The organism is Bacillus cereus group sp. BfR-BA-01408, assembly GCF_022663305.1.
Taxonomy (GTDB): Bacteria; Bacillota; Bacilli; order Bacillales; family Bacillaceae_G; genus Bacillus_A; species Bacillus_A pacificus.
Window position 1 is genome coordinate 57,672 of the sequence record NZ_JAKUFF010000002.1, and the last position, 57,671, is coordinate 115,342.

Below are 57,671 nucleotides of genomic sequence, written 5' to 3' on the forward strand. Positions count from 1 at the left end.
GTACTTCTAAACAAGTATGGATTCCAATTGTATTTTGCTTTTTATATGTGAATAAAAGCGGGTTTTCACTATGCATTCTTTCTAATGCTTCTGCTAGTTTTTTAGATCTATTATTATAGGAAGATTTAATTTTATTTTTATGGCGTTCGAACATGCCACTCTTTATATAAATTTCTAAAGCAGCTTGGGATATCATTGGACTATCGATATCTAAAATCTTTTTATATGTATGAAAAGCACTCGAAATAGCCGTTGGAATAACTGCTACACCAACTCGTAAACCTGGAAAAATAATTTTTGAATAACTTTTTAAATATATAACATGATTACTATGATCCAAGCTATATAACGGATCGGCTTTTGAATCTGTTTCTAAATCTGCTAAATAATCATCTTCTACTATAAATACATTATATTTCTTAGCCAATAGTACGATTTTTTCTTTCTCACCTTTAGAATAAGAAGTTCCAAGCGGATGATGATATCTTGGTATTGTATAAAAGAATTTTATTTTACCAGTTCGAAAAATACGCTCCAATTCATTTAAATCAATACCTTCACTCGTACGTTGAATACCGATTACAGGGACTTTATTTATTTTTAGATATTCTATATATAAATGATACGTTGGCTGTTCAACTAATATTGTTTCATTTTCATTTGGAAATGGTATAGAAGTTAATATTGCAAGTGCCTGCTGCACACCTGATGTTATAAAAATATTGTCTTCTTTCGTGAACACTTGATAATTTGCCAACTGTTTTTGAATGACTGGAATTAAAGATGGTAACCCTTTCGGTGTTCCGTATACGAACAAATCATTTTTATAAGTATCAATTGCCTTATTCATACAATGCTGAAAATCTAAATATGGAAAAACATCTGGATCTGGTGCTGAGGAAGCAAAATCAATTATCCCGTCATTTTCTACAAAACTCCCTGACTTTTGAACAACGTAGTATCCACTTTGAGGGATAGAATATATAATGTGACGCTTTTCTAATTCATGAAGTGCACGTATAACTGTCGCCTTATTACATTCATATTGCGTAACAAGCGATCGTATAGACGGTAATTTCTTTCCTTCTTTTATTTCTCCATGTTGAATCATGTTTTCTATATCATTAAAAATACGTAAATACTTATACATTTTACACCTCCTTCAGCAATTTTATATTTAATTACATCGATTTTTCATCCATATAGCATTCATTCCTCAATTAGTTAATTTTTCGATTATCTATATCGTAAATCCCAATAGCATATGAATCATTTTCAATCCATTTCTTTACTGCTTCTGTTTTAAGTACACCTTCAATCTCTTTTTCTATTTTCTGCCCAAGTTCTCTCGTCCTTACTTCATCATTGCTAATCTTAGTTTTTATATCAATAGCAACAGGTTGATTCTTTTTATAATTTATTTGCTGAATCCCAAACCCTTCATATCCATTTTTTCTGAATACGTCATCAAATATCTGTCCAAAAACTAACTCCCATCTATGTTCTGCATTTACAATCTCCTTGTTTCTTTGAGATATATTTACTTTATAAGACATAATGCCTTGAATTTGCAATCTTTTATTAATTTCTTTTTTTATTTCGTTAGCATCTTCGCTATCAGCAATCTCTAAATTTACTATTCTTTCCTTTTCATCCCATATAGCAGCACTAAAAAAAGATTCCTCCTTGACTGTCGCTGTAGCAATATCCATAACTATAGAATCTTCACTTTTGGATTCTTCCATTTCAGACTCACAAGCACACAATAAAGCAATTGAAAATAAAAATACAATCAACTTCTTTCCTCTTTTCATTGCACTTCCCTCCGTAAATTTTCATTTACGATAAACTTTTACTTTCACATATAAATACCTTCTATAATTTCAAATTTTAACATTATTTCACATTTTCTCCTCTTAAAAAGGAAATTACAATTAATAAATAGAATATCTTCATGAATAAATAAGAAGTGAGGGATGTATAATGCAACATGTAAATACAATTGATATTAGTAATGTACTACAATTGGAAAAAACGCTTTCGACTTTATTAAATAAAATGATTTCTTCAAAACTAGACCTTGAAAATTGGTTAAAAGAGCAGTCAAAAGTGATTTGGGAAATCGAAGAACAATTAAAATCACATTATATCGCCTTTCAATGTAATACGGATGATGAAGAAATAAAAGATACTTTTGAACATGATCAACAATTTGTAAAGCCACTTTTAAAGCGGTACCAAAATTTATTGGATAATAAATATTTAGAGTCACCATTTCGAATGGAATTAGATTCTAACGTATATGGTTTATTGAATGCAAAAATAAAAAATGCTCAAAAGTTATTTTGTGAGGAAAATATCAAATTAGAAATACAAGAAGACAAATTAGTCACAGAGTACTTTGAAATTACTGGAGGATTAATTGGAATTTGGGACGGAGAAGAAAAAACGATAACAGAATTACAATCCTATTTACAAGATTCGAATCGTGACACCCGTAAAAAGGCAAAAACCATTATTTCTGAACAATTTTTATCTGTTGAAAAAGAACTTCAAAACATATTAAATCAATTAATTGAAATTCGTCATCAAAAAGCAAAAAATATTCAACTAGAGAATTATCGCGATTATATGTTCAAAAAATACGAGCGTTTTGATTATTCAGCGAAAGATTGCTATGAACTAGCTGAATCCATACGTAAGTATGTTGTGCCTCTTAAAGATAAAATATTACTAGAAAAAAAAGAGAAACTGCAAGTGGATACGCTTCGCCCGTGGGATGTATCAGCTGTAACTCCAGATCAAAAAGTACTTAAACCAATTGCAAATGAAAATGATTTAATGGAAAAGAGCACTCATATCTTTAATAAACTAGATGTTGAATTTTCAGCACTTTTAAACCAAATGTATAAACATAACTGTCTTGATTTAACAAGCCGCAAAGGAAAAGCATCTGGAGGCTTTTGTGAGTACTTACCAGCTTCACAATTATCATTTATTTTTATGAACTTAAATTATACACAAGATGATATTATCACTTTTATACATGAAATGGGTCATAGTATTCATAACGAACTCATAAAACTATTAGAAATACGACAGTATATAGAAATTCCAGCTGAAACAGCTGAACTAGCCAGTATGACAATGGAGTTATTCTCGCTTAATTATTGGGATACCTTCTATACAGACAAAAAAGATTTAAAACAAGCAAAAATTAACTTCTTTAAAGATGTTATTTCATATTTACCTGTTATGCTTATTGTCGATCAATTTCAACACTGGCTGTATGAAAATCCAAGTCATACTTCTGAAGAAAGAAATGAAAAATACTTACAACTTCAAAAACATTATCAGTCTAGCGTCATACATATTGATGGCTACGAAAACTGGATAGCAACGAGTTGGTTACCTGTACTCCATATCTTTGAAGTACCATTTTATTATATTGAATATGCGATCGCCCAACTTGGTGCATTACAAATGTATAAACAATATAAAGAGGATCCAAAGCAAGCACTAGAAAATTATAAAAAGGCATTATCACTAGGAAGCTCGCAATCTATAAAAGGAGTGTATGAAGCAGCTGGAATTCGTTTTGATTTTTCTGGCGAAACAATTAAAGAATTAATGGCATTTGTAGAAAAAGAATTAGAATTACTTGAGCAATTATAAGAAGAAAACTACACCTATATTTTAGGTGTAGTTTTCTTCTTTATTTTATTAATCAGCTCTATGTACTGAGTATCTCCATATCCGATTGTAGGAAAAAGATGAAACAATTTCGTTAATAATTCTTGAGTTGATAAATCTTTATTTTTAGAGATAAATTTCATTACAGCATTATCTTCTTTTAGCATTTCTAAATATAGATCTATAGTCTGATACATTACAGGTGGTACCTTATAGAAAGTCTTTTTATGATTTACTAATACTTCATTGTATACCGAAGAATAATTTCCTAATTCAAGTTCAATTTGATTTACTTTAAATTCATCCTCTCTGAAGCTATTTAAATATACTTTCCCTTCATAATAAGACTGTTCAAGATATGAAAGTATTGTAAGTAGATTCATTTGGCAAAACATATCTTCACCAAACCATAAGACAATACATTTATACTTTTTCGTAAAAAGTTTTTCTAACGGATCTATAACCTTTTTTGTATAACTTTCTACGGAACTGTTGTGTCCTTCCGCTCTTGTTTTAATAAAATCGTCATCAAAAACTTTTGTAGTAGCGGGGTTCACACACATCGCCTCATTAAATGGTGCATAATCAGAATCACCCATTAACTTTTCGTTTTTAAATTCTTCATACATAACTTGACCATTTAATATGTTAAGTACTTCTTTATCAAATAGCTCACTCTTCCTATTTCGTAACTGTTCAACCTCTAATTTTCTAGAAATATTCATATTAAACGCCCCTTCTTTATTTAAATTTAGTTTAACAAATGATTGAATAGGCATTTTGCTAAGTTGGTATTCTCTTGGATTCATTCCAAAAACATTTTTGAAAGCTCTACTATAAGCTTCTTGGGAAGAGTAATCGTAATCCAATGCGATCTCAATTATTTTCCTACCATTCTTTAAATCTTCTGTAGATAAATATAATCTTCTAAGAAGAATATAACGTCTAATACTGAAACCCGTTACTTGATGAAATTTAAAAGAGCAATAATAAGGAGAATACCCCATATAACGAGATAATTCATCTAATGAAAATCCCTTTTTCAAATTGCGCTCAATCCAATCAATCATCGGCTGTATATGTTCATTCATTTCCTTCACTCCTTATAAAAAGTATAAGAGAAGTGCGTTTCATTCTTTTGATATTTCTTGTGTTTTATAACATGAACCATTCTGTAAAATCTATATATGTGTATTAATTTTATATTTTTATCTATCTTATTTTGACATACCTTCTATTCATTTTTCAATTTAGTGTTCATTCGTATGCTGGTAAGACCTAACTAATTATTAAAGGTCGATTTACATCATATTTCATTTTAAAGGATTTCAAAAATAAAAGTTTAGAAAGGACGTTACAATGAACAAACTAGAAAAAGAAATACTTCAATTCATAAATGAACAATATCCGCTGAATTTTATTAACATTAAACCAATAACAAATGAGATGTATGAATGTCTCACAGATCAAAGAATATACTTCATTAGAATTACAAACTACAAAACATATGAAGAACAATTAGAAGAAGTTACATATACGAATTTTTTATACGAAAACGGTTTAGATGTTCCACCAATACTCCCTTCTTTACAAGGGAATCGTGTAGAAAAATTAACATTAGACAAGGAGCTTTTTACAGTATTATATAAAGCTGCTCCTGGTATACATTTACCAAGCTGCGAATGGAATTCTACTATATTTAAAAGACTTGGTCAACAAATCGGAAAATTGCATCGTATATCTAAAATCTTTGAAAAAGCTAAACCGGTTAAATATATTAACGACTGGTATGAGAATGAGGAATATAATTTCGTTAAGTATATTCCTAAAGAAGAAACTACTATTAGGGAAATTGCATCTGAAGTTTTAAATTCTATAAAAGTGCTACAAAAATCCACTTCAAATTACGGCTTAATTCACGGAGATTTATGGTTAGAAAATATTTTAGTTGAAAACAATTCAAACTTAACAATGATTGATTTTCAAGACTGTGAAAAACATTTTTACATATTTGATTTAGCAGTTCCTATTTATAGTGCGATAGAATATTCATTTCCTGGAAATGGGAATATAACAGACTATGAGCGTTCTATTACAAAAGCAATATTTGACGGATATCAAGAGGAAAAGGAACTGCCTAAAAAGATGATAGACCAGTTGCCTATATTTATTAAATTAAAGGAGATTTTTGAATATAGCTTAATGCATATGTATTGGGATAAAGAAGAATTAACTGAGGAACAAGTACGGATAATGAACCTTTATAGGATGAAGATCGAAACTAATCGTTCTCTCATTAATATTTAACAGAAGTGTTGTTCAACTACATGGTAATGATAGTTGAACAACATCCTATAATTACCAAATTATTTTAAATGGTATTCTACATTTCGTCTTTTATAAATCGATGTTCCTTTCCATGTTTTTTCTTAATTAAAATTGCTTTATACAAAGATGCTATACCTAATATAGCAAATAGGATGATTATAGGAATACGAACAATATGTGGAACATAGCGCGGTAGAAAGAAAAGACGAACTTTATCATCTATACTAAATATCTCAAAAATTAACGGGACTACACTTTGATGTATCAAAAAAAAGATACCCATAAATACTAAAAGAACAACAATAGCTAGTTTTTTCTTAGGTAATTCAACCGCTTTTCTGTTACCTTTCTTTTTGTTATCATCACGCAATGTTTTCATGCCATTCTTCATTTCAAATAGCAATTCAGATCCACTTTTTTCAATTTTTAAGTAAGCAATTCGCCCAAACCACCAAGTAAAAAACATTCCTGTACAAATGCCAGTCAACACACCTAGCCATTGTAAGAACTGTACATGTAGTAATGTCCCAAGCCATACAACTAACAAAGCGGGTATAGTTGTTGCCATTACCATCACCATCATTAACCACGTTGTTATAAACATTTTACTCGCATTCATATCATCACCTGAGATAACTGATCCTCTCCCGCGGCGATGAGGATCAGTTATCGGTACTACGTTAAATACAGAAAATAACATAATTAGACCTGCTGCTCCACCAAGTAATGCTGGTATTACTGTAAATACCCAAGGATAAATGAAAGTAAGCCCGCTAGAAATTGTGAAAATAATTGTTGCTAAAATTGCAATTGGACCAACTGCTATCAACCATGCAAATTGACGACCACGCACATCAATTCGTTCTGCGTCAGGTGTCGTCAAAGTTAACCATAATGCACTCCCATCAAAACCATATATATTACAGGAAAACATACTTGTGAATACAATCATAATTATCCCTGCCCAAGGCATTAAGTACGATATATTAGCGCTTGTAACTAAAATACCATAAAATACCCCTATCCAAATACCCATTCGGAGGAAACGGCCACGTTGTGGATCTCTTCTCCAACTTTTTAATTCTTTCGTAATTGTTGCTCCAATTTTCGTTTCTGAAAAGAAACGTAAAGCTTTTCTATGTTTATTAGTAGTAATCCTTCCTTCGATTTTCTTAGTTTCTGTACTTTTCATTAATAATGTAGCCCATATAAAAAACAGCAATCCACATAGTATTGTTAGAACAATTAAAAAAACAAGAACTAATAACCAATTGGATTGAATTGCATACTCTACAGCGAGTATCGCCCAACTAGACGGAAACATGTAAAGTAAAGTTGAATCACTAAGTGTCATCTTATTAATAGTAGGAAGTACATACCAGCCCACATTTAGAAACGCTATAATGAAACCAAAGAGCATTGCTCCCACTTCCATTCCAATCCTTGATTTCAACGTCTCACCAATAATACTAACTACTACTTTTGATAACAATACTACAAATATTAACTGTAAAATAATTGCTGGAATTGCAACTATAGTTGCAGATAAGCTAACCCTAGCTGCGTAAATGAATAGTCCTATGAAGGCTATTAAACTAACGATTGGTCCTAATCCTATAAAAGCTACAACAAGTAACGCCCTAGCAAGTTTATAAGAAGTAAATGGAAGCAACACGAAATATTCAGAACGTAATATTCCATCTCCCCCAGCGATAATTGGACCCAAAACCCACCCTACTGTCCACAGAGCAAATGTAATGTATAGAATACTTTGTGAAACGTTCTGTTCCGTAGGATAAAAAGAAAAAAGCAGCATGGTTCCAATTGCAATTAATAAGCCAATTATTCCTGTAACAATGAAAAGAACTGCTTTACCACTATTCATTGAATTTTTAAGGATAGATAACTTCATTCGAATCAAAACACTAACCAAGACAGTTCCTCTCCTTTAACAGCAGGAATCCCTACTAACTGAACGAAAATGTCTTCGAGGGTTTCTTCACCGCAAACCTCTCCCATTGTTCCTGAAGAAACCACTCTACCTTTTGAAATAATTGCAACGTGATCACAAAGTTGTTCAACTAACGCCATGACGTGACTTGAAAATACTACAGAACCACCCGAACTAACAAATTTCTGTAAAATCTTTTTGATAGTAGCTGCAGAAATAGGGTCTACCGCCTCAAACGGTTCGTCGAGAACGAGTAATTTCGGCGCATGAAGAAGTGCAAGTGCAAGGCCAATTTTCTTGCGCATACCAGTAGAATAATTAATAACTAAAGTCCCCTCAGTATTATTTAACTCTAATATTGTAAGTAATTCTTCTGTCCGCTGAGCAACTTCCTTAGCACTCATTCCTCTTAATAATCCCATATATGTTAATAATTCGCGACCAGTAAGTCTTTCCGGTAAAGCTAACCCATCTGGTAATACCCCAATCAATGTTTTAGCTTGTTTTGGATTACCCCAAACATCAATTCCAAAAACTTTTGCGCTCCCACTATCTGGTCGTAACAAACCAACGGCCATCGATAAAGATGTAGTTTTCCCTGCTCCATTAGGCCCAACAACTCCGTAAAAAGATCCTCTTGGCACAACTAAATCAATATGATTAACTGCAATAAATTCTCCGAAACGCTTATATAGTTTCAAAAGCTGTAGTGCTGGAGCAACTTGCTCAAATTCAGTATGCATTGAAATTGGTTCACCAGTTTTCATAAAATGGACTCCTTCTTTACAAATGTAATACCCAATTACAAATCTCAATAACCTTACTCATCCATTTGCATTGTTAGAACGGATATAATAAAAAATGAATTTAGGAAGAGCTTTTCTTTAATTACAATACTGCGCTACCAAATCATTTAAATATTCAATGTTTGTAGCAGTTACATTTTCAGATATTCTAGCCGCAATAATAATAGGTGCCCATTGAAAAATCTCATCTCTCGATAATCCAGTATTTCTGCAATAAATATGCAAATACTTTTCAGCTAATTCTACCGAAGATTGTGAGTACAACAAGTATGTCCGAAACAAATCTGCGCGAATGTCACCTGAACTAGCATCTATCCAGTCTATAATACTTACATTCTTTTCACTTAAAATTAGATTAAATGGATGGAAATCGCCATGGCATAATCTAGGATCAAATTTGATTGAATGTAACTTATTCAATATACTTTCCTTTTGTTTTTCATCCAATTTATGTACAGATTTAATTTGACGCTCTAGCCTTTCCCCCATTGCTTCCATTTCATCTGTATTCACATGTATAGCATGAATCTTTTTTTGTTCATTCACACAAATATTTATATAATACTCTGCCTCATTTAGATTATTAAGTAGGAGATCACCAATACTGTCCCCTTTTACGTATTCCATAATAATTGCCTGTCTATTTTGTATCTTTGTCACTTCAAATACGTTTGGAACTGGCAGCCCGCATGAATAAGCATATTTTTGTTTTTTTGCTTCATTCATAGACTCTGTATTTGGGAGGTAATCTTTAAATAATTTCATAATCTTATTATCATATAGATAAATTTCCGCTGTGTTCCCTTTTGCTATCGGATTTCCTAGATTCAATTCATTTCTCTCCTTACTATAAATTAAGCTAATACATTATACTCCTCTATAAATTCAGTGTAATTATGCTGAAACCCTTCTCCACGAAAATATAAAAAAACTTACCGCTTTCCATCATTAAATAGAAAGCGGTAAGTTTAATTGTTTAGGAATATCAGAATGAAACTCTGATGTATGCACAATTGAAAATGTATATCCTTGCTCAATAAATGATACTTCATTACGTTTACATTCAAATAGTACACTATTTTTCTTAAAGTTATTTTGGATTCGCTGTAAAAATGCGACGTCTGGTGTTCCAAAAGAAACATGTACTTTCGGTGGTAAAGCTTTCATCGCAATTGGGATCCAAGGTCGCTGCCACCAAGTTGCGACGATATATGCAGTGCCGCCAACTACAAAGTTGAAAATATCTCCATCTTCCATCGTTTTCATATCGAGATTTAATTTCAACCATTCCGTAAATACAGGTACACTTTTAACAGGAAGACCAATTTCCCTTACATATAAAATGTTTAAAGGTGACTGCGGTACTAATACATCCTCCTTAACATAACTATGTGCGATAATTTCGAGTAGATTTCCATCTCCGTCTTTAAAGTATAAATTGAATAGCTCGTTCTCCTCACCAATTGTATTTCCATCTTTCCATTTCACAATAAGTAACCCAGACTTTTCAAGCCATTTTGCTGTTTCATGAAATTTTGAATATGAAATTTCAAAGGCGAAATGTGCTGGAGCGATTGGCTCATACACTTCTTGAAAACTAATTGTTGTGTAAGGTGTTACTTTAAATTGAATAAATGATGCCGTTTCTTTTTTTATTGGAAAAGATAATATGTCCTTATAAACTTGTTTTACCCCTTCTATAGAAACCGTTTGTAGTTTTATATCTGATATATGTGTAATCACATTGCATACCCCCTTGCTTCTTATTATCTATTTGTATTGTATTACACTTATAAATAGATAAAATCAAACAGAAGGATGGATTTTTCAAATGAAAACTACAACTTTAGTATGAATATTTAAGTTTATCCTGCATTGTTTCCATACAAAAAAGCTGCCTTTTCTTAAACAAAGAGCAGCTTTTACAACAAAACATATTATGATTTTACAGCAATAATCATAAATCTTTTTGAATTCGTACGAATACCTTTTTCAGAACTATTAGCTTTAATGAACTTTTGCAAAATATTAAAATCCTCTTCCTCTTCTCCAAAATTAGGAATAATAGGCGTATGTTTTAATAAGAAAATAAGATCTTCAGGCGTTCTGTAATAATCAGTCACATCATATTCACGTACTTGCACGAGTTCAAATCCTGCACTAATAAGTTCACTCATATACTTTTCTTTTAATGTGCCATCTCTTTCACCTAAGCATTGTCCTCGCCCAAATGCTTCCTTAAGATTTAATTTATCATGTTTGCTTACTTGTTGTGTTAAGAAAAAAGCACCTTGTTTCATTACTTTTGCTAATTCAGATGCTATAAATGGTGCGTGACAACTAGAAGCGATATCAAAATGGGCAAGCGGAAACGTTAACGCTTCAGAATTCATTTAAAAAAACTCAACATTTTGTACACCTGATTTTTTTAAATTGGAATGTGCCGTTTCAATCATGCCATTAGAATTATCAATTCCAATTAGCAATTTAGCTGAAGATGCTATGTTAAGTACATTTTCCCCTCCACCTGTACCAACATCAAGTAAAGTGTCTGATAGTTTACATCTTTCTTTCACTTCTCCATAAAAATCCCATGTATCTCCTACAGTTTCACATTTTATTTTACTAAAATCCCATCCATTTACTCTTCCTACTTTATCATAAAAGCTTTTGTACTCTAATTCATTCACCTTATACCCCCCTTTGTAAAAACGAATTAAATATGTATAATAACCTGTAACACTATTTAATTATATATTATAAAATAAAAATTATTAAAACAATATTTCACTTCACACTACATTAAGTTTACATAATAATTTTATAGTTTATCTTTATCGATATATTCTAAATGCGCTCTTCCCCAACTGCACATACTATCCAAAACTGTACTAACTGTTTTTCCATGTTCAGTTAAGCTATATTCTACTTTAGGTGGTATTTCTTGATAAATTTCACGTTTTATTAGTTGATCTTGCTCTAATTCACGTAATTGCTTCGCTAATGTCCCCTGAGATATATCGGGTATTAATCGCTTTAATTCACCAAATCGTTTCGTTCCATCTGTTAGCAAAATAAATAAAATAGGTGGCTTCCATTTTCCACCGATTATTTGTAATGTTGCTATTACTCCTTTTAACTTCGGTTCTTGTAAATCCATTTTCTCACCTCTCCTCAGATATCATAAAACATATTTAGCAATTTTTCATATTACTGATCCACACGAATAGCGATTAGTACGAAATTTGTGACTATGTACATATAAAGTGCGTACTTTTTCATTTGCTATCTTTTAGCGAATAATAAAAGGCATAATAATTTTATTTTAAAGTTTTTATTAAGGGAGTGGCTTAAATATGTCTATAACTACATTAAAAGGTAGCCGTATCGTTATCATTGGTGGGAGTTCTGGTATTGGATTTGCAACAGCAGAACAAGCAATTGAACAAGGAGCACATGTTATTATTGCAGGGCGTTCGAAAGAAAAATTAATGGTTGCTCAAGAAGTAATAAATAACAAGCATCTTCAAACTTTTGTACTCGATAATCAGGATACAAACCAATTACAAGATTTTTTCAAAAAGGTTGGGAATTTTGATCATTTGTTCACACCAGGAGCTTCTTACACACTTGGACCAATAACCGCTACAAATGATATTGCTGAAAGCAGCTTCATTGGAAAGTTTTGGCCACAATATTATGCCGTAAAATATGCAATTCCTTTTCTTTCAAACTCTGGATCGATCGTGTTAATGTCCGGTGCATTTAGTCAACGGCCACTTAAAGGGGCACCTGCATATGGAGCTTGTAATGGTGCTATTGAAAGTTTAGGGAAAGCTTTAGCTGTTGAATTAGCTCCAATTCGAGTTAATGTTGTTTCTCCTGGAACGATACGGAGGGAACACGAACAAAACGAAAATAGACTAACTGCTTATGAAGCTTATAAATCTCTTTCTCTTGTAAAAAGGCCTGGGCATAATAATGAAATTGCACATACTGTTCTATATTTAATGCAAAATAGTTTTACTACAGGCAATGTATTGTTTCCTGATGGAGGGTACACCTATCATTAATTATTAAAAATTGAATGCCTCCTTGTATTAACTAGTATAAAGGAGGCTATTATTAATTTAGAAAGTGATATAGTAATATAGGATCTTCTTTTAAAAGTTCTGCTAAAAATAATAGTTGTGGAAAAGGTTGTAAGACTAAATTTTTATTCATTTTTTCTTTTAAAATAGCATTCCCGCCTTGATTGATATAATCATTTAATGTTATTTTCCCCGTGCAAATTAATTCAATATCATTTAATGAAAGTAACAGTAGTCCATTTGTTTCAGAAGATGGTTTAGGTAGCATCTTTGAATAGGCAACATACTTGATCGGTAAACTTTCATCTGGGCTATCAATAATTAATATTGGATTGACTTCATTTTCTACTTTTATTTTCTTTGATTGTGCATTCCAATACTCTTTATAATATGTAGTTGGTGAATTCAATATAGTAATATCAATAGAAGCTTCTTCTTTCACTTCTCTTTTAGCAGTTTCTACTGCTGTTTCATCCGCTTCTTTATGTCCTCCAAGTCTTACTACACCTAATGTATCCCCTTTACTCGTTGGTCCAACTTGAAAAACTAATAAATTCTTATACATTACATATGCACCAGATGTTCGTACATTCTTATCTATATGTATCAATATGTTCCCTCCTAAATTAACTATCCCACAAAACAGTTTACTATAATTTTATTATGTCTTTAAATTATCTTCAATCCAACATACAGCATCAAGTATATTTTCTGCTATATAATTAGGCGCCGTTTCTATCCACGAATTTCTATACTTTGTTAACGAGCTTTCTCCCCATCCTGTTCGTACCAAAATCTTTTTCATGTTCGCCCTTTCAGCTACAATCATATCCGTACTCCCTGTATCTCCAATAAGAAAACAGTCTTTTAAACATAGATCATGTTCTTTCGCTGCTTTTAAAAGTAATCCTATATTCGGTTTTTGGCAGTCACAACTACTATTCACTTTATGGGGACAATAGTACATTCCATCTATATAAGCATCATCTTCTTTTAAAATTAGTTGTATCTTTTGAAATCCTTTAAGCAGTTCTTTTTCAGTAAAATATCCTCGACCAATTCTAGTTTGATTTGTATATAAAAACACCTTTAGTCCTAGTTTATTTAAACGTTGAATTGCATTAGGTACAAAATCAAATAACATAAATTCATTTGGATGTATTCCCCCTCCTGTCCCTCCAATTGTTCCATCTCTATCTAAAAATACTGCCCTCATTTTTATTTCCTCCTTAAAATACATGCAAAAAGTAGGATTCACCAAAAAATTATAGAATTATATATATAACAAGTATTGGACGGATGATTTTCAAATTCCTCTATCATAAAGGTGGTATAAACAGTGTGAAACCTTTACAAGAACGTAGCCTTACCGTAAAGACAACTTTTTCTAAAGAATATAAGATTTTTATTTTTGGTTTACTCATTTCACGAATTGGGGACTCATTGTATACTTTTGCATTACCTTGGATTGCCTATCAATTAACCGGTTCAGCTGTCATTATGAGTTCTTTATTTGCTATTAACGTATTGCCAATCGTTTTATTTGGTCCTTTAGTTGGTGTAATAATTGATCGTTATGATCGAAAAAAGTTACTTTTGGTAGCGGATATTACTAATATTATTTTAGTAAGTCTTGTTCCAATACTACATTCATTACATCTATTAGAAATTTGGCATTTATACATAATTACTTTTATGTTAGCAGTTATGTCCATGCTTTTTGATGTAACAACTGTTACAGTCATTCCGCAAATTGCTGAAGCATCCTTAACGAAGGCCAATTCTTTCTATCAAATGGTCAATCAATTGGCTAGTTTATTTGGTCCAATGATAGCTGGGGTCTTCATTTCTTTTATTGGCGGCTTTCAGTTGCTTTGGATTAATGTTCTTTCATTTATTGCAACATTAGTTGCTGTGATATTATTACCGTCTATGAAAACCGTAAACAAGAAATGCGAAGATAAAAATACACTTCAAAATATACTATCTGATTTGGTTAATGGATTTAAATGGCTCAAAAATGACCACTTAAATTTAGCTTTATCTTTTCAAGCTATGATAGGAAACTTTGGAGCAAGTGCAGTTTTAGGTATATTCATGTATTATTTACTATCCACATTACAACTTACCCCAGAACAAAGTGGGGTTAATTATTCATTAATTGGAATAGGTGGTCTTTTAGGAAGCTTTATTGCAGTTCCTTTAGAAAAGAGGTTGCAGCGCGGCATTCTAATTCCTTTACTCCTATTTGTTGGAGCAATTGGCTTAACTTTTGCACTTTGGAGCACATATTGGCTGGCTCCCGGAATTGCTTTCGGTATTGCAATGACTTGCAATATTGCATGGAATACAATTGTAGCCACGGTTCGCCAGGAAACAGTTCCATCAAATATGCAAGGGAGAGTTTTAGGATTTTCACGTGTACTTACACGATTAGCTATGCCACTCGGGGCATTAGTAGGAGGCATTATTTCAGCTTATAATCCAGTGTTTGTATTTGCTTTAGCTGCTTTCACGAAGCTAGTTGAAGTTTTTATTGCACTATATAGTCCGATAAGAAAACTATAATAGAAGGAAAGATAATTATATATGATTGGTTAATTTTAATTACGGATAAATTTATAAAGAAAAAAGGCATATCATAATGCCTTTTTCTTTATCATCATTTTACTAGATAACAAACTTCTGTAACCCACTTATTAGGATCCGATTCCATCGCGGGGCTCACATGATAAATATTAAACATTGGGCCTGCTAATTCGTAACCTTCTGTCTCAATCCATTTTGCCGCAGCTTCATTTACAGCTGTCATCTGTTCATAACTTCCATTAACTGTTATAGAAGCTACATTAGCTGATTCCACATTTTTAAATGTAACGTCTTTTGTATTTTCGTGCTTCCCTAGAATACTTAGCTGTATTTCTATATCTACATCATTTTCTTTGTATTCACGATCATGGAAAACCGCAATACTATAACTCGGATGGGCAATACTAATATTTTTCATTTGTATTTCTTGCGTTAATATACCCCATAAATCCTCTTCGCGATTATAAGATGGAATAATCTTTCTAACACTAGCTACATTTCTTTCTGGAATTTCTTTTATTGAAACATGATAGTTCATCTCAACTACATCCTCTCTCATCGATTTCATTGAGGCTTCAAGAAGACGTAATTGTTTTTGGAGGCCATCCATTTCATCTTTTATTTGAGCACTCCGATTTTCAAATTGCGATTTTATTACTTCCATATTTTCACTTGCAACTATTTCTTTAATAGTTGCAATATTAAATCCCATATCTTTTAATGTTTGAATTTGATTTACTTTCTTTAGCTGTGCTGCTGCATATTATCGATAACCACTTTGTTCATCGACTTTTACTGGTTGTAATAATTCCACTTTATCGTAGTGTCTCAACACACGTATACTAATGGAAGATAGTTTTGAAAAGTCTCCTATTTTAAACATGATTTCCTCCTATAAATTACATCTACTTCGAAGCTCAATTTTATCTTAAACAATGACATTGTGTGAGAGTCAACCGTTTATAACACTTGAATTATATTTCTTTAATTATTTCCCCTTATACTTTTTTCCTTCTTACGGCTATAAGAATTGATATTAATCCGTTCACAGCTAATAAAGTTACAATAATACTTGTAACTAAAGCTACGTCTGGCGCAAATATTTTAATCGTCCGCCATGGTGAACTTGTACTATAAGTAAGTAGTGGGATGAATGTAATAGATAATAGTAGCGATAGACCCCCTATAGATAACCAACTTACCTTTTTTACAGTTTTCATATGTTTATACTTTTTAATTAACATAATTGATATTACGAAAAGTATGAGTGTAACTATCAACATAATAATTTGTGTTAATGGTATATTTTTAGGGATATCAACCGGTTCTTCTCCATTCAAAATACTAATAATCCCCTTTTTCAATTCTGATAGTGCGGTTTCTTCTAATACATGATTTTTATTTGTTAAAATCACACCACTCCAGCCACTTTTATTTAAAGTAAATATTTCTGCACGAGCATCGGGCGTTGATCCTGAATGCCAAATCATCGTTTCGCTTTCATTTATATTTGTTGTTCTTAATCCAAAACCATAACTTTTTTCTGAATTTGTTTGATAAAGTGGTGAAAGATAAAGATCCATGTTTTCTTGCTTTAAAAATTGAGGATTTTCTTGGCGATTCAAAAACATAATGAATTGAATCATATCTTCCAAATTCGCGGTAATATAACCATATGGTGCCCCGGCATTATCATAGGACACTACACTTTTTCTTGGTATGCCAAACCACGACTGATAACCTGTTAAATAGCCTTTTTCATATGCAATTTCTTTACTTGCTGCCGCGCCATTCATATTTAACGGCTGAAAAATATACTTTTGCATATATGATGAATATGTTTCATTTGTGACTTCTTCAATAAGTGCACCTAAAATAATATAATTCGCATTACTATATTGATATTTTTCACCTGGTGGAGCAGTTACTTTTACATTTGAAAGCTCCATTACATTTTCTTTTAATGCTGTAGAACTTTTGGACTGCTTATCTGATAATGCTAAGCCTTCATATGTGCTGATTCCGCTTGTATGAGTTAGTAGATGTTGGATTGTTATAGTTGAGGATATTTGAGGATTCTTTAGTTTAAACCAAGGGAGATATCGTTGAACTGGATCCTCTAATTTTATTTTTTTATCTTCTATTAATTTCACTATAGCTAAAGCTGTTAAAGATTTACTTATAGAGCCGATTGCAAATGGTGTTTTACTAGTTACCTTTTTTCCAGATTCTCCAGTAACCCCCATCGTTTTTGTGAAGAATACATCTCTATTATGTACAATTGCAACAGAAGCTCCCGGAATGTTCTGCTCTTTTATAAATTTTTCAATATACTTATCTAATGTAACTTTAATATTTTGCTGAGCATAAACTTTGGGAGGTGTGATACATAATATTAATACATTAAAAAGAACAAAAATTAGAGACAGTTTATAGATTGTATTCTTCATTATACTTTAGATGCTTTCTTTTTTTATAACTTACTAAGCTAATAAATACTACTACAGAGAGCGTCAAACTAGTCATTATTAATAATGCGTTCCACCATTGATTCTCTGATATTCGATATAAAAGATTATACTGAAATGCACTTTTACTATTATTTTGATTAAATGATTCAGTTAAAAATATTGAAAATATAATTTGCGAGCTGAGGTAAGTAATAATTGCGATGAATATGCCACGTAACATAAATGTGTTGAATTTGCCCTTTTCATTTTGAAGTTGTTTCATTTTAACTTGTGAATCAATTTCATTTATTTCTAAAAAATCTTGAACAAATAATTCAGGTGTACCTAAATCATCTATACTATCTTCTCCATGTTCACGACACTCTTGAATATGTTCTAATATTTGTCGCTTAATATTTTCCCTTTCTTCTAGACTAATATGGTATTGCTTTAATTCCTTAAGTACGTCTGTTAAAAATTGCTTTTCTTTACCTATCAATTTATTCCTCATTTCAGAAGGTCTCCTTTCAAACCGCTTTTTAGTAATGTTTGAATATCCGATTGCAATTCTAACCACTCATTAATTTTCTTCTCAAGACGTATTTTACCGTTTTCATTAAGTTCATAATAAATTCTAACTTTACCACTGTCTGTTACTTCTTGGTAAGTGTTAACCCACTCTTGATTTTTCAACTTAGTTAGAATTGGATAAATGCTTCCTACTCCTTTCAACTTTAAATTATGTACTTCTAGCTCTTTCATAATCTCATAGCCATAACTTTTCTTTTTCGACAAAATAGATAATACACACATTTCTAAATGACCTTTAATTAAGCTTGTTCTATCCATAGGATAAATTTAACAGAAATATATACTTCATTCAAGTATATATTTCTGTTAAATTTAAAAAATCAGACAATAAAACAAAAAGATTAATAAGAACAACAATATAACCTAAGAACTATTTTTATGCTTATTCATCTATTTTATAATATAATAATTACATAATATATCACCTGTTTATTCTTTTTAGTTTCCCATCTCTCCTCCTTTCCCTTTCCATAATTCTTTTCTTAGTAAAAAACATTGTATGCGGAACATAAAAATAATAAAAGATCCAATTCCTTAATTTTAACATTAAGAAATTGAATCTTCTTTCATTACCTTGTATTAATCATACTGCGTTAATATATATTATAAAGAATATACATTTTATATAAGTTATGTTAATAACACATAAGCTAATAAAACTTTACTGATTACGCTCAAGACATTCATAAACCGCTATCATATCTCGTTTATCCAATTCACGAATACGATTAAAAATTGGTATTTGCTCAACAGCCTCTGTTAATAAGCTCTTATCCACAACATCACTAACTTTTCCAGTTAACCATGTTTTTACATCCACACCCTCAACAACTTTTTTTAGTCCTTCGTCATTAATACCACTTGCATTACAAGTTACACATGGAATTGTTAATTTAAAGACACCATCATGCAAATTATCTTCCGTTATAACTTTCTTTCCTTTACAGAATGGACATGGATAACCTTTTTTAATTTTATTAATTTGGGTAACTAACTTTTTATATCCAAATGCTTCGTATACATACGTAAGTTTTTTATATTTACCATTTGTGAAATACTTATCTATCATGTTTTCTCTCGTTTCATAAACATTAGGGAAATCACAAACAGTTACTTGATTATTACCACTAATGAATTCGATATTTCCTTTTATTTTATCCCAGAATGGTAAGACATTTTGTAACACTATTTCATAGTTTGAAAAGCTTGCCTGTTCTAATTCAAACATTTTCAATGCAACTTGTACTTTTCTTGGCAATAAAGAAACATCTTCTGTCAATCTCATATCGCCACCAACTATATCCTTCAATTTATGAAGTGCAGGTAAATCACCGACTATTTTCAACACTTCATCAACTGGCTGATTGATAATTTCACGAATATCTGAGTTGCCAAATTTAAGTGGTTTATGATGATTTAAAACCGTCCCTTCACAAATTGGACATGTCACCATTTCTTTAGAAGTCTTAATTTCTTCTTTAATAGGTGCTTTTGAAATAACAATATATCCACCAATAATCGTATTAAAACCTACCCATGTTCTGCGTGTCTTTCCTTTTTTATCATAAAATGATTTTTCAAAATACCCGTACCAAAACGTATGCTTTTCTTCTTCGGACATTTCATTATAGCTCTTTGACAAATCTTGACCAAGCTCATGTTTAATTTCATCAAATAGAAATTCTATTTTTTCATATTGATAAAATTTTAATACTTTCATGATTTCCGGATCGAATAAACCATCCCAAAATGGAACGTTTTTATTTTGAATTGTAATATCTTTATCGAAAACTTCAATTTGAAGACGTCCAGAGCAAGATGGACAATGGTTGTCCTGTGAATAGAAATCAAAACTTCTCGTATCTTTATTAGTTGGATGAGCAGCTACAATATGATTAATTAGTCCACCAACCTCATATAAAAAACTATATTGACTATATAAATGCCTCTCAAAATCAATAGCAATAACCGGTGCAATTGTATCAGATTCATATTCACCATAAATTAAACGCGCCATTGAAGATAAACTTTTTAAAATACCACCCTTATAAACATTTTCGGCATTTTTAAAATAGTTAATATGATTTTCTTCTAAATAGTGAACGCCTTCTTTATGCTTAAGTGCTGAAGAAATATGTATTTGCTCAACATTATTCAGACTGCTTTTTTGACGATAATAATCATCATGACTTACTACTTCAAGATGATTGATAGCTTCAAGCTGTCTTTTCCCAAAATCTACAATATAATCCGAGCTTTCTAGCATGTAACTATTATGTTCAATCATAATGATCGAGACTGATTCATCTTGCAATATCCCTCTAACACTATCTATAAATTGATTTAAAATATTTTGTGATAAACCTTTTGAAGGCTCATCAAAAATAAATAATGTGTGTGGATTTCTAGTGTTTGCAAATAATTCAGAAACTAAATGAACACATTGAAACTCACCTGTTGATAATGTTTGTGTTTTTTGTTCTAATGTTAAATAGCCAAGCCCTAATTTAATTAGTAGGCTCAAGCGTTTATACGCAATATCTTCATTTGGAAGTTCGTCAATAATATCTTCAATCGAACGCTCAAAAATATCATCAATTTCTTCACTATACTTTGTTAGTTTCTTTTTAATATCTAGAAAAGTTGCTACAGTTGATCGACTTGTAATGGATTGATTTCGATCTTGCCCTACCATAACTAGTTTATCTTTTGGATATCGTTTCAAGAAATCTGTAGCTAAACATTCATTGACAAGAGTAGATTTCCCACAACCAGATTCTCCTGTAACTGTTACAAGCCTATTTTTAGGAATCTGAAACTCCACCATTTGGATATTACGGCAATATAATTCTTGGAATGTATAATATTCTGTTGGTACTTCTTTATTTAGATCGCACAGTATTGATTTTGGTCTTGGTGATTCTTTCACAATTTGTCCACCATATTTTCCGCTACCAGGTCCAAAGAACAATTGCTCATCTGTTGTATCCAGTACTGTATCTGAATGATCTATAAGCCAAATTTGATTTTTACACCCTAATTTCTTGATCTCTTCTAATATTTGTAATAATGTTCCATGATCAAGTCCAACTGAAATCTCATCAATAATAATTACAGCATTTTCACTTACTGCCATGAATTCAGCTAAATATAGTCGTGTTAACTCTCCACCTGACAACGTACCCATTATTCGATTTAATGTTAAATAACCAATGTTCATATTTATTATGTTTTGTAATATATGTTGCTTTGCTTCACTAATATTTAACACTTCCGCTAGCGAAAGAATAGACTCAACACTTAAATCATTAATATTTGAAATGGTATGTGGTTTAGCAAATAAATCTATAGTATGTTGTTCAATTTCTTCACTATAACGTTTTCCCTTACATTTTTTACACTCAATATTTTTATTAGTACCTCGGCCTTTACAACCAGAACACCAACCTAACTGGTTATTAAATGAAAAAACCTCAGGGGAAAGATGAAATACGTCAGCAAGTTTTTCGCGAATTTCAGTGAAAACACCAGTATGAGTACCTAGCGTTGAACGTGGATTAGAAGAAATTGATGATTTCCCTAGAAAAAGTACTAAAGGCATATCCTCCATCTTAATAGCACTAAAATTCGTTTCCATGATATTAGGAAATAAATATTGATATTCAGCCTTTGGTAATAAAGAAACTAATCGTTTTTTTGATTCTTCACCAATTGTTTGACAAAAAGTTGTTTTACCTGACCCTGATAAACCAGCGATTCCAAAAGACTTATTAAATGGAATGACTGTATCTAATTTGTTTATGTTATTAGCAATTAATTGGTTTACCTTCATATTAACCTCTATTCTTATTTCTCATTAAAATCATATTTGCAATATAATAATTACACAATGAATATAACCTTTAAGTTGATTACGCTCTTAATTCAAGAACCTTATCTTTATATATTTCAAACCACTGTTGCCATTCATCTTTAGAAAATTCTTTTTCTTCCCCTTCTAGTACGGAGGAAAAAAGATCTAAACAAATATGCCAACCCGCTATATCTTTCGGAGTATGATCTGTTAACTCATGAATGTATTCTTTAAGAAGTAAAAGAGTACCATTTTCCTCTTTATGTATTTCAAATCGTACACAGTCTTTATCCCAAGTAAATTCAAGCACTGCGTTTACTTGACACTCTAAAATATCGATATTTATAAATGAACCGTCCATCATATCAAACTTGATTATTCCACCTGTTTTAAGGCTTTCGATTTGTAAATTAGACATCCATTTTTTCAGCTTACTGTTTTCTGTTAAAACAGACCAAACCTCTTCTATTGAATATGAAAAATAACGCTCAAATTGCACTACATATTCATTACCTTGTTTCTCTATTACTGCTAACATTATTAATTAACCCCCTTTTCGCAAAAGCGAATGTACGTTCTTTATTTTATTTTACATGATTTCAATTAAAAAAGAAATCACTATTACACCCCATTAATTTAAAAGGTTTTTGTTAGCTCCAAAATGGATTGACTTATTATATATGAGAGCTCTAATCTAGTTGACCATGCTTTTATCGGATCAACTAGATTATCTTGGTTAAGCTTGTTCACGTATTTTAAACCTTCTACTGCAATGTAACCAATATTAAAATCTGTAAAAGTATTTATAATCATCGGCCATTCTCCATCAGTCATTCTGCATTTAGAATATTTTATTATGTAATCCATTGCTCGTTTTGATAACGCACATGAACCAGCTGTAATATCTACTTGTTTCTCTAATTGTAATGACATAATTTTATTTGATACTGATTCTGTAACTTGCCATTCTTCAGGATGTGTCTGAAAAGCTTTTTCTGTTCTGCCAATGATTAAGTAATCTACATCTACTATATTCTGAATGAAGGAATTAAGTTCAGCTGGATATTCTTTAATCCAAGTTAGCAAACGATCAAAGTCACAATAGTGATAGTAATCATAATCATAGTTACTAACAAACTTTAAAGAATCCCTACGTGCATTCCCTACACCTAATTTTTCTACTATATTTATATAGAAGTTACTTTCCTCTAGTTCTTTTACAATCTCTTTTGGTGTTACATTACTAATTGTTATATATTTCTCATCATAATTTAAGTTTGACAATTCCTCTTTTAATTCTTTTATTGCAAATAATAAGCTCCCTGTTGGATCATGAGTAATACATGTTAATGCCACTTGTTTTATAGGTTGCATAGTATATTCATCCCCTTTGCAAAATAAAAAGCAGAAAGACTACTTTCTGCCAATTTTATAATTAGTATTATATTTCTTATGCTCAATTTAATTCATATTATGTAACTTTAAGGAATTCCCCTTATGTTGCGTTCTCATTTTCATCGAACATAGAATTACAGCATATAAAGAAATGCTATGACTCATGAAATTATTATACTAAATCTACTTACTTGAAAAACTTATCGTTTAATCGCATCAACAATTAACGATGGAAAACCAAGTTTATCACCTTTATTTCTAGAATCATACCTTTTCGAACGGAAAATAACACCGTCGTTTGCATCCCATTCATTATAATAAAACTGACCATTTTCATCACAATATTCAAGTAAAACTACCTCAAATCCAGCAGTTTCAAACATTTTCGTTAGTGTTTTATAGGTATGGACAATTTTATGACTTGCTGCTGGGTGATCTTTTGGGCCAGGTCCACCTATTTGAACTATCTTTTGGTACGCCTCATCTCGGAAAAATGCATCAGGAACACCGCACCGAATATGCCCCTCTTGCTTTAAAAATTCATAGCAAATTTCAGCAGCTCTTACACCTTCTTCAAACGTAAGGTGTTCCCATACATGCTCAGCTAAGATAGCTGAAATAGAATTGTATTCAAATCTTTCTTCCCACGTAGCTTTATCTAGTAAATTAAGTTCATTTTCTTGTGTTTGTATCCATCCAGGATTATTATTAAACACCCCTGCTCCGACTACTACTTTAATTTCGTCTTGTTTTATTGCCATCACCTTCACCTCGTAAACATTTTAATTATTAATATATTCTATGTTTACTATTATTCTACCTTCTAAAATAAATTAAGAAAAAATGGTGATTGCTTTAACAAAAATGAGTTATGGAAACAGTTCATGATGCACAATTATTTTTGTACTCTATTCTTCAAACGAATAAGCTGTACTATCTACTTTTATATTTTTCTAAATTTGCGAACTAAAGTGAACACTATACCTGCAAAAACCATCCATAAGCCCATTGTTGTACTGTTAGTTGTACTGCCCCCCGTGTTTGGAAGCTCTTTATATGTAGATTCTTTTTTATCGGAATTACTGTTGTTTTGGATATTACCGTTATTACTGTTATTAGTACTACCTTTAGCTTTGCTAGCGTCTGTATCCTTCACTAATACTTTTTGTATTGCGTGTACCTTATTACCTACAGAATCTGTGACACTATATATTATTCCAAAAGTACCAGCTTTAGATGTATCTACAGTTCCTTCATACACTACTTTAGAAGTAAGATCACCATCCTCTTTATCCATAACGGATATTCCTGCCGTTGGATTGAATTCATCTCCCTTAGTAATTGTAGTTGTAGAAGGTACTTTTAGTATTGGTATGTCATTCTTAACTTCTTCTCTACCTTTGACCGTTACAGTTTGTTTCGCAATTTCTTCATGGCCTTTAGAATTTGTAACTGTATACGTTACTATGTAAGTACCGACTTTAGAGGTATCTACTTCCCCCTCAACTTTTACTTTAGAAGTAAGATCGCCGTCTTCTTTATCAATAGCTTTTACTTTTGCCATCGGATCGAATGATTCTCCTACAGTAATTGTCGCTGCAATAGGAACTGTTAATGTAGGTTTTAGATTTGATGTTTCTCCATCTCCCTCTACAATTACAGTCTGTGTTACCGTTGCTTTCCCACCTTGAGAATCAACGACAGAGTACTCCACAATGTATTTGCCTGGTTTAGAAGTGTCTACATCACCTTTATGTTCTACTCGAGTTGTTAAATCACCATCTTCTTTATCAATAGCTTTTATATTGCTCATTGGGTCAAACTTATCACCGACACGCAGTGTAATTGTTGACGGTACTGTTAGCTCTGGGACTTGGTTTGCCTCAGTTTTTTCGTTTTCTTTCACTGGTCCTTTAATTTTTGCTGCATCAAAAGCTTTTTGGACCGTTTCAACCTCAATGGAATTTGCCCCATATTTATTTGTTGCAACTTTAAGACACGCTAATCTTAATTCAGAGAAATTAGAAGTCATGTTCAATTCATCAGTATTTGCATAATAGAAAATATCAAACATTTTATCTTCACCAATACCATTTACAGTTACACCGTTATGAGTACCACCTTGTGCAATTAAATATGCGACTTTATTAATAATACTTGAATTAAAATGAACGCCCTCATTATCCTCTCCGTTTAAATCACTGAATTTACTATAATCATCCGGATACGGTACTCCATCAAAAAATTTGACTGAAGATGGATCTTTCATATTACGGAGAACGGATCCACTTTGTTCTCCTATTGTCCAATTAAATTCTCCATTATTTACATATTTCTCAATAGCCGTTCCCATAATATCAGATAATGCCTCGTTAATTGCCCCGGATTCTCCAAAAAATTCAAGATTAGATTCACTAGATGTAACCGCATGTGTAAATTCATGGCCCGCTATGTCAAACGCTCTAACCATTGGATCACCATATATAAGCATACTAACATTGTTAATATTAGCGCTAAATGCATTCCCCCAATTTTTAGGATCATTTGTTTCTCCTGAATCCCATGCATGTACAACTGAAACTACTTTTTTCCCATTATTATCAAAACTATTACGCTTATATTTGTCTTTATAAAAATCATATACGTTTGTCGCTAAGAAATGAGCACTTACCGCTTTTGGGTCATTAAATGTTGTTGATGTGCTAGTTGCTAATATACCAGGATAATATTTATCTTCAAAAGTAATATCTCTATAATTTACATCGTACGTCTCAATTCCTTGCCCTCTTGTGTAATCGGCAAGCGCATACTTCCCGTTACTTTGTTCAGAAATACCAAATGTACGAGTTATTCCTAAATCATCTTTTCCAGTCCCGGTTAATGATTTAAAATTACTTTTTTTACTCTCCTGAATAGCTTCAACACGCTCTTCACTTACTTTTAAATCTGACTCTTGCACCATATTTTTCAACATATCACCACTATGAGCATCCACTAAATAAGTTCCAGATACATAGTTTGGTGTGGCAGCTGCAAATGTAACTTGATATGCATTTGTAGCCTGCCCACGATTTTCATCAACAAAAATAACTTCCTTAACTTCTGCCTCAGAAATAAATTGAATATCCTTTCCATACTTCGTATAAATATATTGTTTTGCTTCTTCTTTTGATAAATTAATAGGATTCTTTAAATCTTCTTTTGCTAAATTTTGTGCGCTGTCTCCTGAAACACTTTTAATAACACCTTTTTTATCTACATGAGCAGTCAATTGATGTCCATATACTTCTTTTCCTTCATATATTTGTTGCATACGCAAAAGTGTCGTCCCATCATATGAACTACGTTTTTGAAGAACCTTGTAATCTACCCCTTTGTCTCCACTAACTTGTTTTGGAGACAAAGCATGCTCCGTCTTTTCCTTAAGTGCATCTTTCACTACATTCTCTGGCGTCTTTTGTGATGGTTGTGTAAGTTCACCGGTACGAAACGAATCCTCTTGAACATCAACTTGCATTTGAACCGTTTCCTCTGCATAACCTACCCCATATGGTGTTACACTTGCTAAAGCTAATCCTGTTGTTAATGCAACTATAGCTATTTCTTTTTTATTTTTCATGTTATTTTCCTCGTATAATTTTCTAAAATATGAAACTGCTAAAATCCATACAATTTATTCCTATCATAAAAAGATGACTTTTGTAATCAACAAAAGTCATCCCTTCAATATGTAATATCCCTAATATATTTTTAATGCATAATTTCTATATAAACAGAAAAAAGCATTCATTAACGAGCATTTTGCAATACTTTTATTAGGTCATTTATATTTTCAACTTTATGCTGAAACTGATCAAATCTACTATGTAACAATGAAGGATTCTTATCTTCAGTTGAAATAACTTTTTTTAACTCCTGTTCTAATATATCATATGTATCAAAGAAATTATCAAATTCTACACTTACAAGTTCTTCATTTTCACGATAAAATCTTCTTGCTTCTATATAAGTCATATATGATTTATTTAAAAATCCTAATGAAACTAAATATTTAGAAGTGTTTTCTTGATAAATAGCAATATCACATGCTATTTTCATATCAGAATAAGTCTTTTGAACGAAACAATGCAACTCAACAATCTTAAGCTTTAATCCGTTATTCATTTTATCCCCTCCCATCCTATCTATTCTACATAAAAAAAGAATATTATACAAAGTAAAATATCAGTATAGTACAAAAATAAAAAGCGAAAGAATAACTTCTTTCGCTTTTTACAGTAATACATACATTTCATATTGTGCTAAAGAATTCTTTTCAAATCCAGTTTTCTTTAAAAACCCTTCCAGTAAACTGTTGTTTGGAAAACTAATTAATAAGCTTTCTAAATTCAACTCATCTCTTGCTACTTGTAATAATTTTGATCCAATACCACGATTTCTATACTCTTTGTCTATGAAAATAAAACTAATTTTACCTTGTTCATTTATACATATAGAACCTTTTAAATCATTATCGACATATGCGCCATAAAATGTATGATTTGTTTTTTCGATATAATCCATATCATTTTGCCAGTTTATATGGAAGTGTAACCATTTCTGAATTTCAACTTTAAAAGCAGGGAATTCTAATTGTTTTACTTCAATTCCCTTACATTCTTTATGTATTATTTTAGTCATATCTTTTAAATTATAATAAGATAGATCGTACACTTTTTCATAGCCTAATTTATTATAAAAACGAATCGCCCGGTCATTACCTACAATGACTTCAAGAAAAAGTTGCTTACACCCGTTTTGAATCGCTTCATCTTTATGCAGTTCAAATAACTTTTGACTCACACCAATACCACGGTAATTCGGATGAACTGCTAATGTTCCGCAGCGCATTGTTTTTATGTTTTCATAATCCTTTATCCCGCCAAGTATTACACCAACAGATTTATTACCTTCTAAAGCAACAAATGAATGTTTTAGTGAATTCCCTTCAGCTCCAAAAAATCTTTTTATAAAATCTTCCTTTGAAACTTCCATTTTAATAATGTAATCTGAAAAGCCATCTCTAAAAGCTTCATACACTAAATCTATATTTATCTCACTGCATCTTTTATATTGAATCATATAAAATTATCCCCCACTTACTCGTGTTAAACTAATGTTCAAATATATAAGATCTACTAGTCACATCATACTTTAATTTTGAATTCTACTGCTTAATTTGAAATGAACGGACACTTCCCTACATATCTGTCACTATTAATTTGTTTTATAACAAATGGTGCAATATCACTATTTTGAATTTTGATTCCTGGCATATCTACTAAACTCTCGTTTATACGTCCAATACCATTTCCCTCTATAACAAATGGTAATCTAACAATTGTCCAATCTACTTCACTACTTTGGATAATTTGTAATTCTTTATATTTATCTTGCATCATTTTTGATAAAAAAACTTTAAATAAGGTAGCTCCTATTTTATTTACAATTCTCTTTTGATCTCCTGTAACATTTAAAGAGCCTCCGGAAATTACAATATATCTTTTTATTTCAAACTCCTTCATTGCTTCTAAAATATGCTTCGTTACTGTGCTAAAAATATAAGATTCATTTTTGGGTTGACCTACTGCATTAATTACAGCTCCACACCCTTTAAGTAATTTGCGTATTGAAGCAAAATCACGTGCATCTCCATTAATGATCTCTATATTTTCATTTGTTATTTTGATATTATTAGAATTTCTTGTTAATATTTTTACTTGATACCCCTTATCTAGCGCTTCTTTTACAAGGAATTTCCCCGCTTTTCCGTTTGCACCCAAAATAGCTATTTTATTTGTACTTTCCAATATTAACCCCTCTTACTATCTATGATTTACTACATTAATCTCATATACACGTAAAAAAGCAATTAAATGCTCACACGCTCGTTCACATGCTAACATTTTAAAGATTTTTTGTTCCTCTTTCGTTTTATCATTCGCTTGATCTGAAGCAGCTTTTAAACATAGAAAAGGTTTGTTATTGATTTGGCACACATAAGCAAAAGCTGCCACTTCTTGATCAACCGCTAATGCTCCATATACAGTATGGAGTAAATATCTCATTTCTGAACTACGAATACGTTGATCTCCAGATAAAAATGTACCATAATGAATCGGATCATATGATCGTATCTTTTTTATTCTTCTTACAAGCCACTTTGTTGTTTCAATAGGTGCTGTCCTACCATTATATAAATTAAAAACATCTTCCCCCGAACCGGCAGCAGTAACATCGTGTTGTATTGCATTAAGAGCTACTACAATATGTCCATTTTTCACCTTATTTGATAGACTTCCACATATTCCTGTCATAAACAACTCATCTGGCTGAAACTCACTAATTAATAATTGTACACAACTTGCACAGCTTACTTTCCCAACTCCAGTTATAACTGAAATAATTTCCAGATCATTTATAGTATGAAAATGAAATTCCCAAGCTGCTCTTTTTTCAATGCGTTTACTTGGATAATATTGATGCAAATACGTAAGTTCAGGTTCCCAAGCTGCTACAATTGCAATACGTTTCATTACACGCTTCACTTCCCCTATTGTTATCATGTAAATACTTTATCTATACCTTCTCGCTCATAATCTGGAATCCACTCTTTATATTTCTCATATAAAGTGAAACTTTAATCAGCCCTCACCAATCGGACTTTTATGGGCAGCCCGATCCCCACCTAACTTCTTTGTTTTCGCTGAATTTTGAGGTGGGGGTCTTACTGCCCATTAAAGCGGGATAAACTTCGTATTGTTTCTTTATTCTTCGTAATTACTTCACTTCCTCTATCATCATACATAAACATAATAATATCTTTTGTTATATTTATGAGAAATACATCTGGATAAGAAGTTTCTTTTTTTCGTCCAAAACGAGGAAAACGATTTGGAAAACCTTTATAATTCGGTGTTTAAATAGGTCGCTTATGCTTTATATCACCAGTGAACCATTTTAATAAAATTGATATGTACAATACAAAGCAACTTCTTCATCTTTAAATAAAAATGGCATTGTTTCTTGCCTTATATGATGCTTTAAGTCTCTTTTCTAAATAAATCGTCTATATATTTATTTTCTGTAGATTTTTCACATTTTCCTTTTTCAATCGATAACCATTTGTTATTAAAAACACTTTATCTTCTTTTGAAAATATATCTTCAAATAAGTGTTTATTAAATGTACGGCACTAATGTAACCCCAGAAAATCTTTGATTCATTTATTTTCTTAGCTACATTTTCATACCCTTTCTACTCTACAATTTCTTTTAACTGCCAATATGATTCTTCTAACCAAGGATGCAAAACTTTCAACTTATCTTTTCTATCCCACAAATATGAAATATATGCAAAAGCAGCATGTTCTAAAGATTTTTCTAATCCTTTTTTTACTTCTGCTAAATATGGTGGCGCTCCATTTTGATCCCATTCTATTTTATCAGCAACAAATAACACTAAATCCATTTTCGTTGCATGTTTACGTAGTGTAGTATGGCAGCAAATTGCATTCAAAATTTCTTCATCATCCACTTTAAATATCTCTTTTGCAATTACTTTCGATAACTTTTGATGAATAATCATTGGAAATTCTCGTTCTTCTTGTAATATCTCTATTCCAAATTGCTCAGCAACTACAATCCGATCTTCATTTGGAAAGATTGCACTAATATCATGTAAATATGCTGCAATTGCTGCCTTTTCTTCATTTACATGATACATAACTGCAATTTTACGAGACTCATTTGCCACTCGAATTGAATGTTTATATGTAACTTCTTTATTGTATTTTAATAGAAAAGCTTTTATATCATTTTCAATTTTTCCAGTTGGAGTAAATGAGTATATATCCTTATATAGCATCGTATGTCCCCTTCTTCCTAACTTTCAATATAACGTTGTATTTAAATATCCTTTTTATTTGTATTCGTTATTAATGTTTTAATCCCTTTTTTATACGTTACATGAAATTTTATAGAGAATCATTGCTACAAAACACATAAATGTTTGATATTATAGTAATGTTAATGATTTGTAAGGAAAGGAACTACATAATGAATAAAAACATATTAATTATTGATGACGATAAAGAAATTGTTGAATTACTTGCTGTTTATTTGCGAAATGAAGGCTATAACATTTATAAAGCATACGATGGCGATGAAGCATTGCAAATGATTTCTACATATGAAGTTGACCTTATGATTTTGGATATTATGATGCCAAAACGAAACGGATTAGAAGTTTGCCAAGAGGTTCGTGAGAATAATACTGTACCTATTCTTATGTTGAGTGCAAAAGCAGAAGATATGGATAAAATATTAGGTCTTATGACTGGTGCAGACGATTATATGATTAAACCATTCAATCCATTAGAATTAGTAGCTAGAGTGAAAGCTTTACTACGAAGATCATCTTTCCAAAATGCTACTTCTCCAAAAAATGAAGATGGTATGATTCGCATTCGTTCTGCTGAAATTCACAAACATAATCATACCGTTAAAGTAAATGGCGAATATATTAAGCTTACATCTATTGAATTTGATATTTTATATTTACTTGCGAGTAATACAGGACGAGTATTTAGTTCCGAAGAAATTTTTGAACGTGTTTGGAATGAAGATGGTTATGGTTCAAATAAAACTGTAATGGTTCACATTAGTAATTTACGAGATAAACTTGAAACAGGAATGAATGGAGAAAAATTTATTCATACCGTTTGGGGAGTAGGCTATAAAATTGAGAAATGAAGCATTTGATATATTAAAAGATATCCCAAAGTGGAAGTTAATTTTTTGGTTCATGTTAGCTATCACACTTACCCCTATTACTGAATTAATTATATATCGTCTTGTTACAAGTGTAATTGAAAGTTCACTTACATTAAGCGAACTCGGCAAAGAATTCATTAGAATTTTTGGTTATGAAAAATATAAAGGAATAAAGGAATCTCTTTGGATGATGATCGTCTCTTATTTATTTTTATTTTCGATTTTCTCATCTTACCTATACATTTTTTACCGTCATGAAAGAAAAGTTTACTATGAAACTTGCATTAAAAAAATGATAGAAGAGATTCGTTATATTGCAAATGGAAACTTCAATCATAAAGTTTCTATCGTAAACCATAATTATTTGGAAGAGTTAGCAAGCGGGGTTAATCAAATTGTTGAACAATTGAAAGTCTCAATTGATGAAGAAAGACAGGCAGAACAAGCAAAAAGTGAATTGATTACAAATGTATCACATGATTTACGCACTCCTCTTACCTCTATAGTTGGATACGTGAATTTAATCCACCATGATAATTATAGAGATGAAGTGGAATTACGTCATTATATACAAGTCATTTACGATAAAGTAACCCGTCTTAATGCATTAATGAATGATTTGTTTGAATATACACGTGTTCAAAATAAAGAATTAAGTTTATATTCTGTCCCTATTGATATTGTGGAGCTTCTTGGACAATTAACAGTTCAATTTCGAATACAGCTTCAAGAGGCTAATATTGATTGTCGCCCCTTTTTTCCATCAAAGAAGCTAATGGTATTAGCTGATGGAGACAAATTAGTGCGCGTATTTGAAAATCTAATTATTAATGCTATCGCTTACGGTAACGATGGTGATTATATTGATATTACTGCTTATGAAAGTAATAATATGATTGCAATCGATATAACCAATTACGGCCAACCTATTCCAAGTACCGATTTACCTCATATTTTTGAACGTTTTTATCGCGTTGAGAAATCGCGCTCTACAAACACTGGTGGATCTGGACTCGGATTGGCAATTGCAAAGAGTATTGTCGAATTGCATAAAGGAACAATTGAAGTGTATAGTGATGACAAAAAAACAACATTCACTGTAAAACTACAACCATATAAATGTTAATACAGCTTAATTTCAGGTCCAATTTCTTACGATATAAGAAATTGGACCTTTTATTTTCCATTAACATCCAAAATTTAATAATCCTTTATAATTCTTTAGAAATTCTTTACCTTTTCTTTCTTCCTAATTAAGCATTCCTTTTTACAATATTATTATCGATGTCATAATAGGAGGATCGCTTATGCAATTCTTTAAAAAATTCACAATTTTATTATTATCTTTTGTTATTACTGCATTTATCGTTTTATATTTTTATCTTTATGTAAATGGCCCAATTATTCAAGCTAAATCAGCTATTTTAATAGATGCTCATTCAGGTGAAGTTGTTTATACAAAAAATGAAAAAACTCCTATACAATCGGCTACTTTATCTAAATTAATGACAGAATATATCGCACTAGAACAACTGAATGAAGGAAATATACAGTTAGATGAAGTCGTAAAAATAAGTAACGAAGTTTTCCAAGCAGAAACGAGTCCTATACAAGTAACTTCGAAAGATAAAACGACGGTTCGTGATTTACTACATGCATTGTTATTGACAGGGAATAATCGTTCCGCACTTGCCCTTGCAGAACATATCGCTGGAAACGAAGATAATTTTACACAGTTAATGAATGAAAAAGCAAAACGCCTAAAGTTATCACAACCATCTCCGTTTCTAAACGCTACTGGAATGAATAACGATACAAATAAACTTGCAACTACAACAGCAATTGAAGTTGCTAAACTAGCAACAGAATTAGTAACAGACTTTCCAGATATACTGAACATTACAAAACTAACCTCTTACCAGTTCTCCTTCAAAGATACGAAAGTTTTCAACACCAATAAAATGATATATTCCCTTAATAAAAACATTAAACTCCAAGGTGTTGATGGCTTACAAACTAATTTTTCAACTAATGGTAATTATAGTTTTGTCAGTACCGCAAAACGAGGAGATACTAGACTTATTTCAGTAATATTAGACGCCGAAAATGAAAATAGTACTTTTGCCGAAAATGAAAATAGTACTTTTATTGAAACAAAAAAGTTACTTCAGTACGGCTTTGATCCTTCTTCTTACTCTGCACTCCAAGCGTTCAAAGATGCTGTTACATCTTGGGCAGTTTTGCTTCAGTTTAAAAATTTGATTATACAAACATTGTTGATTTTCTTCATTATAACAATTTTAATGTTCTTACATATACGTCAGAAAAAATCCGAGGATTTCAACTAGGAAATCTTCTTATATATAAAAAAACGGCTTGTATTTACAATGCAAGCCGTTTTCTAAATCTATAGTCCTCTCCCAATTAAATTCGCTGAAACAGGCTGGAGATTTAACTCCCTCGCCCATATAGATAACTGACCGATATGATGAATTTCATGTACAATTACGTGCCTTAAGACCTCACCATATGTATATGTTTTATCTGTCCACGAAGCTTTTAATAGCTTACATTCTAAGTTAGCTGACCATACTTGTAAAAAATCTTCTAATTCTTTTTTATATAAATCAGATAACACTTTCACTTTTTTAATTGATTGATAATCCTTAAACTGCGGTTCACTATCTTCTTTCCCTTGAATTGCACTAATCCAGCTATACTCAACATCAACAATATGAAATAATGTTGCTAAAATACTTCCAACACCACCAACACGTTTGCGGAGTAATTCTTCCGCTGAAAGTTGCTCACACCACTTAAACCAATCATCTCTTACTTGCCAATTGTATTGAAGTAAAGTGTACATATTTATCCCTCCCCTACCTCAATTATCCACTTAATCGCATCTATAATATAATGTGGCTCGTCTTTTTGAATATAGTGACCACTTTGTTCTGTAATTATAAATTTATGATTGTTTGATAAGCGTAATAATTCTTCTTGCAATTGTAACCACTTCATTTGTGCTTCTTGCGAATAATAGGCTTTTTTACCAGCAGCTAACACGACAAGTGGAATATTTCTCATTGACTGACAATGTTTATTTGCTTCACCTAAACTAAACATAAACTCTTTATAAGAACTTTCATGTACAAATTGTTTATAGTAAGCTTCTTGAAATTCTGGAGACATGATTAGTAAAAAATCTTTTTTATAATTTTCTGGTGTCGAATCAACCAAAACAATTCCCAACATATCTTCGGAATAAAAAGTCGCAAATAAACGTGCATTTATACCACCAAAAGAATGTCCTACAAAAATATAAGGTGGTTTCAGTTGCAATTTCTCTAAGCAACTTCTTAAGTCTTTTATCATTTCAGAACTAATACGTCGTTTGGAACTATTCCCACTTTTCCCTAATCCAGCTCGATCATATGTAAGTACAGTCCCAAATTCAGTCAACTCTTCAGCAATATGGTCCCATGTCTTTGAATAATCGCCATAACCTGCCTCCATTATAATAACTGGCTGCAACTTCTTTCCTTGAAATACTTTTGAATACATTTTAAAATCATCAACTTGTACATATTCCTCTATACATTTAACCATGGACGATCACTTCTCTCCGATAAAGTTCTTCTTCAATTTGATTAATTATTTCATCTATAGATAAAGCTCCATCCAAAACAATATCTGAATTTGGCTTTACAGTATGAAGCGCCTCCAAATAGGCTTTTCTAGCATATGTTATATAATGCTTTAAATCATTATGTATTTCACTCATTGCATCTTCTTTAAAATCTCGCAAAATTCTTCTAGCCATCGCAATATCTAAAGGTGTATCGATAAATATGGTTACATCAATGAATTGTCGCATTTCACCATTCAGGTATGCAAAAGGATAATCTACAATAATATAATCTACACTATTATCTCGTATAAGATGCTGTATATCCTTAATTAATGGTGTAAGTACCCATTCATCATAATTTGCTCCATCATCAATCCATTTACAAATATCTGCAGGATAATTATCAAAGTTATAACTATCAAAATAAAGAGCTTTTGAATTTTTTAACTCATTTGTTAATCTTTCTGTAACAGTAGTTTTACCTCCTCCTGAAACAGCTGCAATTGTAATGATTTTCGTTTTCTTATTCATAATCCCCCACCCCCTTTTAATTAACATAATATAATTATAAATAACTATAATTCTTTATCGCTCCATTCATATTCTAACATACTCATTTCCCATAAATTCCAATACGTTTCTCCTACTTTTTTCGACTCTCTTAATAACCCTTCTTTTACAAATCCTATTTTTTCGTAACATGAAATGGCTGACGTATTAAAATCATAGACACCAAGCGTTACTCTATGTAGTTTTAATTCTTCAAATGCAATATGAAGTACTGCTTTCATCATATGCTTCCCCATAGAACGTCCTCTCATTTTCGTATCACCAACTAGTACTTTACCAATCCTTGCAGATTTATTTATATTGTCTATTTGCCCAAGTGAAATATGACCAACTACTTCTTGAGTCTCTTCATCTATTACTTTGAATGCAAGTGTATTTTCACTTTCTATATATTTTTCTAATTGCTGTTCATTTAAAGGATATGTAAATGCATTTCCCGACCATTGTATTAAAAAATCCTCGGAATCAATCCAGTTTATTAATTGTTTGAAATCGAATTGTTTAAAAGGTTCTAATTTAATCAACTTCATTCTCCTTTCATACACTATTCTATATATCCTCAAACTTATTTCTATATATAGAATATATTCTCCTTTTATACGAAATGAAAATAAAGCCATTCATAAGAATGGCTTTACAAAAACATAGCTCAGTTATGCCATGTTTCTTATGTTAGCAATGGTTCAATTGCTTCAATTTTACAAACTGAAATAATTACTGTAACTACCCCAGCACTATTAGCAAGCTTTACAACATCACAAGTGACAGAAGAAACAGTTCCTGCGTAATTATTAGTTCCTGTTGTAATGCGCACTGATCTGTTTACTAACTTTCTCAGCTCATCTCTAATTCCTTGTACACAGCAACAATCGCATTTTTTATTTTGCTCTTCATGTTCTTTTTTACACTCTTCGAAAACATCCCAACAATCATCCTGTTTACATGTACACTTCTTTTTACAATTATTAAATCGAGAACCCAAAATCTCACCCCCTAATCATTTCTATTAATATAGTATGTCCACTAACTTTAAAGTGTACGAGGCAAAAACATAGAAAGGAAAAAACAAACACATGTACTAAATTATCCTGTATATATAAAAACTGACCTCTAACAATTAGAGGTCAGTTCACCTTATACATGCTTTAATTTTATAATTTACTAGACTGCAATCCCTGAATAAACGGAACTACCTCAGGATTTACAAGTGATGATAAATCGCCTAATTCTTTTCCTAAATAAGCGGCTTTAATGACGCGTCGCATTACTTTAGAATTACGTGTTTTCGGTAAATCTTCTACAACGTGAATATCTTTTGGACATAATGCTTTTCCAATATGAGAGTTTACTAAACTCATTAATTCTTTCTTTAATTCTTCAGTAAATGTTACATTATCTCTTAATACTACAAAACAATGACAAACTTCACCTTTTACATCATCTGGTACACCAATCGCGGCAGCTTCTATGACATCATTATGCTTTACAAGAATTGATTCATATTCAGCAGGTCCAATACGTTTCCCAGCAATGTTTAACGTATCATCCGAGCGTCCTGTAATAATATATTGCTCACCATCGTAAACAACCCAGTCACCATGAACCCATTTATTTTCAAAACGTGACCAATATGTGTTCACATAACGCTCATCGTCTTCCCAGAAACTTTTCGTCATACCAACCCAAGGTTTCTCTAAACATAATTCTCCAACTTCATCACGAATCGGATTGCCTTGATCATCGAGCACAACCGCTGCCATTCCTGGTAAAGAAGCGTTAAAGCTAATCGGTGCAATTGGTTTAATAAGGACGTTCCCGAAAATCCCACCAGAAATTTCAGTCCCGCCTGAATAGTTACAAATTGGTACATTACTTTTTCCAACTGTTTCAAATAGCCACATCCAAGGATCTGGATTCCAAGGCTCACCTGTTGAAGCAAATACTTCTAAACTCTTGAGTGAATGTTTATTTACATACTTATCACCTTTTGCCATTAACGCACGAATTAATGTTGGTGATATACCGAGATGTGTAATTTCATATTTATCAACTGTCTCCCATAAACGATCTGCTTCTGGAAAGTCCGGAACACCTTCATACATAACCATCGTTGCTCCATTAATGAGAGAGCCAAATAATAAAAATGGTCCCATCATCCATCCCATATCAGTTACCCATAATACGCGGTCACCTTGTTTGATATTCATTCCAAATCCCGCATCAAAAGCTGCTTTTAAAGGAAATCCAGCATGAGTGTGTACTGTCCCTTTCGGTTTTCCAGTAGTACCTGATGTATAAATGAGCATTAATGGATCATCACTATGCATTTCTTCAGCATGTACAAATGGCTTTTCTTTTTCTAACGTACTCCATGAGAAATCATAATTATGCGGTGTAAAATCATTTCCTGCATGACGCACGATAACAACTTTTTCAACAGTTGGACAATGCTCACAAGCTTTATCTACTTCATCTTTTAATGAAACAATTTTACCTCGGCGTGAAAAACCATCTGCAGTAATAATCATTTTAGACCCTGCCGCTTGTACACGTGTCATGACTGCATCAGATGCAAATCCTGAGAATATTGGTGAAATAATTGCTCCGATCTTCATAACCGCTAGCATCGCAACAACGGTTTCTGGAATCATCGGCATATAAATTGTGACACGATCACCTTTTTCAATACCCGCATGTTTCAAACCGTTTGCAACGCGACTTACCCAGCTATCAAGCTCCTCATATGTAAATGATTTTGAAGTTCCATTTTCCCCTTCATACTGAAGTGCTGGCTGTGTCCTCGTTTCATCATCTGCAAGCCAGCGTGATAAAACCGATTCTACAACATTACATGTTCCGCCATTATACCACTGTGCAAATGGCGTACCATTTTCTAAATCTAGCACTTCTGTATAAGGTTTCATCCATTGATAGCCAACTGCTTTCTCAGCTTCTCCCCAAAACCAAGCTGTTTCTTCGATTGACTTATTATAAAACGTTTCATAATCTTCATAGCCCAATGATTTCATCCAACCATATAAACGCGTTTTTTCTTTATACTCTTCTGTTGGAAACCAAACTGCTTGTTTCAATGTTTTCCCCTCCTTGACTTTTTGAGCAAGAAAGCCCTAAATAGGGCTTTTAAACTGGATAAACCGGATGTTTACGATCCGTAAATACTTGATATTTACTCATATACATTTCGAATCGTCCTTTTAACTCTTCTCTTAAATTGTTTGGATGAACAATACCATCAATGACCATCTCTGATGCTAAATGGTAAATATCAATATCCTTCTTATACTCTTCGCGTTTTTCAGCAATGAAGCTATCACGCTCTTCTTCAGGTAAAGCTGCAATCTTATTTGCATATACAGCATTGACCGCGGCTTCTGGACCCATTACCGCAATAGAAGCTGTTGGTAATGCTAGGCAGCAATCTGGTTCAAAAGCTGGACCTGCCATCGCATATAAACCAGCACCATATGCTTTACGAACAACGATAGAAATTTTCGGTACAGTTGCTTCACTCATTGCGGAAATCATTTTTGCACCGTGACGAATAATACCAGCACGTTCTACTTTTGTACCAATCATAAATCCAGGTACATCTGCAAGGAATAGTAACGGAATATGATATGCATCGCATAAATTAATAAATTTCGCTGCTTTATCAGCTGAATCGTGGAATAATACGCCGCCTTTCATACGCGGTTGATTTGCAATAATACCAACTGGCTTACCATCAATACGTGCTAAACCTGTAATGAGTTCTTGAGCAAATAATTTTTTCACTTCATAGAAAGAACCTTCATCAATAACTCTATTAATAAGATCTTTCATATTGAAAGGAGCATTTTGATTTTCTGGAATGATTTCTTCTAACGTTTTATCGAATTGTTTCGGTTCTTGAGGTGTAACTAATGGAGTCTTTTCTAAGTAGTTGTTTGGAAAATATGAAATGTATTGTCTTGCTTGTGTAATTGCATCTTCTTCTGTCTTACATAAAACATCTCCGCATCCTGATACAGAGCAATGCATACGAGCTCCGCCCATCTCTTCTAACGTTACCTTCTCACCGATAACCATCTCAGCCATACGAGGAGATCCTAAATACATAGATGCATTTCCCTCAACCATCATTACAACGTCACAAAAGGCTGGAATATAAGCACCACCAGCTGCAGAAGGTCCAAATAACAAGCATACTTGAGGAACTTTACCTGATAATTTCACTTGATTATAGAAGATTCTTCCTGCACCGCGGCGCCCTGGGAACATTTCAACTTGATCAGTAATACGTGCTCCAGCAGAGTCAACTAAATAAAATAACGGAACACGTAATTTTTCTGCCGTTTCTTGAATACGTAAAATCTTTTCGACTGTACGTGCACCCCATGATCCAGCCTTTACTGTTGAATCATTCGCCATTACGCATGCTGTACGACCATGTATTTTACCCGTTGCTGTTATAACACCATCAGCGGGTAACCCTGTTTGTTCACAATTTGCAAATAATGCATCTTCTACATATTCACCATTATCAAATAAAAGAGCTAAGCGATCTCGAACGAATAGTTTACCTTTCGCTTTGTTTTGTTCATGATATTTTGGTGCGCCGCCTTGTTTAATCGTTTCAACTCGTTCTTCAAATGTATTCGATTGTTGTTTTTGATCTAACATATTTACTCCCCCTTATACATTGGTGTGCGTTTTTCCTTGAATGCCTGTAATCCTTCTAATCTATCTTTCGTATGGATTACACCTTCATACGCTTGTTTTTCCATTTGTAATCCGGTATGTAAATCAACTTGAATACCGTTTGAAATTGCTTCTTTCGCTAATCGAACAGCAATAGGGCCATTACTAGCAATTTTCTCTGCTATTTCAATTGCTTTTTCTTCAAGTAAATGAGCTGGTACAACAAATTCTACTAGACCATATTCTTTCGCTTCTTTTGCTGAAATACGTCTTCCTGTATAAATTAATTCTTTCGCTCTACCAACACCAATTAATCTTGGCAATCGCTGCGTACCACCCGCTCCTGGTATAATTGCAAGTGTAGTTTCAGTAAGACCAAGACTTGCAGATTCAGCCGCAATTCTAAAATCACAAGCTAAACTTAATTCCGTACCACCACCAAGTGCGATGCCATTTATAGCAGCAATAACTGGCTGTGGTAATTGTTCAACCATTTCCATAGTAGTACGAATCATACTAACAGCATGGCGAACTTGTTCTTCATTCATACCAGCGCGTTCTTTTAAATCAGCACCAGCACAAAACGCTTTTTCACCAGCACCTGTTAGAATAACTACACGAGTATTTGCCTCTTCATTTATTTGAGTTAATATGTTTTGTAACTCTTCTAATAACGCTAAAGATAATGAGTTTGCTTGTCTTTCACGATTTAATGAAATCTTTACAACGTGCGGTGTTACATAATCAACTGAAATATTTTGTAATTGTAGCATCTTCTCACCTACTTATCGTTTTATGTTGAAGCGCTCTATACACATGACTCGGTAATTGGATATTTAATTTACTTTGAATAAATTGACTCGCTCTCAATAACTTCTCTTCATCAATATTCGTTTGGACCCCTAACTTATGGAGCATATGAACTAAGTCATCAGTTGCAACATTGCCTGATGCTCCGGGTGCATATGGACAGCCGCCAAGACCACCACAAGAACTATCAAATGTTGTAATACCGTATTCTAAAGACTTTACTACATTCGCAAGAGCCATTCCGTACGTATTATGGAAGTGCATTGCAAACTGCGAAGCATCATATTTCTTTAATAAATGCTCTAATACTCGCTCTACTTGTAACGGATTCGCTACTCCGATTGTGTCACCAAGAGACACTTCATAAATGCCGTATGAAAATAGTTGATCACATAATTCGTCAACTGCTATGACGCTTATATCCCCTTCATAAGGACATCCAAATACAGTAGAAACATAGCCTCTTACCTTTTTACCTTCAAATAACGCCTGTTTTGTTATATCTTCAATTACAACTAATGCTTCTTTAATGGATTTATTAATATTACTTTTATTATGAGATTCACTTGCTGATAAAAAAACATTCACCTCATCTACATTTTGCAAAAAAGCTCGCTCCAAACCATTTTGATTTGGAACAAGCGCTGCATATGTAACATTTGGATCCCTTTTCAGCTCAGAAAACACATCATTTGCATCTGCTAATGCAGGGACCCATTTAGGGTGAACGAATGAGGAAACTTCAACGTACGATAATCCAGCCTCTGTAAGTAGTTGAATCCATTTTACTTTATCTTTTGTGCCAACAATCTTTTTTTCATTTTGTAAGCCATCACGTGGCCCGACTTCTTTAATGACAGCAAAATTAGGTAGTTTCAATTCGCTTCCCCCTATATCTCCCTATTCAATTTCTAGTAATACATCTCCTTCATTTACAAAATCGCCTTCTTGCACATTAATTTTCATAACTGTGCCAGCTTCCTCTGAAACGATTGGAATTTCCATTTTCATAGATTCCAAAATGACGACATCCTGTTCTTCCTCTACTGTATCCCCTACTCCTACAACAATCTTCCAAACGTTTCCTGCCATCGATGCATATACTTTCGTCATCATTTTTTCCCCCTTAGTATTGTTAAATCTTATTTTTTAACAAGTTGTTTCGTTACAAAACTTGTTGTATAAATGCCCTCTTTAAACACTTCGTCCTCTAATACTTGAAGTAGCATTGGCGTGTTCGTTTTAATACCTTCTACTTTTAATTCTTCTAATGCATCGTGTAATTTGGAAATTGCTTCTTCACGCGTTTCACCATGAGCAATGACTTTCGCAATCATTGGATCATAGAAAGGTGTAATCGTTACTTGATTCTCCAAAAAGTGATCAATACGTACATTTGTTGGAAGCGTTAAATCTGTAATTTTCCCAGGTGATGGGAAGAAAGTTTTCGGATCTTCTGCATAAATACGTGCCTCGATGGCATGACCACTACGTTTTACATCATCTTGTGTAAACGATAATTTTTCACCATATGCAATTAGAAGTTGTTGTTCTACAAGATCTAAACCAGTAATTTCTTCTGTAACTGGATGCTCTACTTGTAATCTCGTATTCATCTCTAAGAAATAGAAGTTTTTCTGATCATCTACAAGAAACTCCACTGTACCTGCATTTGTATAACCAAGTGCTTTAGCAGCTTGTACAGCAACTTCACCCATCGCTTTTCGTGTACCTTCATCTAAAAATGGTGAAGGTGCTTCTTCAATTACTTTCTGATTTCGGCGCTGTACTGAACATTCACGCTCCCATAAATACACTGTGTTACCATGTGTATCTGCTAAAAGCTGAATTTCAATATGATGTGCATCTGCAATATAGCGCTCTAAATACATTTCTCCGTTACCGAAGAAGTTTTGTGCTCTTGTTTTGTTGCTTTCAAATGCTTTGGTGAGCGTTTGCTCAGTTTCCATCAACTGCATTCCAATGCCTCCGCCGCCTGCGGATGCCTTCAACATTAATGGGTAACCAATTTGTTTAGCAATTTCAATTGCTTCTTCAGCAGTTTCAATATTTGTAGTAATACCTGGAACTACTGGGACATCTGCAGCTTGCATCGCAATACGTGATTCGATTTTACTTCCCATCTTCGTAATGATTTCTTCTGATGGACCGATAAATACGATTCCTTCTTCTTTACAACGAACCGGAAAAGATGGATTCTCAGATAATAATCCATACCCCGGATGGATTGCTTCAGCATTTGTCTTCTTAGCTATTTCAATAATTTTTTCAAGGTTTAAATAGCTTTCTTGGACACGCGGCCCACCTACTAAGTAAGCTTCATTTGCCATTTTTACATGCAAGGCATTTTCATCTGCCTCAGAATAAATAGCAACAGTGCGAATGCCAAGTTTTTGACAAGTTTTCATAATACGAACTGCGATTTCCCCGCGATTAGCAATTAATATTTTTTGAAACATAGTGATTCCTCCTTTTTATCTACATCCTAAATGTCTAGCAATTACAAGACGTTGAATTTCAGAAGTTCCTTCACCAATTTCTAATAGTTTTGCATCACGAATATGTCGTTCTACTTCATATTCACGCATATAGCCGTATCCACCGTGAATTTGTACCGCTTGATTGGCAATACGACTAGCAGCCTCAGATGCGAAAAGTTTTGCCATAGCCGCTTCTTTACCGAAAGGTTTATCGTTATCTTTTAACCAAGCTGCTTTATGTACTAAATTACGCGCTAGCTCTACTTCAGTCGCCATATCAGCTAATTTAAATTGAATCGCTTGGAAATTAGAAATTGACTTTCCAAATTGTTGACGTTCTTTCGCATACTGCAGTGCACGTTCAAATGCAGATTGCGCAATACCAACAGCTAATGCTGCGATTGAAATACGTCCTCCATCAAGTGTATATAAGAATTGTTTAAACCCTTTATTTACATCACCAAGTATATTTTCTTTCGGTACACGTACACCATCAAGTACGATTTCACATGTATTAGAAGCACGTACGCCCATCTTATCGTAAGGGCTTGAAATCGTTAACCCTTCACTAGTAGTCGGTACGATAAATGCAGAAATACGTTTTCTACCATTCTCTTCAACACCGTTGACAGCGGTTACAATAATTGTGTTTGCATACTCTGCATTTGTAATCCAACACTTCTCACCACTAATAACATACTCGTCTCCATCTAATATAGCTTTCGTTTGTGTACCGCCTGCATCAGATCCAGCATTCGGCTCAGTTAGTCCGAAAGCACCTAACGTTTTGCCTGATGCCATTGGAACTAAATATTTCTGTTTTTGTTCTTCTGTACCGAAATAATAAATTGGAGAAGCACCTAATGAAATTGTTGCAGCGTAACTTAATCCTGTTCCACCACAAGCACGACCAATTTCTTCAACTGCTAACGCGTACGATACAGTATCGCCACCTGAACCTCCATACTCTTCTGGGAATGGGATACCTAATAATCCTAGTTCGCCCATTTTTTGAAATGTTTCATATGGAAATTCTGCAGTTTTGTCATAATATACAGCTTTCGGTGCGATTTCCTTTTCAGCAAAGTCACGTACCATTTCTTTAATCATTTGTTTTTCGCGAGTTAGAGTAAATTCCATTCCGCTACACACCCCTTATCGAATATTGAGTTTCGACAGCGTGCGAGTTTCTACTACAAACATTACGAATGAAAAGACAAGAATATTAGTTAGATAATTGTTATAATTCTGTCATAATTTAATTTTAAAACAGATTCTGTACTAATGCACAAAAAAATTCCTACATTGTTCTACAACAACATAGGAGTTTTATTGTCGAATTATGTAATTTTTTGTTTAATAATCTCTACCTTTACCTGAATCTGAAATCTCTAATAAAGCTTCAGGATATGGTTCGAAATATGTTTGTCTTAATAAATACTTTTCATCAAATCGAAGAGCCCATGATTTTAAAATTGCAAGTAAGCTACTAAGCGGAATTTTCTTTTCTTTATATTTTTGTATCAAATCTAAAAAATGATCTTTTTCTTGTTTTTTCAGCTTTGTTTTAAAGTATCCAAAAATATGCTCACATACATTTACATTCGATGTATAGCGGGGTGTGCGCATAAATAATTCATATAAAGTCTTCTCATAATTTTCAAATACAACTTCAATCTTTTCATTTTTGTGATTTGCAATAATACGCCCTAATTCCTTTTGTTTTACCTGATTATATGCCATAAATAAATATTTATTATCCGACTGAAACGATACGAGGTCTTTCATATTTTTATTCCGTTTCATCATCTTGTAATATGCGATTGTAAATAACCTTGTAAGGAAATGTTCTCTAATAATAAAATTCGACAATCTACCTTCTTCTTCAATTGGAAGATGTGAAAAATTTTTTATTACTGCTCCGCCAAATAAACCAGGTCCCTTTCCTTTTGCTGGTGCTTTTTCAAAACCAGAATAAATTTTCACATCACGCGTACCACAACTTGGTGAACGATTTTTTAAAATAAAACCATCCACATCTGATATGGTTTGTAAAAATTTATTTGAAAATTGCTCCATTTTTCCAGTGAGGTCTTCTCTTGTAGACGGTTGCATAAGTTTATTCACCCCTTTTTCTTCTACAATGCGTATCGTTTCACGAGGAGTCCCCAATCCAATCTCGACTTCTGGACAAACAGGTATAAATGTAACAAATGGCTGCAAATTTCGTATTGTTACATCCGGAATCATCTCTCCATTATAACGACAAGCATCAAACTCTAAACATTTACTTACAACGATTGTAGGTTTTGCAAATTGTCGCATTTCATTACCTCCTTAATGCTAGTCCGTATAATATAAATTGTACTAAGATTAACATTTTAAGCAAAGTTTGATTCATTTAATTTTATGATACATATATAGCCAATAATATATTAGCAATCATTCAACTCTATTTTCTATAAATGTGTCCTTTATAATGACGGTTTAGAAACTGTGAAACGAATAATACACACATGCTCTGGAGAAATTAATATATAAGAAAGGAGGGAGCGTTATGAAGAAAAATTTATCATCTATTTTAAGTGTTTTAGCACTATCTATTATGTTTTTAGGTACATCTGCACAAGCTGAATACGATGGAACTAATATGAATAGAGTTAATAACACTGATATTTCAACTCGAGTTAATGACAATAACTTAGATAGAGTTAATAATGATGTAAGAACTCGAAATGTAAATACAACAAATGATTTAAATGATAATCGTGATAGAAATAATAATTGGGCTTGGCTCGGTTTATTAGGACTAGCAGGATTATTAGGCCTTAGAAGAAGAGACAAAGAAACACGTTAATTTAGAACATTTTTAGTAAACCAGTACTTATTTATCAAAAATATATAATGGATATAAATCGCCTTTTTAAAGGCGATTTATTATTTTTTTAATGGAAAATATGTACTTCACACTGCCACACATTTTTGCCTGCGATTAAATTCGTGGCGTTAATCCGTACAATATGAATTGAATCGTATTTTCAATTTCCGCTTCATCATTCCATTTTTCTTCTGGCAATAATAAAAATCGTGTTAATAATAAACCTAATACAGCTGATAAAGTAAGTCGTAAAACAGTAACTGGGGGCATTTCAATAATTTCCCCTTTTTCTTGAAACTTTTCAATCAACTTTTTAAAATGTGAAAGTAATTCTGTTTCAACTAACTGCTGTATTTCATTTTTCAGTTCCGGCTGAAATGGCACTTCTTGAATTAATATTTTTATCATTGGAAAATGCTTTTTTGCAAATTCAAACCTATTATGAATAACAACTCTTAGAAGCCCTTCATATGATTCATACTCCGATTCAAATATTTCCTTTGCGAATGCTTGCACGAAAAATGGTGCAGCAAACTTCGTTAATGTCGGCATGACAACTGCTAGCAATAAATCTTTTTTCGTTTTATAGTAGCGGAAGATTGTTCCTTCCGCTACACCAGCCCGTTTTGCAATTTCACTTGTTGAAGTTGAAGCATAGCCTTTTTCTCCAAACATATCAACAGCCGCCTCTAATATACGCATTTGACGTTCATTTCGTTTGTCTGTATTTGTTGCGGCAATTAATTCTTCCAGCCAATCCTTCGTCATCTATAATGCCCCTTTGTATCATCATTATATTTTTCGATGTTTCTTTAATGCAAACACATTCCCTACTGCAAATAATACTGAGAAAAATAGTAAAACAGTTAAATCTAATGCAATCTCTGTAAATCCTTGATTTCGAATCATCACTTGTCTCATTGCGTCAGCGCCGTATGTGAGCGGAAATAATTTCCCTAACATTTGGAGCCACTTATTCATCGATTCAATTGGAAACAAACCAGAAAAGAATATTTGCGGCACAATGACAAGCGGTATAAACTGAATCATTTGAAATTCATTATTTGCGTATGCTGATAAAAACGTCCCTAAAGTTAGTGCCGTTAAAGAAAGCATACATGTAATAAGTAGGGTTAGCCATATAGAGCCAGCTACATACAAATCTAAAATATAAACTGAAAAACTTACGATTATAATGGATTGTATAAATGCAAAGATTCCAAAACCAATAATATATCCTACAACTATTTCCCATCTTTTAATTGGAGTCGATAATAACCTTTCTAACGTACCGCTTAAACGTTCTCTTACGAAAGACACCCCTGATAAAATAAATACAAAGAAAAATGTAAAGAAACCGATTAATACAGGGCCAAGCCCATCAAACATTGTAAAGTCTTTAGAGCCATGTAAATAATTCACTTCAGGTTTCATTATCGATACATCGTTCTTCTCTGTACTTTTTTGTAATATTTGAAGTACAGCACGATTTTTTGACGAATCACTACCTTCTAATACAATATTCATTTTTCCATTTTCTAAACGAATTACTGCATCTACCTTTTGATTTTCTAGCTCAGACATTGCCTTTTCTTTACTATATTCATAAATTGACGCTTCCTGATTTTTCATCACTTTTACTACCTGAACCGGCATATCAACAACTGCGATATGCGGTACATAGTCTTTTTGTGTAAACACTAGCGATAATAACCAAAGTAATAACATAGGTGCTCCAAACATCATGGCTAACGAACGCTTATCTCGAAAAAATTGGCGAATAATACGAATAATTACACCAGTAACTCTCATGATAGGGCCACCTCTTCCAACAAAAAGACATCTTCAATCCGTCCTGATGATACCAGCTTTTTCAATTCTTCAGGCTCTCCAGTCGCAACTAGCTTTCCTTCTCTAATCAACCCTAGACGCTCACAAAACTCAGCTTCATCCATAATGTGTGTTGTTACAATAATGGTAGTTCCTTTCTTTTTCAAATCATAAAATTTTTCCCAAATCGTTTTTCTAAGAAGTGGATCTATCCCCACTGTTGGCTCATCTAAAATTAATATTTCAGGCTCATGAATGAGTGCTATCGCTAATGATAAACGCTTCTTCATACCTCCCGAAAAATGCTGTACTTGCTTTTTCATATGTTGTGATAATTGAACAAGATCAAAAACCTCTTCAATTCTTTCTTTTTTATGCTTTCCCTTTAATCCATACATTGTTGCCATAAAATCTGCATTTTCATATGCTGATAATTCTTCGTATAATGCATCAGCCTGAGCCATATAACCAATTCTTTTCATCTCATTTAAATTAGGCATGTTCGTGTTGTAAACAAGCACCTCACCTTTAGTCGGCTCATTAATACCAGCAATCAATTTAATAAGTGTCGTTTTCCCTGAACCAGAAGGCCCAACTAAACCAAATATCTCTGCTTTTTCAACTTGTAATGAAAGATTGTGTAAAACTTCTTTTTTTCCAAAACTTTTTGATACAGTCCGTAAAATAATGGCAGGTTGCTGCACGTATTCTTCCCCCTTTTTCAAAATGAGTGAGTACTCACTTTTATTTTACTCTTGCGTAATTATATGTCAAACTTCATTGATTAGTATGGTTTTCCGTCAACAATATTAAACAATGAAACAGAGTCGACATTAGAATATCCTTTCTTAAAGTCGACTCTGTTTCATTTAAATTATATAATTTGCTTTACGTTTTTAAATTCATATATTTCCTAATTCTAGCAACATCTAAAGAATATTCGATAACTAATTGCTGTAACGGTAAAATAACTGTGTCAGGATATAAATGTGCATATTGTAATGTTTCCGCATATTTTTCTAACCTTTTTTCTAAATACTTTATAATTTGATCAGGATGACTTACTAATAAACATTTGCAATAATAATGTATTTGTTCCTCAATCGCCGTATATTCTTCAATTTCATATTCTTTATGCATGTGTACACCCCTTTAAGTTTTTTCACATGAGTTACTTATCACATTTTTCACTCGACTAATTTTTAAGTTTTTTGATTATTTACACTATAACAAACTCTTCGGGTCAAATTTTGTTACTTTATGTAACGTAGAAAATTTTTAACAAAATTGTAATGTTAACTTGTATAAAATGCATATGTCCTATTTTTTCTGTATAGAAAAGTCGTACAGTTCAATTTAACTGTACGACTACAAGTTCTGGCCTATTAAAAATTCTTTGCGGAATGATACTATTACCTAATCCTATACTCACTACCATAGACGTATTTTGTTTTTTTATATAAACCGACTGTATATTTAGGTAAAACACCTTGATTTGGAGCCACTAATTTGCTGATAAATAGTAACTAAATTGTCCACCCTGAGCGTGTCCTGATAAAACTATATCTATTTGCTCATCAGCATAATTCTGAATAAATTTAGGTCTATAGAATAAATTATCTATTTCTCCTATTTGTAGATATACTCCTATGTAATCCGTAATTTTCCTTATCGGATAAATTAAAAAAATTATTTCCCTACACATTGAGATTACAAGTTGTATAAGGAAGCTCTTCTTTTTTCCATGCAAGAAATCCTCCCTTTAGATTAACCACTTCCTTTATACCAGCTCTTTGTAAAATACTAGCTGCTATAGCGGAACGCAATCCGGTTCGACATTGTAAAACGATTGAGCAATCCTTTGGTATACAATCTAGCTGCTTAAATAGATTTCCTAAAGGGATATGTATTGCATCATAAAGATGTCCTTCCTTCCACTCTTTTTTACTACGCACGTCGATTACCTTAACGCTTCCATCTTTTATATGTGGATATAATTCAATTGATGTTTTTTCTTTGTAACTTTCAAACCTATCAAGTCTTTGTATAACTTGTAAGGGTGCAAAAGCAATAATATTATCTAGCCCAATAGATTCAAAGTCTCTAATAACCTCCTCAACTCTAACTTTTTCCTCATCTAGAATGATTATAGTTTCTGTTTTATAATCTAGTAACCATCCACACCAGGTTGTAAAGGAATTGTTATACGGTATGTTAATTGATTTCTCGATGTGACCAGAAGCAAAACTCTCTACATCCCTTATATCAACTATTTGCTGAACACTCCTCATAACTTCTTGAAGTTCTTTTACTGTTTTAATAGCAAAAACTTCTCTCTTCTTACGAATTGGTGGACCGTACTTATTTAAATCCTTCATTAATGAAAAATATTTTGGAGGCTCTGGCTGTCCCGTCAATAAAGTCGATACAAAATCACTTTCTTCATTACACTGAAATGCCCAATTGAACATCTTTTCATAACCTAATGTAGAAGTTGGAATTGCTCCTAATGCTTTTCCACATGCGCTTCCTGCACGATGTGATGGCCATATCTGCAAATAATCAGGGAGTATTTTTATTTTTTGTATAGAATTAAATAATTGTTTCGCTCCTATTTTTGCAGTATCTTTCATACCTACAGCGGTTTCTAATAAGTCCGGCCTTCCTATATCTCCTACAAAAATAAAATCACCTGTGAATATTCCTATTGGCTTATCATTCGTATAATTATTTTGACTTGTATCAGTTACTAAAAAAGAAATACTTTCAGGCGTATGCCCTGGCGTGTGCATTACATTAAATTTTATATGACCTACTTTAAACTCTGAGCCCTCTCTAACTAATTTGTATCGACCTTCGTTAAGATATTGATATTTCCAATCACAATCCCCTTCATCAGATACATATAAATTGGCATGATAAAGAGTAGAAAGTTCTCTAGACCCAGAAAGAAAATCTGCATGAATGTGAGTTTCAGCCGCAGCTATTACTTCCATCCCCTCTTTCTTAGCAAACTCTATATATTGTTCTATATAGCGACCCGGGTCTATTACAATTGCTACACCTTCCTTCTGACAACCTACTAAATAGGAAGCATGTGCTAATTTTTCATCATAAAAATATTTTAAAAGCATAGCTATTCCCTCCAATTAGTTATTTCAAATTGCTTTTCAATTTTAATTTTTATAACCACTCTCTCTTTTCTCTTATAGGATCCCTTTCAACATAAAATTCCAATACATATAGGGCAACATATATCTTTTTAGTAAAAACATACTATACCGTTCTTTCGCTTGATTAAATGGAAACGTTTCTTGAGGCTCATGTTTATAGTTAAATTCAGCGAGTATCAGACTTTTATAACCAGTAATAATCGGACAAGATGTATACCCATCATATTTAGCCTGCAAGTCTCTTCCGTTAAGTACGTCCATAATATTTTGTTTTAAGATAGGTATTTGTTTTCGAATTGCCGCTCCAGTTTTAGAGGTGGGTAAATTGGTACAATCTCCAAGTCCGAAAATATTCTTATACTGCACATGTTGTAAAGTATAAGGGTTTATATCTACCCACCCCTGAGAATCACTTATTTCACTCTCTTTCATAAAATTAGGTGGCCCCATTGGTGGAACAACATGGATCATACTGTATGGTACAGTTTCTCTTTTCAGTGTTTGTGTATCTTCAAAAATTGCTTCTCTCTTTTCGGCAATAATTTCTACTAAGTTTTTATTATAATTTGTTATAATTTGCTTTCTTTCTAGTACTTGTTCTAATGTATTAGCATATCGTGGAACCTGAAATATGTTTGCGTTCGCGGTATAAAACATTACTTTACTTTTGTTTCTTACACCGTTATTAGAAAAATACTCTTCTGCTAAATACATAATCTTTTGTGGGGCACCACCGCATTTAATAGGAGTATTGGGGTGGGTAAAAACCGCATTTCCTCCTTTAAATTTTTTAATTTCTTTCCAAGTAGAATCAACATATTTATAAGAGTAATTGCTACAAACCCCATTAGTCCCAATAGACTCTTTTAAACCTTTAATACCGTCCCAATTTATTTGTATACCGGTTGCTACAATAAGAATTTCATACTCAAGCAGCAGTCCATCATCTAAAAGTAGCTTATTTTCATCCGGAAACAACTTAATAACACTTTTAGGGATCCATGTTGCCCCTTTTGGAATAAGCAATTCTTGATCACGCATCGTAATTTCCTTTGAAACAATTCCTCCCCCCACTAAACTCCATAGTGGTTGAAAGAAATGTTTTTTTGACGGATCAATAATTGCAATACTTTCTTTCAATAGGGGTACATTTCGTAACAAATGTGCAGTAGAAGATATTCCAGCAGTCCCAGCACCAATTACAATAATTTTATAACTATCTCTGGTCTTCATTATCCTCTTCCTATCTAAAATTGATTTTTAAAATAACTATTTAGTAGCCTTATTTTCATCGTAATAACATTATTATAATTTAAAAACACCATGTATTTATTTGATTAAAATGAAAATTTTGTTAATTTAACTGTCAATATTACTTTATGCGTAAATCTCCTATGTTACTTCCATCTTTTATATTTCTCAATGCTAGTCTTCTTCCTATCTTACTTTAATTACAAATTCTCTCTAAGCTCAAATCTATCTTTCTCTTCTTTTTCCAAGCTTTTAATCGTTCCAGAATTAACAGAAAACTTCGCCGTAATGTCAGCTATTGAATGATAACCATCTTATAAAATAAGTTCCATTCATCCAAAAAACACCCCTGATTTCCATTATTCATAGGAAATTAGGGGTGTTTATCGGTATATAAACCTTTAAAATTATTAATAAGTCTTCTATTAAAATATAAATGGTTAAACAGATGAAAAAACTTCGACTGTTATATTATCCCTTATTTCTTATATACATGTGCTATTTTATCAATGCAATTTGTCCAAATTCCACCTGTATAATCTTCAGGAAGACGTTTTATATCTTCAGATGAGTCAAATCCACTTGAAAACCCAGACCCATTTCCTCCTACAATGATAACTCGAGTATCTGCTTTATCCATTCGATTAAGAAAACGATTTGGCTATCCCCAAAAGCCAAGGAGCTACTTTGTCTGGTATATGTAATTCTCCATGCTTCAGGCTTGAAGGTATGTAGCCAGTCCATCCTAATGCCATATAAGTAATAAGATTTTTTTTCATGGTCGCTTTTGACAATGTTCGTAAACTAGGGATGCGCTCTTTTATCGCAGCAATTGGTTTATCGCCACCATATACAGTTAGTTGATTAAGGCGCTTCGCTGGTAATTTCTTGAGGTGAGTAGCCAATTGGATTCCTTCATTTTCATCATCACTTTTAATATGAATAAGAAAAGAACGGTCTGGAAAATGGGTAAGTACTTCATCAAGTGTTGGCATAAGATTAATCCCTTTTCCACGAAACGGGAATGTTTTACCCCCATCAGCTGTATAACCGTAACCAATATCAAGTGCTTGTAATTCTTTTGTTGTAAAATCTCTTCTACAAATGAGCAAACTAAATAAAAAATAGCCTCGTATTTTATTACTAGAGAAATCGACCCTGTATTTTTTTACAGGATCTTTGTTTATTTTATTTACTTTTACTAGCTTTTTTGAAAATTGTAATCTAATACTAGATTTCTGAATGTATACTACACTAAACATTAGTTAACACTATACACATAGCGTTAACTATCTTAATTGAATGTTAGTAATAGTAAGTATAAAGATTATTAATTTACTATATATTATATTTATGTAAAAAATAGATATATGTTGAGCTTTTTCAAAATCTTTCCCCTAATAAAAATTTGAAGTAACATTTCATGATTCTCCTTACTGTTAATATGCCTTGAAAAAGAACCCAATAGGGTTCTTTTTCTTCTGATTAGATCCTCAGTATTTGCTTTTGGAATCATTGATACTAAATTTCATGTAGAATTCAAGTGAAAAAGGAGCAAATTAATTTGCTCCTTTTATCGTTATAAGATTTTTAACTTCTATCCTTGAATACACTATCTAGGATTCTATCTTAGAATCTGAACTTATATCTTAAATCCACCAATTAATTCTTGAAGTTCTTCGGCCATCTGTGCTAATTGTACTGCTGAAGAATTTATCTCTTCCATAGAAGCATGTTGCTCCTCAGATGAGCCGGCTATCGTTTGCATACTTGAAGAATTCTCTTTCATAGCCATAGATATTTGATTAATTGATGTATCGACTTTCATTGCATCACTTGTCATTTTATTTGATAATTCCACCATACCATGTACTTTTGACACGATATCATTTGCAGATTTTGAAATTTCATAAAAACTTTGTTTTGTATCATTCGCAATCTGAATTCCCGACTGCACTTCAACTCCTACTTCATTCATAGCTTTTACAGTCTCATGTACATCTGCTTGTATTTCATTAATTAAGCTTCCAATTTCCATTGAAGATTCGGATGATTGCTCCGCTAACTTCCTAACTTCGTCAGCAACAATTGCAAATCCACGCCCCTGTTCTCCTGCTCTAGCCGCTTCAATTGCTGCATTTAATGCTAATAAATTTGTTTGTTCTGCAATAGTTTGAATTGCTTCTAATATACTTCCGATTTGCTGCGATTTCTTATCTAATAATTTAATTACATTATCGGATTGAGAAACAGAATGATGTATCGACTGCATTTGCGTTACAGTTTGTTCTACTAATTGTTCACCTTCATTGGCTTTTTGTTTTGTGTATATGGATGAAGCCGATACTTCAGAAGCATTCTCAGCTACGTATTGAATATTTCGTGTTACCTCACCAATTAATTTCGCTCCCGACGCAACTTCATTATTTTGAACTTCTGCACTATTTGATATTTCTTCCATTTCTTTTGTAATTTGTTCTGTCGCAACACTTGCTTGCTCTACGCTAGCGGTTAGTTCCTCAGATGAAGCTGCCACATGTCCTGCAGATGTATTAATTCGAGAAATTATATTACGTAACGACTCTGCCATTGTGTTGAAACTACCACCTAATTGACCCAGTTCATCCTTTGAACGAATATCTATTTTCTCAGTTAAATCTCCCTGACTAATTCTTTGAGCTGAAATAACTAATTGTCTTAATGGATTAATAATAGATTTAAGAATGAAGAAAATTACAATTCCACCTAACAACAATGAAGCCCCTATTATAGTGAGCGTTTTATAAAAAATAGGATTGGTAGCCTCTTCAATTTCTTTCGTAGGCATTACGCCAGCTATTTTCCAACCTGTTTTTTTGTTTGTCTTAAAGCTTATGTTTCGATCCTCGCCATTAAGAGTATAAGTAATTACTCCATCTTCTTTCTTGTATAGTTCATCTGCTAATGATTTCTCTAATTTCTCCCCTGGCTTAAGTGTAGGATGAACAACTATAGTCTTGTCTTGACTTACTATAGATACAAAGCCTTGTTTTCCTATTTTTATCATTTTAGATGTTTTTACGATATCATTAATATTCAAGTCAACACCAATGACACCACTTTTATCAGCATTTTGCTTTGCAATTGCTATTACCATATTTCCTGTAGCTTTTGATTTATAGGGAGACGAAACAATAATCTCTCCATTAGCTTTTACTGCATCTTTATACCAACTGCTTTCTAACGGGTTAAATCCTTCAGGTATTTTTCCAACGGGCGCATGAATAAATTGATTATTACTGGATGTAGTATAAATCGTTTCTATTTCTGGATGTAACTGTATATATTGATCAAATTTACCTTGCACATTTTGCAATTGGTCAGCGTTATAATCACCTTGTGTAAGTATCTTTGCAAAATGAGTTACATCTACATGTTTATTTTCTAATTCATCATCAACTATCTTATTTAAAATACTCACATTATCTTTCGCAGTTTGTAGAATTGTTTCATTAAGATCTGTTTTTGCTTTATCATAAGACGATACTCCTACGATAAGACTTGGTATAATTAATATTGCAATAAATGCCATAGACAACTTCGTTTTAAGCTTCATTTGTTCTAATCTTTCTTTTATTTTAAACACTCTCTACTTCTCCCTTTCATTCTTATAACTGATATAGTTTATTTAATTGTTTGCTCCTTTATTTTTTCTACATTCATTTATGGTATTATTCGAAATGAAATTACCGTTACATCTCTTTACCCGTATCTTCTCATATAGTGA

The 57,671-nt window shown here is 32.5% G+C and carries 51 protein-coding genes and 5 pseudogenes (1 of these 56 only partly in view); 8 read left to right on the plus strand and 48 right to left on the minus strand.

The genetic code is table 11. The features are described 5' to 3' along the window. Nucleotides 1–1,150 carry the 5' portion of an aminotransferase-like domain-containing protein gene (locus MR083_RS01640; protein ID WP_242268307.1) on the minus strand. 221 nt of this gene lie to the left of the window's left edge, so 1,150 of the gene's 1,371 nt are visible here — the first part of the coding sequence; the start codon lies at nt 1,148–1,150; the stop codon falls past the left edge of the window. A 70-nt stretch (nt 1,151–1,220) separates the two neighbouring features. Next, complete coding sequence (locus tag MR083_RS01645; protein ID WP_242268309.1) at nt 1,221–1,814, minus strand: DUF4030 domain-containing protein; 594 nt, start codon at nt 1,812–1,814, stop codon at nt 1,221–1,223. Nucleotides 1,815–1,983: 169 nt separating this feature from the next. Between MR083_RS01645 and MR083_RS01650 the strand changes: the two genes are divergently transcribed. After that, nucleotides 1,984–3,675 carry a M3 family oligoendopeptidase gene (locus tag MR083_RS01650; RefSeq protein WP_242268312.1) on the plus strand — a complete coding sequence of 564 codons (1,692 nt, stop codon included), beginning with the start codon at nt 1,984–1,986 and terminating at the stop codon, nt 3,673–3,675. A gap of 14 nt (nt 3,676–3,689) precedes the next feature. Here MR083_RS01650 and MR083_RS01655 read toward each other — a convergent pair whose 3' ends face one another. After that, a complete protein-coding gene (locus tag MR083_RS01655; RefSeq protein WP_001002085.1) occupies nt 3,690–4,784 on the minus strand; it encodes a helix-turn-helix domain-containing protein in 1,095 nt (364 codons plus the stop codon). Between the two features lie 268 nt (nt 4,785–5,052). Between MR083_RS01655 and MR083_RS01660 the strand changes: the two genes are divergently transcribed. After that, nucleotides 5,053–6,000 (plus strand): phosphotransferase enzyme family protein, encoded by a 948-nt coding sequence (locus MR083_RS01660; RefSeq protein WP_242268313.1) that lies wholly within the window; start codon nt 5,053–5,055, stop codon nt 5,998–6,000. A 76-nt stretch (nt 6,001–6,076) separates the two neighbouring features. Here MR083_RS01660 and MR083_RS01665 read toward each other — a convergent pair whose 3' ends face one another. The 6 genes and pseudogenes from MR083_RS01665 to MR083_RS01690 all read right to left on the minus strand — a co-directional run bounded on the left by MR083_RS01665 (nt 6,077) and on the right by MR083_RS01690 (nt 11,938). Next, nucleotides 6,077–7,954 (minus strand): hypothetical protein, encoded by a 1,878-nt coding sequence (locus MR083_RS01665; protein WP_242268315.1) that lies wholly within the window; start codon nt 7,952–7,954, stop codon nt 6,077–6,079. After that, nucleotides 7,939–8,739 carry an ABC transporter ATP-binding protein gene (locus tag MR083_RS01670; RefSeq protein ID WP_000847755.1) on the minus strand — a complete coding sequence of 267 codons (801 nt, stop codon included), beginning with the start codon at nt 8,737–8,739 and terminating at the stop codon, nt 7,939–7,941. Before MR083_RS01670 ends, MR083_RS01665 begins: the two co-directional genes overlap by 16 nt. 117 nt (nt 8,740–8,856) lie before the next feature. Continuing rightward, on the minus strand, nt 8,857–9,609 hold the full coding sequence (locus MR083_RS01675) for an aminoglycoside phosphotransferase family protein (protein WP_242268317.1): 753 nt from the start codon (nt 9,607–9,609) through the stop codon (nt 8,857–8,859). Between the two features lie 117 nt (nt 9,610–9,726). Further along, nucleotides 9,727–10,521 carry a VOC family protein gene (locus tag MR083_RS01680; protein WP_000627940.1) on the minus strand — a complete coding sequence of 265 codons (795 nt, stop codon included), beginning with the start codon at nt 10,519–10,521 and terminating at the stop codon, nt 9,727–9,729. Between the two features lie 194 nt (nt 10,522–10,715). Beyond that, nucleotides 10,716–11,468 (minus strand): annotated as a pseudogene (locus tag MR083_RS01685) (class I SAM-dependent methyltransferase). Nucleotides 11,469–11,599: 131 nt separating this feature from the next. Beyond that, entirely contained in the window at nt 11,600–11,938 is a 339-nt protein-coding gene (locus tag MR083_RS01690) for a winged helix-turn-helix transcriptional regulator (protein ID WP_242268319.1), read from the minus strand. A 196-nt stretch (nt 11,939–12,134) separates the two neighbouring features. Between MR083_RS01690 and MR083_RS01695 the strand changes: the two genes are divergently transcribed. Then, the gene (locus MR083_RS01695; protein ID WP_242268321.1) at nt 12,135–12,851 is read left to right on the plus strand and encodes an SDR family oxidoreductase; all 717 of its coding nucleotides are present in this window, start codon (nt 12,135–12,137) and stop codon (nt 12,849–12,851) included. A gap of 52 nt (nt 12,852–12,903) precedes the next feature. Here the strand turns inward: MR083_RS01695 and MR083_RS01700 are convergent, their stop codons facing one another. Beyond that, nucleotides 12,904–13,479, minus strand: a complete 576-nt coding sequence (locus MR083_RS01700; protein WP_242268323.1) for an NUDIX hydrolase — start codon at nt 13,477–13,479, stop codon at nt 12,904–12,906. Nucleotides 13,480–13,530: 51 nt separating this feature from the next. Continuing rightward, nucleotides 13,531–14,085: a D-glycero-alpha-D-manno-heptose-1,7-bisphosphate 7-phosphatase gene (locus MR083_RS01705; RefSeq protein ID WP_242268325.1), complete on the minus strand. Its 555-nt coding sequence runs from the start codon at nt 14,083–14,085 to the stop codon at nt 13,531–13,533. A 125-nt stretch (nt 14,086–14,210) separates the two neighbouring features. Here MR083_RS01705 and MR083_RS01710 point away from each other — a divergent pair, with 125 nt between their 5' ends. Continuing rightward, nucleotides 14,211–15,437: an MFS transporter gene (locus MR083_RS01710; protein ID WP_000803569.1), complete on the plus strand. Its 1,227-nt coding sequence runs from the start codon at nt 14,211–14,213 to the stop codon at nt 15,435–15,437. A 94-nt stretch (nt 15,438–15,531) separates the two neighbouring features. On the opposite strand, the pseudogene MR083_RS01715 reads toward MR083_RS01710, so the two are convergent. From MR083_RS01715 to yqeK, 15 genes and pseudogenes are all read right to left on the minus strand, one after another. Then, nucleotides 15,532–16,341: pseudogene (locus tag MR083_RS01715) on the minus strand (MerR family transcriptional regulator). A 115-nt stretch (nt 16,342–16,456) separates the two neighbouring features. Next, nucleotides 16,457–17,908, minus strand: a complete 1,452-nt coding sequence (locus MR083_RS01720) for a serine hydrolase domain-containing protein (protein WP_242268327.1) — start codon at nt 17,906–17,908, stop codon at nt 16,457–16,459. Then, entirely contained in the window at nt 17,889–18,419 is a 531-nt protein-coding gene (locus MR083_RS01725; protein WP_242268329.1) for a DUF1129 domain-containing protein, read from the minus strand. Before MR083_RS01725 ends, MR083_RS01720 begins: the two co-directional genes overlap by 20 nt. After that, nucleotides 18,416–18,757, minus strand: a complete 342-nt coding sequence (locus tag MR083_RS01730; RefSeq protein ID WP_014893703.1) for a PadR family transcriptional regulator — start codon at nt 18,755–18,757, stop codon at nt 18,416–18,418. Before MR083_RS01730 ends, MR083_RS01725 begins: the two co-directional genes overlap by 4 nt. Before the next feature lie 403 nt (nt 18,758–19,160). After that, nucleotides 19,161–22,331: an ATP-binding cassette domain-containing protein gene (locus tag MR083_RS01735; protein WP_242268331.1), complete on the minus strand. Its 3,171-nt coding sequence runs from the start codon at nt 22,329–22,331 to the stop codon at nt 19,161–19,163. Between the two features lie 79 nt (nt 22,332–22,410). Next, nucleotides 22,411–22,890, minus strand: coding sequence for an SRPBCC family protein (locus MR083_RS01740; RefSeq protein ID WP_242268333.1), 480 nt, complete (start codon nt 22,888–22,890; stop codon nt 22,411–22,413). Between the two features lie 98 nt (nt 22,891–22,988). Further along, nucleotides 22,989–23,726, minus strand: coding sequence for a hypothetical protein (locus MR083_RS01745; RefSeq protein WP_242268335.1), 738 nt, complete (start codon nt 23,724–23,726; stop codon nt 22,989–22,991). Nucleotides 23,727–23,947: 221 nt separating this feature from the next. Continuing rightward, nucleotides 23,948–24,508 (minus strand): class I SAM-dependent methyltransferase, encoded by a 561-nt coding sequence (locus tag MR083_RS01750; protein WP_242268337.1) that lies wholly within the window; start codon nt 24,506–24,508, stop codon nt 23,948–23,950. Nucleotides 24,509–24,690: 182 nt separating this feature from the next. Then, nucleotides 24,691–27,366: a M4 family metallopeptidase gene (locus MR083_RS01755; RefSeq protein WP_242268339.1), complete on the minus strand. Its 2,676-nt coding sequence runs from the start codon at nt 27,364–27,366 to the stop codon at nt 24,691–24,693. Nucleotides 27,367–27,536: 170 nt separating this feature from the next. Then, nucleotides 27,537–27,911: a hypothetical protein gene (locus MR083_RS01760; protein WP_242268341.1), complete on the minus strand. Its 375-nt coding sequence runs from the start codon at nt 27,909–27,911 to the stop codon at nt 27,537–27,539. Nucleotides 27,912–28,019: 108 nt separating this feature from the next. Beyond that, nucleotides 28,020–28,868, minus strand: coding sequence for a GNAT family N-acetyltransferase (locus MR083_RS01765; RefSeq protein WP_242268342.1), 849 nt, complete (start codon nt 28,866–28,868; stop codon nt 28,020–28,022). 92 nt (nt 28,869–28,960) lie between these two features. Beyond that, nucleotides 28,961–29,596 (minus strand): SDR family oxidoreductase, encoded by a 636-nt coding sequence (locus tag MR083_RS01770; protein WP_242268345.1) that lies wholly within the window; start codon nt 29,594–29,596, stop codon nt 28,961–28,963. Nucleotides 29,597–29,611: 15 nt separating this feature from the next. After that, complete coding sequence (locus tag MR083_RS01775; protein WP_116733359.1) at nt 29,612–30,349, minus strand: phosphorylase family protein; 738 nt, start codon at nt 30,347–30,349, stop codon at nt 29,612–29,614. A gap of 164 nt (nt 30,350–30,513) precedes the next feature. Beyond that, nucleotides 30,514–30,975: pseudogene (locus tag MR083_RS01785) on the minus strand (DUF3885 domain-containing protein); the annotation flags it as partial. Nucleotides 30,976–31,043: 68 nt separating this feature from the next. Beyond that, nucleotides 31,044–31,652, minus strand: a complete 609-nt coding sequence (gene yqeK, locus MR083_RS01790) for a bis(5'-nucleosyl)-tetraphosphatase (symmetrical) YqeK (protein ID WP_061182906.1) — start codon at nt 31,650–31,652, stop codon at nt 31,044–31,046. Between the two features lie 191 nt (nt 31,653–31,843). Between yqeK and MR083_RS01795 the strand changes: the two genes are divergently transcribed. From MR083_RS01795 to MR083_RS01805, 3 genes are all read left to right on the plus strand, one after another. Continuing rightward, nucleotides 31,844–32,539 (plus strand): response regulator transcription factor, encoded by a 696-nt coding sequence (locus MR083_RS01795; RefSeq protein ID WP_062822442.1) that lies wholly within the window; start codon nt 31,844–31,846, stop codon nt 32,537–32,539. After that, nucleotides 32,529–33,686 carry a sensor histidine kinase gene (locus MR083_RS01800; RefSeq protein WP_242268347.1) on the plus strand — a complete coding sequence of 386 codons (1,158 nt, stop codon included), beginning with the start codon at nt 32,529–32,531 and terminating at the stop codon, nt 33,684–33,686. The genes MR083_RS01795 and MR083_RS01800 overlap by 11 nt, the downstream gene beginning before the upstream one ends. 181 nt (nt 33,687–33,867) lie before the next feature. Then, nucleotides 33,868–34,908: a D-alanyl-D-alanine carboxypeptidase family protein gene (locus MR083_RS01805; RefSeq protein ID WP_242268349.1), complete on the plus strand. Its 1,041-nt coding sequence runs from the start codon at nt 33,868–33,870 to the stop codon at nt 34,906–34,908. A 59-nt stretch (nt 34,909–34,967) separates the two neighbouring features. On the opposite strand, the gene MR083_RS01810 is transcribed toward MR083_RS01805, so the two are convergent. The 13 genes from MR083_RS01810 to MR083_RS01870 form a co-directional block, all read right to left on the minus strand. Further along, nucleotides 34,968–35,426 (minus strand): DinB family protein, encoded by a 459-nt coding sequence (locus MR083_RS01810; RefSeq protein ID WP_242268352.1) that lies wholly within the window; start codon nt 35,424–35,426, stop codon nt 34,968–34,970. Nucleotides 35,427–35,428: 2 nt separating this feature from the next. Then, nucleotides 35,429–36,169 carry an alpha/beta hydrolase gene (locus MR083_RS01815; RefSeq protein ID WP_242268354.1) on the minus strand — a complete coding sequence of 247 codons (741 nt, stop codon included), beginning with the start codon at nt 36,167–36,169 and terminating at the stop codon, nt 35,429–35,431. Next, on the minus strand, nt 36,162–36,722 hold the full coding sequence (locus MR083_RS01820) for a nucleoside/nucleotide kinase family protein (RefSeq protein ID WP_242268356.1): 561 nt from the start codon (nt 36,720–36,722) through the stop codon (nt 36,162–36,164). The genes MR083_RS01815 and MR083_RS01820 overlap by 8 nt, the downstream gene beginning before the upstream one ends. Before the next feature lie 44 nt (nt 36,723–36,766). Beyond that, nucleotides 36,767–37,309: a GNAT family N-acetyltransferase gene (locus MR083_RS01825; RefSeq protein WP_242268421.1), complete on the minus strand. Its 543-nt coding sequence runs from the start codon at nt 37,307–37,309 to the stop codon at nt 36,767–36,769. Nucleotides 37,310–37,428: 119 nt separating this feature from the next. After that, complete coding sequence (gene exsK, locus MR083_RS01830; RefSeq protein ID WP_000535567.1) at nt 37,429–37,743, minus strand: exosporium protein ExsK; 315 nt, start codon at nt 37,741–37,743, stop codon at nt 37,429–37,431. A 169-nt stretch (nt 37,744–37,912) separates the two neighbouring features. Beyond that, complete coding sequence (locus MR083_RS01835) at nt 37,913–39,853, minus strand: AMP-binding protein (protein ID WP_000806485.1); 1,941 nt, start codon at nt 39,851–39,853, stop codon at nt 37,913–37,915. Nucleotides 39,854–39,902: 49 nt separating this feature from the next. Continuing rightward, nucleotides 39,903–41,444, minus strand: coding sequence for an acyl-CoA carboxylase subunit beta (locus MR083_RS01840; protein WP_000886752.1), 1,542 nt, complete (start codon nt 41,442–41,444; stop codon nt 39,903–39,905). A gap of 2 nt (nt 41,445–41,446) precedes the next feature. Then, complete coding sequence (locus MR083_RS01845) at nt 41,447–42,235, minus strand: enoyl-CoA hydratase (RefSeq protein WP_000939803.1); 789 nt, start codon at nt 42,233–42,235, stop codon at nt 41,447–41,449. Between the two features lie 4 nt (nt 42,236–42,239). Beyond that, entirely contained in the window at nt 42,240–43,151 is a 912-nt protein-coding gene (mvaB, locus tag MR083_RS01850) for a hydroxymethylglutaryl-CoA lyase (RefSeq protein ID WP_000775434.1), read from the minus strand. Nucleotides 43,152–43,172: 21 nt separating this feature from the next. Further along, a complete protein-coding gene (locus tag MR083_RS01855; protein WP_001985297.1) occupies nt 43,173–43,388 on the minus strand; it encodes an acetyl-CoA carboxylase biotin carboxyl carrier protein subunit in 216 nt (71 codons plus the stop codon). A 26-nt stretch (nt 43,389–43,414) separates the two neighbouring features. Continuing rightward, nucleotides 43,415–44,752, minus strand: coding sequence for an acetyl-CoA carboxylase biotin carboxylase subunit (locus tag MR083_RS01860; protein WP_000486747.1), 1,338 nt, complete (start codon nt 44,750–44,752; stop codon nt 43,415–43,417). 15 nt (nt 44,753–44,767) lie between these two features. Then, nucleotides 44,768–45,913, minus strand: a complete 1,146-nt coding sequence (locus MR083_RS01865; protein WP_000397274.1) for an acyl-CoA dehydrogenase — start codon at nt 45,911–45,913, stop codon at nt 44,768–44,770. A gap of 216 nt (nt 45,914–46,129) precedes the next feature. Further along, nucleotides 46,130–47,098 (minus strand): YbgA family protein, encoded by a 969-nt coding sequence (locus tag MR083_RS01870; RefSeq protein WP_242268358.1) that lies wholly within the window; start codon nt 47,096–47,098, stop codon nt 46,130–46,132. A gap of 232 nt (nt 47,099–47,330) precedes the next feature. Here MR083_RS01870 and MR083_RS01875 point away from each other — a divergent pair, with 232 nt between their 5' ends. Beyond that, a complete protein-coding gene (locus MR083_RS01875) occupies nt 47,331–47,630 on the plus strand; it encodes a WGxxGxxG family protein (protein ID WP_000739916.1) in 300 nt (99 codons plus the stop codon). Nucleotides 47,631–47,765: 135 nt separating this feature from the next. Here MR083_RS01875 and MR083_RS01880 read toward each other — a convergent pair whose 3' ends face one another. From MR083_RS01880 to MR083_RS01920, 9 genes and pseudogenes are all read right to left on the minus strand, one after another. Continuing rightward, entirely contained in the window at nt 47,766–48,419 is a 654-nt protein-coding gene (locus MR083_RS01880) for a TetR/AcrR family transcriptional regulator (protein WP_000159205.1), read from the minus strand. A 24-nt stretch (nt 48,420–48,443) separates the two neighbouring features. After that, nucleotides 48,444–49,463 (minus strand): ABC transporter permease, encoded by a 1,020-nt coding sequence (locus MR083_RS01885; RefSeq protein ID WP_001266750.1) that lies wholly within the window; start codon nt 49,461–49,463, stop codon nt 48,444–48,446. Next, the gene (locus MR083_RS01890; RefSeq protein ID WP_001186989.1) at nt 49,460–50,185 is read right to left on the minus strand and encodes an ABC transporter ATP-binding protein; all 726 of its coding nucleotides are present in this window, start codon (nt 50,183–50,185) and stop codon (nt 49,460–49,462) included. The genes MR083_RS01885 and MR083_RS01890 overlap by 4 nt, the downstream gene beginning before the upstream one ends. A 184-nt stretch (nt 50,186–50,369) precedes the next feature. Continuing rightward, nucleotides 50,370–50,621, minus strand: a complete 252-nt coding sequence (locus tag MR083_RS01895) for a hypothetical protein (RefSeq protein ID WP_000548621.1) — start codon at nt 50,619–50,621, stop codon at nt 50,370–50,372. Nucleotides 50,622–50,832: 211 nt separating this feature from the next. Next, nucleotides 50,833–51,096: pseudogene (locus MR083_RS01900) on the minus strand (metallophosphoesterase); the annotation flags it as partial. 82 nt (nt 51,097–51,178) lie between these two features. Continuing rightward, nucleotides 51,179–52,615: an MBL fold metallo-hydrolase gene (locus tag MR083_RS01905; protein WP_143881132.1), complete on the minus strand. Its 1,437-nt coding sequence runs from the start codon at nt 52,613–52,615 to the stop codon at nt 51,179–51,181. A gap of 72 nt (nt 52,616–52,687) precedes the next feature. Beyond that, nucleotides 52,688–53,887: an FAD/NAD(P)-binding oxidoreductase gene (locus MR083_RS01910; protein ID WP_242268360.1), complete on the minus strand. Its 1,200-nt coding sequence runs from the start codon at nt 53,885–53,887 to the stop codon at nt 52,688–52,690. 496 nt (nt 53,888–54,383) lie between these two features. After that, nucleotides 54,384–55,002, minus strand: a pseudogene (locus MR083_RS01915) (PI-PLC domain-containing protein); the annotation flags it as partial. Nucleotides 55,003–55,547: 545 nt separating this feature from the next. Further along, nucleotides 55,548–57,530 (minus strand): methyl-accepting chemotaxis protein, encoded by a 1,983-nt coding sequence (locus MR083_RS01920; protein WP_143881744.1) that lies wholly within the window; start codon nt 57,528–57,530, stop codon nt 55,548–55,550. Nucleotides 57,531–57,671 lie beyond the last annotated feature (141 nt).

Bases quoted from the DNA above. Each gene is read 5' to 3' on its own strand.
- MR083_RS01645 (WP_242268309.1), bottom strand. From the start codon at position 1,814: ATGAAAAGAGGAAAGAAGTTGATTGTATTTTTATTTTCAATTGCTTTA.
- MR083_RS01650 (WP_242268312.1), top strand. From the start codon at position 1,984: ATGCAACATGTAAATACAATTGATATTAGTAATGTACTACAATTGGAA.
- MR083_RS01655 (WP_001002085.1), bottom strand. From the start codon at position 4,784: ATGAATGAACATATACAGCCGATGATTGATTGGATTGAGCGCAATTTG.
- MR083_RS01660 (WP_242268313.1), top strand. From the start codon at position 5,053: ATGAACAAACTAGAAAAAGAAATACTTCAATTCATAAATGAACAATAT.
- MR083_RS01670 (WP_000847755.1), bottom strand. From the start codon at position 8,739: ATGAAAACTGGTGAACCAATTTCAATGCATACTGAATTTGAGCAAGTT.
- MR083_RS01690 (WP_242268319.1), bottom strand. From the start codon at position 11,938: ATGGATTTACAAGAACCGAAGTTAAAAGGAGTAATAGCAACATTACAA.
- MR083_RS01695 (WP_242268321.1), top strand. From the start codon at position 12,135: ATGTCTATAACTACATTAAAAGGTAGCCGTATCGTTATCATTGGTGGG.
- MR083_RS01705 (WP_242268325.1), bottom strand. From the start codon at position 14,085: ATGAGGGCAGTATTTTTAGATAGAGATGGAACAATTGGAGGGACAGGA.
- MR083_RS01720 (WP_242268327.1), bottom strand. From the start codon at position 17,908: ATGAAGAATACAATCTATAAACTGTCTCTAATTTTTGTTCTTTTTAAT.
- MR083_RS01725 (WP_242268329.1), bottom strand. From the start codon at position 18,419: ATGAGGAATAAATTGATAGGTAAAGAAAAGCAATTTTTAACAGACGTA.
- MR083_RS01730 (WP_014893703.1), bottom strand. From the start codon at position 18,757: ATGGATAGAACAAGCTTAATTAAAGGTCATTTAGAAATGTGTGTATTA.
- MR083_RS01735 (WP_242268331.1), bottom strand. From the start codon at position 22,331: ATGAAGGTAAACCAATTAATTGCTAATAACATAAACAAATTAGATACA.
- MR083_RS01740 (WP_242268333.1), bottom strand. From the start codon at position 22,890: ATGTTAGCAGTAATAGAGAAACAAGGTAATGAATATGTAGTGCAATTT.
- MR083_RS01745 (WP_242268335.1), bottom strand. From the start codon at position 23,726: ATGCAACCTATAAAACAAGTGGCATTAACATGTATTACTCATGATCCA.
- MR083_RS01750 (WP_242268337.1), bottom strand. From the start codon at position 24,508: ATGGCAATAAAACAAGACGAAATTAAAGTAGTAGTCGGAGCAGGGGTG.
- MR083_RS01755 (WP_242268339.1), bottom strand. From the start codon at position 27,366: ATGAAAAATAAAAAAGAAATAGCTATAGTTGCATTAACAACAGGATTA.
- MR083_RS01760 (WP_242268341.1), bottom strand. From the start codon at position 27,911: ATGAATAACGGATTAAAGCTTAAGATTGTTGAGTTGCATTGTTTCGTT.
- MR083_RS01765 (WP_242268342.1), bottom strand. From the start codon at position 28,868: ATGATTCAATATAAAAGATGCAGTGAGATAAATATAGATTTAGTGTAT.
- yqeK (WP_061182906.1), bottom strand. From the start codon at position 31,652: ATGCTATATAAGGATATATACTCATTTACTCCAACTGGAAAAATTGAA.
- MR083_RS01795 (WP_062822442.1), top strand. From the start codon at position 31,844: ATGAATAAAAACATATTAATTATTGATGACGATAAAGAAATTGTTGAA.
- MR083_RS01805 (WP_242268349.1), top strand. From the start codon at position 33,868: ATGCAATTCTTTAAAAAATTCACAATTTTATTATTATCTTTTGTTATT.
- MR083_RS01810 (WP_242268352.1), bottom strand. From the start codon at position 35,426: ATGTACACTTTACTTCAATACAATTGGCAAGTAAGAGATGATTGGTTT.
- MR083_RS01815 (WP_242268354.1), bottom strand. From the start codon at position 36,169: ATGGTTAAATGTATAGAGGAATATGTACAAGTTGATGATTTTAAAATG.
- MR083_RS01820 (WP_242268356.1), bottom strand. From the start codon at position 36,722: ATGAATAAGAAAACGAAAATCATTACAATTGCAGCTGTTTCAGGAGGA.
- MR083_RS01840 (WP_000886752.1), bottom strand. From the start codon at position 41,444: ATGTTAGATCAAAAACAACAATCGAATACATTTGAAGAACGAGTTGAA.
- MR083_RS01845 (WP_000939803.1), bottom strand. From the start codon at position 42,235: ATGCTACAATTACAAAATATTTCAGTTGATTATGTAACACCGCACGTT.
- MR083_RS01855 (WP_001985297.1), bottom strand. From the start codon at position 43,388: ATGATGACGAAAGTATATGCATCGATGGCAGGAAACGTTTGGAAGATT.
- MR083_RS01860 (WP_000486747.1), bottom strand. From the start codon at position 44,752: ATGTTTCAAAAAATATTAATTGCTAATCGCGGGGAAATCGCAGTTCGT.
- MR083_RS01865 (WP_000397274.1), bottom strand. From the start codon at position 45,913: ATGGAATTTACTCTAACTCGCGAAAAACAAATGATTAAAGAAATGGTA.
- MR083_RS01870 (WP_242268358.1), bottom strand. From the start codon at position 47,098: ATGCGACAATTTGCAAAACCTACAATCGTTGTAAGTAAATGTTTAGAG.
- MR083_RS01875 (WP_000739916.1), top strand. From the start codon at position 47,331: ATGAAGAAAAATTTATCATCTATTTTAAGTGTTTTAGCACTATCTATT.
- MR083_RS01880 (WP_000159205.1), bottom strand. From the start codon at position 48,419: ATGACGAAGGATTGGCTGGAAGAATTAATTGCCGCAACAAATACAGAC.
- MR083_RS01885 (WP_001266750.1), bottom strand. From the start codon at position 49,463: ATGAGAGTTACTGGTGTAATTATTCGTATTATTCGCCAATTTTTTCGA.
- MR083_RS01895 (WP_000548621.1), bottom strand. From the start codon at position 50,621: ATGCATAAAGAATATGAAATTGAAGAATATACGGCGATTGAGGAACAA.
- MR083_RS01905 (WP_143881132.1), bottom strand. From the start codon at position 52,615: ATGCTTTTAAAATATTTTTATGATGAAAAATTAGCACATGCTTCCTAT.
- MR083_RS01910 (WP_242268360.1), bottom strand. From the start codon at position 53,887: ATGAAGACCAGAGATAGTTATAAAATTATTGTAATTGGTGCTGGGACT.